This is a genomic window from Sporosarcina sp. E16_8 (assembly GCF_017347095.1).
Classification (GTDB): domain Bacteria; phylum Bacillota; class Bacilli; order Bacillales_A; family Planococcaceae; genus Sporosarcina.
This window is the reverse complement of the sequence record NZ_JADPRZ010000023.1, coordinates 1-48,979: the sequence shown is the minus strand read 5'-3', so window position 1 is coordinate 48,979 and position 48,979 is coordinate 1. Positions and strand designations below refer to the sequence as shown.

The window sequence follows — 48,979 nt, the reverse complement described above, 5'->3', positions numbered from 1 at the left end:
TAGTGTTTGGTTTTTTGTCTGTAGTGTTTGGTTTTTTGTCTGTAGTGTTTGGTTTTTTGTCTGTAGTGTTTGGTTTTTTCACTACTTCAATTACTGTTTCTGTCACTTCTTCATTTTCATTTTCATCTACAATTACAACTTCTTCAGCACCCTCTACAACCGGTTCAGGATGCTTGTAATAGAACTTGCGGCCTAAATAAGTTTGGAAGATAAGGAGAAGTCCTCCAACCGCCCAGTAAAGAGGTAACGCTGCCATCGCTTTGAATGAAATGAACATGATCATAATCGGCGATAAGTAAATAAATGCTTTCATCTGCTTCTTCTGCTGTTCCGGCATTGTCCATAGTGATACACGTGCTTGAACGAAGTAGACCGCGCCAGCAAGTACCATCATAATCATATCGGGTTCCCCAAGATTGAACCAAAGAAACTCATGTGTTTGTACTTCAGTAGAATTAAGTATTGCAAAGTAAAGACCCATGATGATTGGCATCTGGATGACTAACGGAAGGCAACCCATATTAAGGGGATTGACACCATGCTTCGAATAGAGGCCCATCATTTCTTGTTGAAGCTTCGCTTGCTCCTCTTTTTGTTCTTTTTCTTTTGCTTCTTTCAAACGTTTCTGAATGTCTTCCATCTCGGGGCGAAGTCCATCCATTTTAACTTTCATATTCTGTTGCGACTTATAATTCTTTAGCATTAGCGGCATAAGGACCAACCGAATTAATACTGTGATGAGGATAATCGACAGACCGTAACTCCCATTGAAAAAGTCACTAAAGAAATGCAGTAACCAGTCCATAGGCTTAACAAAAATATTGTAAAATGTACCTTCTTTGTTCTCGATGCCTGCACAACCACTTAGAAAAACGGCAGTGGTCATCAACATCATTACTAGCCCAATTTTCTTCTTCATTAGATTCACCTTCACTATTTCAAACTATTAAAAATTATACCTTACCTAGCCCTTCAATTACAATGATTGACCATTCAAAAATTATCTTTCTTCCTCGGAAATCGAACAAGAAAAGCGACCGGCGCCTATTCTAAGTCAATAAGTTTTTTTATTTCTCACCCGTAAAAAAAACGCTCCCATGTTGGGAAGCGTCTGTTGTTTGGTACCATTCTTTAACTTTATTTGGTGGATTGTTCCGAGCCTGGATCGTTCTTTTCTTTTTTATGGTAGAGTCCGTCTGTTTCAGGCGTCATCTTAACATCATCTTCAATTTCCTGGTTATAATAGTGGACGCTCGTTTGAGCACCTTCACTTACCATTTTGTTATCTTGAAGATCATACGGATCCGAATGACCTAATTTAGTTTCAGAAGATCTGTTCAACTTTTGTGATTCGATAAATGAATCAACTTTTGTTTTCATGTTAGTAAAAGCCACTTGCGCCTTATCCCTGTTTTCTTTTTTACTGAAGTAGGCATAAGCCCCCGCCGCCATCGTTGCAAGTAATAAATTATTATTTCGTTTACGAGCCATTAAAATCATTCCTCCCAGATTTAATGAAATTGCTTTGTACATAGAGTATACCCTCAACTGCCAGTTTAGAAACTTTCATTTCATTCAACTGATAAATACATATCCACATGTGGAATTCCGCCATCGTCATAAGGCTCCGTAATCGCATTAAATCCATGCTTTTCATAAAATCCAACTAGATGGTGCTGGGCCTGCAAACGTATCCTATCGGGTTTCCAATTATTTATCACAAAGTCAACACTTCGTTCCATAAGGATATGCGCAAGCCCCGTGCCCCTCCTATCCTCCCTGATGATGACCCGACCAATCGACGGGTCCAAGTACTTCACACTCGCCGGAAGCAGCCGTGCATAAGCGGCCAGTCCTTCCTCATCAGTGCAGAATATATGAATTGCATCGTAATCATGACCATCAACTTCATGATACGCACAATTTTGCTCCACGATGAATACATCAACACGCAGCTTTAACATTTCATATACTTCATGACCGCTTAATTCTCCAAACTTGTGATAAGTCCACTTCATATAGCTTCTCTCCCATATATATCATTTTCATTACATTGGTAGTTTTTAGCCTAGTTATTTGTTATGATAACAAAAAGAAATGCAGAGGTGACAGTGCAATGATCCGACCCATGACTGCCAAGGATAGTATGCACGTTCAACAGATTGTTTTTAAGACTTGGAGCGAAACCTATAAAGATATTATTCCAGCGGAAATCCAAAAGAATTTTATCGATCGCTCCTATTCAGAAGCGATGCTTCTGAAACGTATGGAGAAAACGTATGTGCTAGTAGCTGAATGCGAAGGTATTCCTGTTGGTTTTTCCAATTTCACAAAAATAGATTCAGATGGTGATTCCGAATTGACTGCTATGTATATTTTACCATCTCACCAGAAAATGGGCTATGGTAAAAAGTTAGTTGAACATGTTTTGGCGTCACTTTCGGATGCACAGCAATTATTTGTTTACGTGGACGAACGTAATGCGATTGGACGAGCCTTTTATGAGAATCAAGGCTTCAAACTACTTGATGTCTTTGAAGAATATTTCGAGGGCCATCCTGTGGTAACAGCCCAATATGTATTTTATATTCATTCCCCGGTACTTGCCTTGCACTAATAAAAACACTTTCCCCCATTTTGGAGGAAAGTGTTTTTTACATTATTATAAAGGTCTCATTGTTCCATCATGCTTGTCATCCACAAATTGCGATTCCTGTGTTAGTGGTATTTTCTTTGTAAAACAAAGGATACCCGAAATATACAGAAGAATTGAAGTCAAGGAAAGAATGCCTGCAGTCAAACCTGCGATAATGAACATAATCCCGGCAAGCTTAGGGTTTTTATTCTTCCAAATACTCACGATTCCAATTATAGTCAGGATAAAACTAACGATTAAGCTGATAATTATTAACCATATAAACCCACCCGCTAGGGCAATAACCGAATAGATTGAATCTAGTTCCATTGGTGTTAGCGTCGGATCATACGCCAGCATCTCCGAATCGAAATCTAAACGGAACATTGGCTCCGACTTCACATAGTTAAATAAAGCCAGCGATGCGAAACTTAAAATAACACCTACTGCCGTAAATATGGCACTTATTATCGATAATACTTTTTCCACTGTACGGCTCATGAAATACACCTCTCTCTAAATCTCTATATATGAGTATACGTTTAACTAAAGAATAGGTTTCACTTTTCCAGATAATACATGACAAAAATGTTTCATTTAATAATGTAAGGGTATTTTGTATATATGCAGGCATTATAGCCCTAATTAGGAAAGGGGACCATACAAATGGAGAAGATACTGATTTTCAGTCAAGCCGACATGATGTATACTGTCGCCGGCGCTTCTGTGTTAACTGGCATAGTGTACTTAATTACTTTATTGTGAGGGATATGAATGAGCAGAACTTTACCGCGTGAAATATAAAAGGCAATCCTTAGTTTTATAACTAAATGGATTGCCTTTTATTATTCCATTTTCACACTTTTACGTCATCATAATCTTTGTAGCGTTCAAAAGCTGTTACAACATACGAGCAGACAGGTTCCATTTTCAACTCTTGTTCACGCGCATAACTAGCTGCACGATCCAGTATTTTTTTCGCAACGCCTTGTCCTCGAAGCTCCGGTGAAACGAATGTATGATCCATCACCATGACATCCCCAAGAATCGTCCATGTAATTTCTGCAAGCATCTTTCCATCTTGTTCATAACGGAACGCGAATGCGTCCCCACCCAATTCAACAAATTCGAATTCCATCTAAACTACCCCTTTTCAATAACTTCTATTTTTCAATACGACACTATACTTCGCTTCCCGATTACTTAAACCAAGACTGAACAGATTCGAAAAGGTTCGCAAAGAACTCTTTCACACTTTCCCAAAAGCCAGGATCAATATCACCAAGTGTTTCCTTGATTTTAGATGTCATATCCGATAATTGCTCGGATAATTTATTGAAATCGATATCTAAATTTCGAATTCTGTCCATTAAATCTATGAGCAATTGACGATCCGCATCACTTAAATTAATATTAAGTTTTTTCATTTGTTCCGTAACAATTTTCTCGACATCTTCTTTTGTCGCGGGGTTTTTCTCTGAGATTTGCTTTTTAATTTCCGTTAGAAGCTCGGCTACTTTCTCGCTATCGACACCGGATTCTTTTGCAAATTTCGTCGCAAGATTCAATTCATCATTCGCAACATCCGTTCGTTCCGTATCAAGTTTTTCACCAGTCACTTCATAAGCTTTGTAAATACCCACGAGAGCGGAATGGCCTGTTACTTTTTTTGGAGCTGCCACTTCGACAACCGCATCTTCGATTCCAGCTGTCAGTATAGCAGTCGCATATATTTCCGACGTTACTTCTGTAATATTATCTGGCGTTACAATCGTGATGACAAGCCCTTTACCTTCCTCTTGCCTTGTAATTTTAGCAGAAGAATACATTCTTGCTTTACCATTGCCATTTTCAATATATTTCACAAGGTCACTGCCGTCAACAGATATTTCTTCAACTTCTGCTTCCTTTGCAACACCTAGGCTTATTTTCACACTTTCCTTCTCAGCGTCCGATAAATCTGCGCCGTAAACGACTATTGGTACACCAAGTTTTTCATTGATGACCGGATCTTCTGCATGTACGGCCAACGGGACCGAGAATCCGATAGCCAGTACAGCCGCCATCATTAGTGCAAGTATACGTTTCATGTTGATTCCCCCTCTTTCTAGGAATTAATACGATTCAGGGTTGGTAAAGGTTCCCGAATCTAAGTATTACTTCAACAATGTCCATCCTTCACTCTGTTCAATTCTACCTTCTTTCATGAGTTTACCAAGTGCGCGTTTGAATGACGCTTTACTCATGTTGAACATTTCTTTTATCTCGTCAGGTGTCGATTTATCCGTGAATGGCATGCGTCCCTGAACTTCATTCAAATAGTGAAGGATTTTTTCAGCATCGTCTCCCTGACGTTCCTCTTTACGCGGCAACATAGAACCATTCAACGTTCCATCATCGCGGACGTCAATAATACGCACAGTCATTTCTTGCCCAAGACGTGGTTCACGTTCCTGTTCTGTATTGTGGATGAAAATGCGGTGGTTTTCCGGAATGCTGAGCATAAACGAACCCACTGGCAATAAGCGATACGCTCTTGCCTTCAAGTCCATATTAAAGGCTGATGTAGGTGCTTCAACGATTTGTTCCAATACGCGTTCTTCTGTAGCAAGTCGGCCAAAGATAGTACCGCCCAAATCCATTCGAAGCGTCATGTACAATGCGTCGTCTACCTTCGGCCATAAAGCCCGCACTTTCGGCATGTCATTTTTATTCACGAGCACTTCAATTGATGAACCGATATCAACGAAGACTCCTTCATGGTCATCTACACGAATTACACGTGCCCAGCCAAATGTCTCCGCTGTCATATGTGGCATCTGCATCGTCGCTGAAAGCTCCCCGCGTCTATTCACGTAAAGGAAAACGTTGACCATATCTCCTTCTTGAATATTTTCATCTGCATCAGATGCATTCAACATAATATGTTCTTGTTCGCTATCGCCACCCAATACCCATCTTGAACCGTCTTGCTCCAACACTTCTAACTCCGCCGCATAGCCTGATTTAAGTTGTTCCATTATTTATCTACCTCTTTCTTATGATCCATTACACGTAGTTTCCTAACAAATTCATTGTCTTGTCCCATTGCTTCAACCAGATCGGTTATTCGATCCATCGCATTCCAGCTTAGATGATGTTCAATTCCTTCAACATCCCCATAAATGTTTTCTTCATCGACTCCAATAATTCGAAGAAACTGTTCAAGGAGATCATGCCGCCGCACAAGTTTTTCACCGAACGTCGACCCTTTTTTCGTCAATTCGAGGCCTTTATAGCGTTCATAGACAATATAGCCTTCCTTGTCGAGACGCTGAGCCATTTTTGTTACGGATGAAGGGAGAACTGCCAAGGATTCAGCAACGTCCGATACACGTGCAACGCCCTTCGCTTCGATATGCAAATAAATCTGTTCAAGATAATCTTCCATACCTGGTGTTGCCAACTGTACCGCCTCCAGTATGTATACCCAGTCTCATTCCCGATTACCACTCTTCAAACGCCCCTAGTTTAATTTTCAACCGGCGTGGGTAAATAAAGAATATATCAATAAAGGGGTGATTCACATGGGCCGTATTCTATGGTTACTTATTGTAGCATTATTTGTGTTTTGGTTGTTGGGTCTCGTATTTAAAATAGGCGGAGGACTCATTCACATTCTTCTAGTCATCGCGGTTATTGTATTTATTTTCAACCTCATAACTGGAAAACGAAGCGTGTAACGAAAGGGATGTCGACATTAGTCGGCATCCCTTTTCATTGTCTAGCTTCAGGCGCCAACCCCTGGGCCCACACGAAGTGGGTCATGCAGTCATTGCGACACGATGTCGCAATGACTGCCTTCCATTAAATTCAGTCTTTAAGATAAAGGCAAAGAGCGCCTTTTTCTTAAAGACCTCCAGCAGGGCGGGATTGAACTTCATCCCGCCTACTTGGCGGGGCTGGACGGCGCCTTCCGCATTTCTTGTCTAGCTTCAGCGGCCAGACGCTCGGGTCATAAGCCAGACCGGCTGTGCGGGAAGGACTCCGCGTCGCCGGTCCGTCTTATGCCTGTCGCGTCTATGCGGGCCGCTTCCGCTTTTCCTTAGTCTATTTTCGCATAGATGCATGTATTTCGTAAAACATTACCGTCGGGTGATAAGGAATCTTGTTTCATAATCCCTTCGAGAGTGAAGCCTGCACGTTCTGCGACGCTGCGGCTTTTCATGTTTTCTTCATCACAACGAATTTCCACTCTGCGTGCCCCAAGTTTTTCGAAGGCAAACTTTTCAATACGTTTAACAGCTTCCGTCATATAACCCTGGCCCTCAAATTCTGTTGCTAACCAGTAGCCAATCTCGAATTTAGGAATCGACCAATCGATTCGATGCAGTCCCGATGAACCGACAAACTTCCCAGTTTCTTTATGGTAAACATGGAAGCGTAGATCTTGTCTTGTGATGAAATTTGCAATTGCTTTTCGCAAGCTTTCTTCTGTCATATGCAGCTCCGGTTCAGGTTGCGCCCACGGCATCCACTTACGAAGCGCAGGTAACGAAGCCCTAATCGCGTTCCAAGCATCTGTTGCATCGCTAAGTTCAGGAGCCCGAATGACAAGTCGTTCTGATTCGAATGAATCCATGAAATCCGGGATACGCGAAGAAGGCCCAGAATTCCGTGACTTCTCTCCATCTTCCCAAATAACAGGCGTCGTCGTTCCCGCCATGAAATCTTCCCTCGTAATACCATAAGTCACCGCATCATAATAGGAATTCTCTTTGGGCGAAAACCAAGCTTTCCGAAGATGCGCTTCTTTTACAAAACCTGCACGTTCGAACGTTTTTCGCATTGCGAGATTATCTTGCCTCGTATGACCTTCGAGACGAATTTTCCTGCCTAGTAATCCAAATACATATTCCGCGACAAGTCGAAGAGCCTTCGGGCCGTAGCCATTCCCCCTCGACATATCAGCAATACGTAAATCGAACAATGGGATCTCATCTTGCAAGTCGTAAATTTTTACGATTCCTACTTTTTCTCCGGTTTCATTTTCCACCCAGAACGTTTTCACTTCGTCCGACTCATAGCCGCCCTCTTCGATTGTTTTTTCAATCAAATGACGTCCCGGATCAGAGTTGCCGTGGTAAGGCCACGTATTAGTTGTCATGAAATGAATAAGTTGCTCCTGCTCTTCCATTGTCCACTCTTGTAAATACATTAGAATTCGCCTCCGTATAGAACCTACTTACTTATGAACGCGCAGCAACCGCAACGAGTTCAGCACAACGAGTAGCGTGGCACCCATATCCGCGAAGATGGCAATCCATAATGTCAGCCAGCCGGGAATGATAAGAAGCAATGCTATAATTTTTAAGCCTAATGCAAACATAATGTTTTCCTTGATGATGCGCAATGTTTTTCGGCTTAATTTTATTGTATAAGGTAGTTTTCCTAAATCATCTGCCATCAGAGCGATATCTGCTGTTTCCAATGCGGCGTCTGTACCCGCTCCACCCATTGCTATCCCAACAGAAGCTGCTGCTAAGGCAGGTGCGTCATTGATGCCGTCCCCAACCATGGCAACACGGCCATATTGGTCACTCAATTGCTTTATCGCTGTCAACTTGTCTTCAGGCATCAACCCCGCGCGCACATCCGTGACACCTAACTCAGTTGCAATTGCTTCAGCCGTTACCTGATGATCGCCTGTCAGCATGACTGTATGACGGATACCTATAGTTTTCAGTTGTTCAAGGACGCTACGACTTTCTGCGCGTATGGGATCCGCCACGGCAAGCAACCCGCTAAATTCTGTACCCGTAACAATCGCCATGACAGACTTTCCTTGACGTTGAAGAGATGCCGTTTGCTGTAACATTTCTTCTGGCAATGAAGACAGTTCCTGTGCCCAGCTCAAGCTACCAATATAGGTCTTGATCCCATCAATTTCAGCATAAGCACCTTTTCCGGTAACCGATTGAAAATTGGACACATCGACTTTCTGTGCACCATGTTGATGCGCATAATGGATGACCGCTTTCGCAAGCGGATGCTGTGACATTGATTCGACTGCTGCGATTGCGCTTAATAATTTCTCTTGAGCGACTTCCTCACTGACGATGAAATCTGTTACTTCCGGATAGCCTTTCGTTAATGTCCCGGTTTTATCGAACGCAATAACGTCAAGCCTTCCTGTTTCTTCGAGGTGGATGCCGCCTTTAATCAACACGCCTTGACGTGCCGCATTACCAATCGCCGTGACAATCGCAACTGGTGTAGAAACTACAAGTGCACACGGACAACCTACGACGAGTACTGCAAGACCTTGATAGATCCACGTATTCCAATCACCACCAAGTAATGGAGGTATTATGGCTACGAGAATTGCAATCACGATGATTGCAGGCGTGTAGTATTTTGCGAATTTATCAACGAACTTTTGCGATGGCGCTTTTTCTGCCTGTGCATCCTCAACAAGATGGATGATTTTAGCGATTGTCGTATCACCAACAAGCTTCGTGACCGTTACTTCAAGTGCACCCTCTTCATTAAGCGTACCCGCAAATACATTATCACCGGTTTTTTTTACAACTGGGATTGATTCCCCTGTAATCGCTGCTTGATTGACCGTAGACGAACCCGTTAGAACAGCACCATCCATAGCAATTTTCTGACCTGGTTTTACAATTAGAATATCGCCGATGATGATATCTTCTGTCGGAAGTTCCACAAACGCTTCCCCACGTTTTACTAGGGCGGAAGGCGGCGCAATATCCATCAATTGACGAATGGACTGCCGTGCTTTGTTCATTGAATAGGCTTCTAACGCTTCACTAACAGCAAACAGGAAGACTACAACCGCCCCTTCACGCCATTCCCCAATGATTGCAGCACCAATAATAGCAATCGTCATCAGCGTTTTCATATCGAATTCGAAACGAATCAAATTTCGCAGTCCTGTTTTAAATATACTTGTTCCACCAATTACAATGGCAATTGCGAATAAAGAAATCGCTGCCGGATGCGTCTCCGCATAGCGAAATGATACAACCATTCCTATTAGTAAGAAAAGCAGTGAAAAAATTGTTACGAGATTTTCTTTCCGTTTAAAGAAAGACGTTTTTGGCTCCATTTTTTTATTCTGAAGCGGGACAACTTTAATACCATCAAAAGCACCTGCTGCTTCGAGGTCTTCAATCGTTGCGCTACCACTGAATGCTAATTTTGATGCACCAAAGTTTACTTGTGCATCCTCTATAGAAGGTAGATTTTTCACATTTTTTTCAAACTTCATCGCACAACTGGCACATGTTAGATTCTCCAACCTATATTCTTTCTTTTCAACCGTCGCCATGCTCAACACCCTCTATCGTATGCTCATGTGCAACTTTCACGAGTTGATGGACGTGATCGTCTGCGAGCGAATAGTAAACCATCTTCCCTTTTTTCCTCGATTTAGCAAGTTCTTGTTCACGCAAATAACGTAAGTGATGGGAAGCAGTCGCAACAGACGAACCTATCACTGCCGCAACGTCACATACACACATTTCTTCTTCCAGCGTCAGCGAAAATGCAATTTTTAATCTGGTTTCATCCGCCAACGCCTTAAATATTGCGACCGCGGCGCCCACATCAGGGAGCGCTTTCTGCACACGCTTCACAACTTCTTCATGAACCGCTGTCACTTCACAAACTTCTTTTACCGTCATATTTCCACCTCATTCAAATGGTCGTTTGATTAACTTTAGTATATGCAATCTCTTTTTCAATTGCAAGGCTAATCAAACGACCATTTGAATATGCATTTCCCCCCTTTTATTATTTGCTGAAAAAAAAGGGTTTAAGCAGACAGATGTAGAATGTTTTGAATAGTTACTGACAACGTAACTTTATGTAATAGGCATATGAAAGAAGGGATTCCGATGTATAAACGAATACTAGTCGCGGTCGATGGCTCAGAAAACTCGCACCGTGCAGCCAAACACGCCGCTCAACTTGCCTCGCTCAGTCCAGAAGTGGCCGTTGAAGTTCTTTATATCCTTGAGTTTGACCGAACACGTTCAGATGTACTCGATAATACAAGCAGTGATGATCTCCATATCGATCGCAAGAAGCGACTTATCCCTATTGAGAAGGCTTTCGAGCAGTTCCAAATCCCTCATAAACTTGTCATCAAACACGGTGACCCGGGCCCCATCATCGTCCATTTCGCCAATAGCGGTACATTCGACCTTGTCGTTCTTGGTAGCCGGGGCCTGAATTCATTTCAGGAAATGGTGCTCGGAAGTGTAAGCCATAAAGTCGCGAAGCGCGTGACAGCACCGGTTCTGATCGTTAAATAAAGAAGCTCTTAGCAGTAGATTAGATAATGCGCGGATTTACCCGCGACCTTCAACCATTTACTCGCCTTTTCAAAGTTTCACCACATAAAAAGCGGGGCGCATTAGCGCTCCGCTTTTAATTTCAACGTATATCCATCTTTAATGTCCCCATTCAAAACAGTTTCATGGTAATTACCTTTCACCCAGTCATCTGCTTGATCGTGGAACCATTGCGATTTAATGTGGCCACTTTGGCCAGGTCCTACAATATGGTTCGCTTTCGACAAATCGGAAAAATCGGCTACAAAGCGCCAAGGCGCACCGTGGTCTACAGTACCATCTGCCTGAAATGCTGCCGACTGGACTGTAACATTCGAACCGCCGATTGCCTGTTTCTTTGGATTCAAGAAATATTCAAAGATCGGAGATGCGCCTGATAGAGCGTGTGGAAACGCCAACTGATGGAAATCTCCCCATTGCCAATCCGCGATTTTATTGCCGAACAATCCTTCAATCTCTTCGACTGATGTTACAAATGAATCAAAGACCCACTCATCAACGCCGCCATACTCTTCCACCCAGGCACCTGGTTCGCCTGCATATGCGTCGCGCAACATTTTGTCGACAATTACCCCTTTCGCAGGTAGAAGCTTATAGACGTCCTCAGGCATCGCTGCACTGAGCATACCGATTGGTAATTGTTTCATCCATTTATGAAAGACAAGCGGTGCCCCCGCATCTGCAGAATCGTATTGATCCCACTCGCGAAGCATTTTCACAATATCTTCATACTTCCCGACAGCGGCGTCTTTCGCTTCAATTGAACTGATCATATCGTCCAGAAACTCACGAGCGTATAGGTTCTTCTGATCCATCTGCAATTTCATCATATCTTCTGCCGTGAAATTATCCCCTTCGCGAAGCACTTCCGCTATTCGTTCATAGCGATAAGGCTGAGCCCAAAGCTTTGTAATGTGATAAGGATAAGATTCATCAACGACTTGATTATTTGCTGTGGCAATGAACCCTTCTTTAGGATTCACGACACGCGGCAATTCATCATATGGAATGTAGCCCGTCCAGCCATAATCAGAAGAGTCGCCTGGTACAGGCAATTGCGCATCCCCTTGTTTTCTAATTGGAATACGACCGTTCGCTTTATAAGCAATGGTGCCGTCATTCGCTGCAAATACAAAGTTCTGCGCGGGTGCATGGAAATCTTCCAAAGCCGTCTCAAAACTCTCCCAGTCGGAAGCTTTGTTCATCTTCATAATGGCTTCGAGTTCTTTTGTCGGCTCGAGCGCTGTCCATTGCATTGAAAACAGTGCACTCGGATCTTCATCTGCGTAAAGAATGTCCGAAATAATCGGGCCATGTCTCGTAACCATCACTTCAAACGGTACATCCTCCTCGCCTTTTACGGAAATCGTTTCATCTCTTACCTCAGCCTGTTCCCATTCCCCATCATAAAGAAATTGTGTCCGGTCATCAGGATTCGGAGTTTCGATATATAGATCTTGCACGTCAGGTCCAACGTTCGTAACACCCCATGCAACGTTGTCATTATGCCCAAGAATAATTCCTGGAATCCCCGCAAAAATAACACCGCTAACGTTTTGTTCAGGTGATTGCAAATGCATCTGATACCAGATTGCCGGAGTATCAAGCCCGAGATGCGGATCATCTGCTAGAAGCGGTAATCCTGAAGCTGTTTTATCCCCCGACACGACCCAGTTGTTACTACCGTTGAATTCAGGTGGCACAAGATCAGGGTCAAACTGACCAGCAACAGCAACCGGATTCGCAATGTTTGCCTCAATTATAGATGATGCATTTTCCGGATAAACGGTGAACAACTCCCGCGCCAAATCTTCCGAGAAATTATTCAACGCCCAATGCCTGACCGCTAAGCTATCCCATTTGCCGCCGAGATCATAAGCCATATACTTACCTATCGTCAGCGAATCAATTTCTGTCCACGGTTCAGGCGTGTAGCCCAGGATTTTGAATTCATAAGGGAATTTTCCATCCCGCTCCGCCTTCTCAATGAATGCATTGACCCCTTCTGCATACCAGCCCAGTACCTTTTTCCCTTCCTCACCATAGCCGTCATAAGACGCTTCAGCCGCCGCACGCAAACTAAATGTACGGAACTTCTTATCCGTTCCAACGGCCACTTTCCCGACTACCTCGGATAATCTACCACTTGCTTGCCTGCGAGCCATATCCATTTGGAATAAACGGTCCTGGGCTTGCACATAACCTTGGGCCCTGTACAAATCCGCATCCGAATCCGCCGTTATATGTGGTACACCAAACTCATCCCGAACGATTATCACATCTTCATCTATAAATGCCGCACTTACTTCTCCATCAATAAATGGTTTCGATTTTCCTATGTAACTATTTACAATAAATAGTGCCGCAATAGCCAAAATGAGTATTGCCCCAAACACCGACAACAGAACTTTCGTCCATTTCCCCATCCGATTCCCCTGTTTCCCCATTCCGTACACCTTCCCTATCTTCCTTATTAATATTCTACTATTTTATTTATATTCCTTCTTTCTCCAAATTAACCTTAGGACAAAAGTGGCAACTCGACACAAACGAGCATAAACGCAACGCAACCAATCATATATACCCGCCACCGAGCATAAACGCAACCCAACCAATCATATATCCCCGCCACCGAGCATAAACGCAACTCAACCGATCATATATACCCGCCACCGAGCATAAACGCAATGCAACCGATCATATATCCAAATTCCCCAAACAAAAAAAGGATAGTCCAGCCACTATTGGCCAGTCCCATCCTCTTCTACCTTATCTTTATGCAAAACCTCATACAATTCATCCTCAGTAGAAATGTCCGCTAGCTTCACATTCGACCGATAAGCTGCTCGGACAATCAAATGTCCGGCAACCGGTGCCGTTAGAAAGACGAAAACAATTCCTAAAAGAAGGCGTACACTTACGAAGTCTTGACTGAACAAAAAGTAAATAAAAGCACCTGACAAAGTTAACAAGACGGCAAGCGTCGAACTTTTCGTCGCCGCATGCGATCTTGTGTAAACATCAGGCAGCCGAAGCAATCCAAAGACACTAATTACGCTCGCAACTCCGCCTGTCAATATCAGAAATGCGCCTACGAATTCACCTATCGTGCTTACGTTCAACGATAACACCCCTCTCTATGAATTTTGAGAAGGCGATTGTACCGATGAAGGATAGAATCCCTAGTATTAGAATGACTTCTAGAAATGCTTTCGTGTTCATCACCACTGAAATGACAGCTATCATAGCGATCAAGTTTACACCAATCATATCGAGTCCGATAACACGGTCGGGCATCGAAGGACCGAGAATGATTCGTATGACAGCTATTGCAATCGTTATCGAGAATAATACGAGCGAAGTCGTCAGCATTGCTTGAATCATCAGCGGGTCACCTCCATGATTGCTCTTTCAAAGTTATGCAGTTGCATCAAAAGTCCATCGCGGGACTTTTCGACGTCCATCGCGTGGATATAAAGAACATTTCCTTCAGGCGATACTTCCATGACCACAGATCCCGGAGTCAGCGTCAAAAGCAATGACAGCATCGTCACTTCCGAATCGCTCTTTAAGACTGTTTCATATTTAAAAATACCGGGTTTAATTTTCAGCGTCGGGCTAAGTATTTGTTTCAATACGACTATGCTCGATTTGGTCAATTCGGATATGAAGATGAAAAGAAGCTTGAATGTTGCATACAAACGGCGCAAGTAAAATTGCGTTCCGAAAAATCTATGCATGAAAAATATGATTCCTACCCCTACCAGGAAGCCGGCAAAGAAAGTCGTAAACCTTAGCTCATCTTCATCCATTAAGAGCATCCAGAGCAGAGCTATAAATAAATTCAACAGTAACTGGGCTGGCATCAATGTTCACCTTTTCTTTCCGGCCAATGTACGAGGACCTTTTCTTCGATCAACTATCACTGTTCAAAACTGCGTCTATATAGATTTCAGGATTCATCAGTGTACGGGCAGCATCGGATACATACGGCGCAAGCCCCTCTGCTCCGACTCCTAGTGCAATTGTCAATATCCCAAACAGGACCATTGGAATAAGCATCCCTTTTTTAAGGGGCACATCGTCATCTTCATTAATAATCGTTTCACCCCAAAAGCAATTCAGGAAAATACGCAGAAGTGAATATAAAACGAAAATACTTGATAGGAACGCAATTGCGAGCAAGACAAACGCACCCGCCTCAATCGCTCCCTGTCCAACGTACACCTTTCCGATGAACCCGCTAAGCGGTGGAATTCCGGCGAGTGACAGCATAGTGATGAAAAACAGCCAACCAAGTAATGGATAGTTGCGAATCAACCCACTCATATTTTGAATCCTTGCCGTGCCAGTCAAGTAGATCATCGTCCCCGCGATAACGAATAACAAAGCTTTAATGATCATGTCATGGATCAGATAATAAATAGACCCCTGAATCGCAACTTCTGTCGAAACAGCAAGGCCAACGAGTATAAACCCGACGGCAATGACGACGTTATAGGACACAATCTTCCGGATATCATTGTAGGCGATTGCACCAATACTTCCACCTATCATCGTGATTGCGGCCATAATGCCAATGATCAAATGCGTAACACCCGGCTCGTGATAAAAGATGAGCGTGAACACGCGGAACATTGCATAGATACCGACTTTCGTAAGCAACGCACCGAACAAAGCCGCAACTACTGTCGGTGGTGCACTGTATGACCCTGGCAACCAGAAGTAAAGAAGAAGTCCAGATTTCAAACTAAATACAATGAGGAAGATTATGCTAATCACCGTCAATAATGGCCCTTGCCCGACTTCCGCAATACGCACTGAAAGATGCGCCATATTAAGCGTGCCTACCGTACCGTACAAGTACGCGATTCCAACAAGGAAAAACCACGATGACAGCACATTTATAGATATGTATTTAATTGATTCGACGAGTTGAACCTTCCTGCCCCCAAGCGTAATGAGCACATAAGACGATAACAGCATCACTTCAAAACAAACGAATAAGTTGAATAGGTCGCCCGTTAGGAACGAACCATTAACGCCAGCAATAAGGAAAAAGACGAACGGATAAAAGAACATATTCTCATGTGCTCGACCAATCGATGAGAACGCATAGATTAAGAGGATTCCTGTTACAATCGCTGTCGTCAATACAAGTAACATAGAGAATGAATCCGCGACAAATGAAATTCCGTAGGGTGGCAACCAGCCCCCAAAATCGAGCCGTAAAATACCGTCCGACTGAATCAGGTTTAAAATAGTAACACTGACCGCTACGGTTACTGCGATTGAAACAAGACTGAACACCCGCTGAATCAACACATAAGACCGGATAAATACAAGTAAAACCCCTGTCAATAAAGGGATAATCATTGGCATAACTAGTATGTTATTCATCTTTAAACCCTCTCAATGTAGCGAGATTGTCCGATCCCGTCTCTTTGTATGTTCGATATGCGAGCACCAGTAAAAAGGAAGTCACTGCGAAACTGATCACTATTGCAGTCAGTATAAGTGCCTGTGGAAGAGCATCCGTATAACTTTCTGCATTTTCACCTAGCAGGGGGACTGCCCCTTTTTTGAGCCCACCCATCGTCATCAAAAGCAAATGCACAGCATGCGACAGGATAGCCGTCCCTAAAATGACCCGAACCAAGCTTTTAGATAGCAGCAAGTAGACAGCGACCGTTACAAGCACTCCAACGAGTATCGTTATTATCGTTTCCATCAGCTACACATCCTCACTAATACTTAAAATAATCGTTACAACAACACCTACAACAGTCAGTGCAACCCCTGCCTCAAACAGCATAACTGTTGATAATTCCGTTGCCCCAAACACTGGCAGATTGAAATGACTGGCTGTCTGCGTAAGAAATGATGCTCCGAAAAGGACTGATCCTAAACCTGTTCCGACTGCAAGCAATACGCCAAACGCCGCAACCTTCTTGAAATCGAACGGGATGCCCTTATGGACCGTTTCGATATCGAACACCAAATAGAGAAGAACGAAAGCGGAAGAAAGGACGAGTCCCCCAATGAATCCACCTCCCGGATTGTAGTGACCCGAAAGGAACAATTCCACGCCGAATGTCAAAATGATGAAGACAACAATCTTCGTTACTGTCTGTAAAATGACATCATTAATCTTCAACGTCCTCGTCCCCCTTTCCAGCCTTCAGCTTGATCAATGTAAACACTCCAATACCGGCGATGAAAAGTACAACTACTTCAAGCATCGTATCGAATGCACGGAAGTCACCCAATATCGTATTGACGATATTTTTCCCTCCCGCCAACTCATAAGCATTTTCAAAGTAGACGGAAATCGACTCAAACATCTTATTACCTTGTACGACAAGTGCAAGTACTGTAACAACCGTTCCGACTGAAATTGCAATAATACCTTTGAAGACTTTTAATGATCGAGTCGTTTTCTCCTTGCTCCATTCAGGTAAGAAATAGAAGCATAAGAGGAATAACGCAGTCGTCACAGTTTCTACGATAATTTGCGTCAAAGCTAAATCAGGTGCCCGGAATACAACAAAGAGAATGGCAATCGAATAGCCAAGAACGCCATTTAACAAGATGGCTGTTATACGCGATTTTGCAAAGATAATTGCTATACTTGCGCCCATCATAACGAAGATGATGATATACTCGCTTATCGTGATGGGAGCATCGTTAGATAAGTCGATTGAAAATCCACCTGTCCATAACAGACCGCCCCCAACAGTTAGGATGAAAAACACAAATATATAAACAAGATAATCCCTGAGGTATCCCGTCATATAAGTCCGCGTCAAGAAAGATGAAGCTTTCTCCGTCTGCGTTAACAAGCCGTTATACATAGAATCTAGATTCCAGCGCATCGGTGCAAGCGAGTAAATCCCACGCCAATAACGGAGGTAGGTGTATAACAATGCGCCCACTACGATAACACCAATTGTCATTATTATAGGTGCATTAAAACCATGCCAAGCCGCTATATGCGGAACAAGACCTTCCGCACCTTCAAACGGAGGATAAACAGCTGTCATTGCAGGACGTAACAAATAGTTTCCGACCACATTCGGAAAGAAGAAAATACCTACTACGAACAAAGCAAGGATCAACGGAGCAATTAGCATTCCAACTGGAGCTTCAATTGCTTTTCGATCAAGACGGTCCGGTTGATGTTTCCCAAGAAATGTTTGAAAAACAATAATCATGCTATAAACGAATGTCAACACACTCGCAAGCCAAGCGACGACAGGTATTAAGCTCCCCCATACAGGACCCATCGCAAAAATATCTAAATTACGTATAATCAATACAGATTCAAAAAACATTTCTTTACTAAGAAAACCGTTAAACGGTGGTAATCCAGCCATCGAAAAACTGCCGATAACAGCAATTGTAAACGTCACAGGCATCAGTGACATCAGTCCGCCTAGCCTTCGAATATCCCGCGTTCCGACTTGATGATCGACAATTCCAACAACCATAAAGAGAGCACCTTTGAACGTAGAATGGTTAATTAGATGGAACAAAGCGGCGAATGTCGCCTGTGTATAAATAACGGAGTCTGCGCTGTAGCCCTCGTTAAGCGCCGCTGAGCCAAGGCCAAACAGGCTCATGATTAGACCAAGCTGGCTGATTGTCGAGTAAGCGAGCAACGCCTTCAGATCAGTTTGCCGTACTGCATTGACCGACCCCCAGAACAACGTGAATATCCCCACGCCAGTAACTGTATAAAACCACACCGCTTCCCCGCCAAATACAGGTGTAAAGCGTGCGACAAGGTAAATCCCCGCCTTAACCATTGTAGCGGAATGTAAATAAGCACTGACCGGCGTCGGCGCTTCCATGGCATCCGGCAGCCAGATATGAAAAGGAAACTGGGCTGATTTCGTAAATGCACCAAGCAAAACGAGTAGCATCGCTGGTAAAAACAAGCTCTCATTTGTATACTGACCGATCGTCCCAATAATTTCGCGCACACTGTATGAACCTGTCATTGTATACAGCATGATAAAACCAGCAAGCATCCCTACGCCGCCAGACACAGTGATGAGCATTGATTTTTGCGCACCGTATCTGGACTTTTTCCGGTGGTACCAAAATGCGATTAACAGAAACGATGAAATACTCGTCAATTCCCAAAAAACATATAGCACCATTAAGTTGTCTGAAAAGATAACCCCAAGCATCGAGCCCATGAACATCAAAAGATAAACGTAAAAACGCCCTAATGCTTCGCGTTCAGACAAATAGTATATGGAATAGAGAATTACGAGGCTCCCGACCCCAGTAATCAGAAGCCCAAAAATCATACTGAGACCATCTAGATACGTTGTAAAATTGATCCCAGCAGAATCAATCCATTTAATCGTATGTATATATGTTTTACCTCCTGCAACGGCGGGAATTAAACTGGCAAGATAGATGAATAAGACGAGTGGAACGGACATGACAAACCACCCGATATTGCGACTCCGAACCCTCTTATAAATGAACGGGACAAATAGAGCAGCCATAAACGGGATAAAAATAGCTATCGTTATCGCCAACAAATGCAAACCTCCAATACTAAACAGATTAAGAAAAGCGCAAGGCGCCGTTTAGCCCTAACAAGTAGGAAGGATGTAGTTAAATCCCTCCCCACTGCGTGACCCACCTCAGATGGGAACAGGGGCTGGTGGCTGGAGTCTAGACATCGACCCATGTAGACTAACTTATACTTTCCTACCTTTTAAAATAGTCGTAATAAACCACCTAAAAATCTACAGACATACACACTCCATGTTTATGTAAGTTTTGTAAAGATTCATTATTATATAGGGCAAACTTGACCTTCATCGTGACTGGCGGGATAATAGGGAGCTGTAGATAAAAGTAGTAGGGGAAACTCAATGAGTTTATACAGTAAATTATACACTATTACCATACTCTTAGCACTTTGAAACATTCGCATCTTGTCATATGTTGCGTTTTCATATATAATTGCTTGGTTTTCAAACAGTACCAAACTTCTAGCATGAATTCGACTAAATAAAATATAATTAAGAGGTGACTACCGTCATGGGCAAAGTAAAAGGTCGTATGGACGAGAGTATTCTCGTTTGTGTCTACTACGGTCCAAATGGTGAACGTCTCATTAGACGCGGACATAAAATTGCAACAATCATGGATTGTCCAATGTATATTTTAACAGTGGATCCACTTCCTTATGATGAATTTGACGCGGAAAAATCCGAATATGTTGATCGATGGAAAGAACTCGCTGAAGAGCTTGAAGTAGAAGATTTCATAATCCGGGATAATGAAAAACGGTCTTCCGCCAAAGTTATTAAAGAAGTGGCTCATACACATAACATTACCCAAATCGTTCTTGGACAAACTGCTCAAAGTAGATGGGAAGAGATTACGAAAGGCTCGTTCATGAACGTATTATTACGAGAAATCACATTCGTTGACTTCCATGTCGTTTCTGTCGATCGTGCAATCAGAGACGAGATTGACGGCATGTTTGAAAAAGGCATACGTGCCTACTTAGTCGAAGACAGTAACGGTTTCCGCGTCAACTTCACGCTGTCGAAAGAAGTTCGCTTTGAAGGTATTTTCTTCAAAGAAGTCGGGACTGACTTCAACAATGGAATCTTCAAATTCATGAACAACAACAAAATGTGTCAAGTGCATATTACAGATGACCGGGTGACCGACCCTTCCCTGCTTTCTTGTAAAACTACTTAATTAGTAATAAAAAAAGCGGAGGCCCATTAATTGGGTCATCCGCTTTTTGTCATTCGGTTATTTCTTCTCCTACTATTTTCACTTCAAGTTCTAAGTCCACATCAAATCTTTTTTTCACTTCCACTTTCACCATGTTGATTGTCTCAATGTAATCAGATGCTGTCGCATTGTTTTTATTGATGATAAAACCTGCATGCTTCAATGATACTTCTGCACCGCCATGCCCTTTTCCTTGAAGGCCACAGTCTTGAATAAGTTTACCCGCAAAATAACCCGGCGGTCGTTTGAACACACTTCCCGCTGAAGGATACTCCAGTGGTTGCTTTAATTCGCGCTGGAAGGTTAAGTCTGCCACTTTTTCATTAATGACGTCCTGATTTCCTGGCACAAGTTGAAAATCCGCTGAGAGAACATAGTAGCCCTCTCGAGATATAATACTCTTCCTGTAACCAAGCTCAAGTTCTTCTTTCGAAAGGACTAACCGTTCTCCCGATTTCGTCAACACTGTCGCCTGCACAATTATATCTTGTATCTCCCCGCCATAAGCGCCAGCATTCATTGCCATTGCGCCCCCGATGGAGCCCGGAATTCCGCAGGCAAATTCGATACCTGACAGTGTAGTCGCTGCCGCACGTTTTGAAACGTCAATGATGAGTGCCCCCGCTTCGGCATGCACAAGTGATCCTTCGATCCTAATTGCATCGAGACGTGACAAATGAAGGACAATACCTCTCACACCGCCATCCCTGACAACCATATTCGATCCATTGCCAAGTAATAGTAACGGAATTTCATTGTCATATGCGTAACGAATCGTCACTTCTGTTTCATCTATAGTTCCAGGAATAACGAGAAGGTCTGCAGCTCCTCCAAGTTTTGTCATTGTGTATTTGCATAGTGGCTCGTCAATTAGTAATGTACCTGTTGTAATTGTTTTCTGAAGTTCTTCACACCATTGATGTTTCGACATCAACATTCAATCCTTTCAATTTAAAGCTTTTCATCTTTAATAGTATGCTTGCAAACTTATATTTTGACAAGGAATTCTAATCAGAATAGAGGTCTTGCTATTCACCCTATTCAAATTAAATACAATTAAACACGATTAAATACCTTGACTTCAAGATAATTATAAAATATAGTAAGAACATAACTTATTCAGAGAGGAAGTTTTTTCAATGACAAAATGGACAGTAGACGCTTCACATACGGGCGTTGGTTTTTCGGTTAAGCATATGATGATTTCTAAAGTAAGAGGACGTTTTACTGGCGTCGAAGGTACAATCGAAGGGAATCCTGAAGATTTGACGGGCGCTAACATCAATTTCACAATCGATGCTTCAACAATTCATACAAACAGCGATGATCGTGACAACCACCTTCGTTCTGCTGATTTCTTCGATACAGAAACATTCCCGACAATCACATTCGTTTCAACGGATATTGTAAAAACGGGCGGTACTAAGTATGATGTCACTGGCGACATGACAGTAAAAGACGTAACGAAAAAAATCACATTCAATGCTGAGTACGAAGGTACAGGTAAAAACCCTTGGGGCGTAGACGTAGCTGGTTTCGAAGTCGAAGGGAAAATTTCAAGAAAAGAATTCGGTCTTACATGGAACCAAGCGCTTGAAGCAGGCGGCGTTCTTGTAGGCGACGATATTAAAATCACAATCGACTTACAAGCGAATCCGGCTCAATAAAGAAAAGCGAAAGGCGCCGTTTACAAATGAACGCAGCCTAAGTGCGCCACTTCCTGTGGCAACAAGAAGGGATGTAGCTTAATCCCTCCCAGCTGCATGACCTACATCCTGTAGGCCCCCGACAGGCATAAGTCGAATTGGCGAAGCGGCGTTTTTTGCCCGGGAAGGATGCAGTTTAATCCTTCCTAGCCAATTCAACTTATGACCAAGGGGTTGGCGACTGAAGTCTAGACAGTAATAATTAAGTTAAAAAACCCGGCCATTTGATCATAATGATCATATGGCCGGGTTTTATTTCGTTTGATTAAGCTTCTTCTTCCGCGGCTTGTCTAAGTGCATTTGCAAATGCTTCTGCCGGCTGAGCTCCTGAAATCGCATATTTACGATTAATAACAAAAAACGGAACACCTTTCACGCCGATTTGCTGGGCTTCTGCGATATCCATTCTTACCTCATCTGCAAACTCATCAGAATCGAGAACTGCTTTCGCTCTGTCTCGAGAAATCCCTGCTTCTTCGGCAATTCGAAGCAACACGTCTTCTGTACCAATTTTTTCACCATCAATGAAATAAGCTTTCAGTAAACTTTCCGATACGGTTTTATCGAAACCTTCCTGTTCAGCAAGTTTCGCTAGACGATGTGCATTAAATGTATTCGCTGGCGTCATAACGTCAAAGTTATAGTTCAGTCCCACGGATTTTGCCTGGTCCACGACATTATCAGTCATCTTCTTCGCTTCTTCCACACTCATACCATACTTTTTCGCAAGACTTTCTTTTATCAGCGTATCGGACACAGCGGGCGAATTCGGATCCAGTTCATATGCTTTGAAAACAACTTCAGCTTTTTCTCCAAGTCCGGTCTGCTCTAACGCCTCTTCTAATCTGCGCTTGCCAATATAACAAAACGGACAAACATAATCTGACCATATTTCAATTTTCAATTATTCCGCCACCTTTCATCTTCTTCATTTTAAATTTAACCAAAGAAGGGAACAATGAATATGCTTACGACTATTTCAAGCAGACTTGACGGAGGTTATTTTATGTCCAATTCATTATGGCTTACCACTGCATATCCACGTGAACCATACCCAAAACTTGAGGGCGATGTCACCTGCGACGTCTGCATCATTGGAGGTGGACTAAGCGGAATCGCAAACGCTTATTTTCTAGCTAAAGAAGGGAAAGACGTTATCCTTCTCGAGAAAGACACAATCCTAGCAGGGGCTACGGGCAACTCCACGGGGAAATTGACCGCCCAACATGACCTTGTTTACGCCAAATTATTGAAAAAGTTTGGTCGAGACAACGCGAAAATATATTTTGAAGTGAACGAAGAAGCCGTTCAGTTCGGGAAATATATTGCAATAAAAGATGAATTAAAGGCAGCAGACTCCATTCTTTATTCGCAATCAAAGTTCGGCTCTGATCTACTGGCTTATGAAATGAACGCATACAAGCAACTTGGCATCCCGGGTGAACTTGGGCGGAATTCTGAATTACCGATTCAGATTGACGCAACGCTTACATTGAATAACGAAAGTCAGATTCATCCTGTGCGATTTGGACAACATCTTGCGCAGCTTGCGGTTGAAGCAGGCGCGCGTATTTACGAACAATCGGATGTTGTGCTAATGGATTTGAAGAAACGACTGCTTTCAATGAGTGCGGGACATGAAGTTCAATTCAAGGAACTTGTATTATGTTCACACTATCCAATTGAAGCACTGCGCGGGCTACAAATTATGAAATTGTCTGTTGATCGATCTTATATCGTCGCGGCAGAAGGTGATATGCCACTTCGCGGACAATATATTGCAGTCGATGAACCAAAACGGTCCATCCGAACAGCACAAATCGATGGAAAGACTTATTTTCTTCTGTCCGGGGAAAGTCATCAGGCGGGAATGGAAAGCGATACGCAGATACACTACAACCGGCTTTACACTGATTTGCAAGAGGTTTACAACCTGTCTACCCTGACTCATGGCTGGTCCGCCCAAGACCCTCAGACACCCGATCTGATTCCATACGCGGGAATTATTTCTTCCAGCATGCCTCACGTCTATTTGAGTACGGGCTATCGAAAATGGGGATTATCGAATTCAATGGCAAGCGCACGGATTATCAGCGATCTAATCGTTGGCAAACAGAATCGGGCCTCCGCACTCTATTCGCCTGATCGAACGGGGTTCGGTACATTCTTACTGCAAGCACTGAAGAATACTGGACTTGTCTTAAAAGAGTTCACTGGTGGTCATATTACTCGGACAGACTCCCCCATTTGCACGCATATGGGCTGCCGAACGAGATGGAATGCCGGCGATGAAACTTGGGATTGCCCATGTCACGGCTCACGCTTTCGAAAAGACGGATCTGTCCTCGAAGGACCTGCGACGAAGCCTCTTGATTTGAAATAGGGAGTGGCACCCCTTTCCCGTTATACCATCGAAAAGGGGTGTTAGTAATGACTTTACGTGAAATACGGCGCGTCCGAGATACCGTCCTCAATTAAAACAAAAAAAGGTTGCAACCCACTTTACGCGGACTGCAACCTTTCCCTATTCACTTCATTTCAATGCTTCAGTCAACACTGGAACAATTTGCATCTTGCGGGAGACGACGCCTTTCAATGTTGCCGTGTTGTTCACGAGTGTAACATTGAATGCCGCGCTAGCGCGCTCTGCTTCTTTGCCGAGAGCCAAAACAATTGAGTCGTTGTTCAATATGTCAGTTACGACAAACAAAAACAAGTCGAGTCCTTTTTCAGCAATGACACGATATAGAAGGTCTTCCAAATCGGCTTGACGATTCATAACATCATTGATGTCAATTGCATTCACTTGTGCAATTTCAATCTTCACATCATTGATGCCAAATTCTTTCGCATCGAGTTTCACAAGGTCCTCGAGCGTTTTACCACTCAAATCAGCACCGGCTTTCAACATAGCCAGTCCATATTCTTGTGCATCCACACCTGTGATAGCAATCAATTCTTCAACTGTAGCGCGGTCTTGGTCTGTATACGTCGGTGACTTGAACAATAGTGAATCTGAGATAAGTGCAGAAAGCATAAGCCCAGCAATGTTTTTCGGAATCTCAACACCGTTTTCCTTATACAATTTGTTTAAAATCGTTGCCGTACATCCTACCGGCTCTGCACGATAATAAAGAGGGTCATTCGTGGCAAAGTTAGCAATTCTATGGTGATCAATAACTTCAATTACTTGCACATCATCAATGTCATCCACACTTTGTTGTTTTTCATTATGATCGACGAGAATGACTTTAGATACTTCCGTCGCGGCTTTCTCGATAAGTCGTGGTGCTTCGAAACCAAAGTAATCAAGCGCATAAGCCGTTTCATTCGTTACATCACCGAGCCTAACTGCTTCTGCATTCATTCCCAATTGCTGCTTTAAGTGCGCGTAACTGATTGCCGATGAAATTGAATCGGTATCAGGATTTTTATGTCCAAAAACAAAAACCTTTTCCATGAAAAATAGCCCCCTGCTTTTTATATTCTTATTCATTTTATCATAATGGGCGGTCAAACAAAATTGCTTTGAGCTCATCTTTATTTATGATGAAATCCGCTACTGTATAGTTATCTAAAACTGCTAAATAAGCATTCAAAGCTTCGTGTAATGCACCTTTTAATCGGCAAACTGGGGATAGAATACAACTATTCGATTCAGAATTAAAACATTCAACAAGATGAAAGTCGTCTTCCGTCCTACGAACAAGGTCTCCGACGTTGATATTTTCAGGGTCCACTTTCATCCTGACGCCACCACCGCGACCGCGTATCGTCTCGATTAACCCCATCTTCCCGAGCTCGTGCACTACTTTAGTCAAATGGTTTTTCGAAATATTGTATGTGTCTGAAATTTCCTGTACCGTCGATAACTCTCCTGGCTCTTTCGCCCCGAGATAAATTAAAACACGCAACGAAAAGTCTGTGTACATCGTTAGACGCATAACTTCACCGCTCTTTCAAATACCATTATACCGTTTGTGGCAATCGCGTGAAAGAAATGTGACTAACTTTCTAACACTTTTTAAAGATGTATTATAAATGTATCTTTAAACTCACTTATAGTTTAAGGTTAAGGTAACAACTACGAAAGGTCGTGCTACAACATGCTATCACAAGAAACCATTGCCATTATTAAATCAACAGTACCTGTATTGGAGCAACACGGCAAAACAATTACAACAGTGTTTTATAAAAATATGTTCGAGGCTCACCCTGAACTTTTAAATATCTTCAACCACGCCAATCAATCACAAGGGCGTCAACAAAACGCACTTGCAGGACTCGTTTACGCAGCAGCTGCAAATATCGATAACCTTGGCGCTGTTTTACCCGCTGTCGTTCAAGTTGCGCATAAACATAAATCACTCAACATTACACCAGAACAATATCCAATCGTCGGCTACCACCTATTAGGCGCTATTAAAGAAGTATTAGGCGAAGCAGCAACTCCTGAAATTATTGGTGCATGGGGAGAAGCTTATGAAGTTATCGCAGGTGTTTTCATCGGCATCGAGAAAGAGATGTATGCTCAAGCTGAGGAAATGGATGACGGCTGGAAAACATTCAAAGACTTTGTAATCGCAGATAAAATAGTCGAAAGCGATGTGATTACATCATTCCATTTAAAACCTGTTGATGGTCAACGAGTTCCTTCATACAAACCAGGACAATATATTACGTTACGTGTCACAATTCCCGGCGAAGACTATATCTTGAATCGCCAATACAGTTTGTCACAAGCACCAACAGGCGACGCATACCGCATTTCTGTTAAACGCGAAGATGAAGTCATGCCGAACGGTAAAATGTCCGTTAACCTTCATCGTAAAATGAAGGTTGGCGACACAGTTGAAGTGAGTGTTCCTGCCGGTGTATTCCATCTTGATATTGAAAGCAAAAATCCAGTGACACTTATAAGCGGTGGTGTTGGTATCACGCCAATGATGAGTATGTTCGATGCAATTGCCAAAAACACACCAGAACGGCCGGCTGCATTCCTACATTCGGCACGTACACGTAAACACCAAGCATTCGATGCAAAATTACGCACATTGAATGAATCTATGCCTACTTCCACATATGCTGTGCTCTATTCAGAAGAAGGAGATGGCTTCATCAACCGTGACTTCCTTGCCGCTAACGTCATTGAAGGCAGCGACATCTATGTTTGTGGACCAACGCCTTTCATGCAAGCCGTCATTAAAGATCTATATGCAATGGGTATTTCAGAAGAAAAAATAAACTTCGAATTCTTTGGACCTGCTGAAGAGCTAGAACTCGTAAACGCATAATTCGTCACATCTGCTGATAAACCAAAAGTAAGCAGTAAGTAACTTGATCACCCTCTACTTGTATAGTTACGCTTTTGAATTGCTTTGGATTGAATGACTTCTATACGATTTCCGAGATGTCTGAATATGCAGGATGCGATTTCGTCGCATCCTGCATATTTTTTCGGTAATCGTATGGTGGTCATTCATCCGTCGCGCTTCAAATGTATGAGTACACAGCGTGCTGAAACTTTTGGGGACGAAAGAATAGCTTGCTTTTCACCTGGAGAAAAGCCGCCAAAGATGCAATTTTGGCGGCTGAAACTTTCTTTATGGTTTTTCCTTTTTCATTTTAAAAAAGTGTCGCTTTTTATAAAGCATCACATGATTAGATGTATACTCTTTGCTAAAAGTAAGCAAGAAACACATTGTACAAAGCACTAGAGTGCCCGAAATTGCATCTTCGGGCACTTACACTCTCTATAGAAAATCATCTATTCTTTTCTTTCAAACATAACCGTACTTTTCACTTGAACATTGTAGGTACGCGACAGGCAACTATTCGCAATAGTATTACCGAAAAAAGTGTGACTAGAAGTGACGAAGTCACTTCTAGCCACACTTTCCCCTCGATAAACCTGTCGTGATTAGTTAGCCGAAAGCGAACCGGAAATGACCCAATGAAAATGAAAGTCATCAAGCTCTTCTCGCCAGTATTTTATGCAAGTAAATAGTTAATCAACAGGCGTACTAATTTATCAATCTGCAAAAAAGCCGTCATCCCAGTAGGATGGCGGCTTTTCTTTGTTCAATTTTAGCTATATAATCGATAGCTAACTTATTGAACATTTCCGGTTGGTCGATATTACAAACATGTCCGGACTTTTCTATTTTAATGAATTCAAATCCTTTATTTTTACGTACAACTTCCTCAATCGGCGGGATGAACAGATAATCTTCCTCACCCATCAAGAATAATGTTGGAATGGCCGTTGTCGATGCTTGTAGGCGGGTCAAGTATGGATTGATAAGCTTAGTAAGTGAAAACCATCTAATGAACTCCTTCTGGTACACCTTTTTAGCTTCGTTGACGAAAGCCATTCGCGATTCTTCATGCTGTTTACGGGGCATAATAATATAAGCAAACAATTTATAAAGGAGCATATATGGGACAAAACGCTTTACTGCACGTCCTCCCAATAATAATAACTTTGTTCGAATATCGAAACGAATAATTGCCCCACCAAGAATAAGTGAGTTTACACGTTCCGGGAAGTTATCTGCCATTGTCTGTGCGACGATCGTCCCGAGTGACATGCCGATAACATGCGTGTCTTTTATGGCGACTTCGTCTAGCACTTCAATTACTTCCTTCGATATATCCAAAAATGTATCCCCTTTTTTCCACATTCCACCGGCAGATTGTCCATGTCCTCGAAGGTCAATTAGGAGAACGTTATGCTGTTTCCTAAATTCCCGGATTTGTTTGAACCAGACGGAAGAGCTTCCGCCCGCGCCATGTATGAATGTTACCCAAGGGGTTGTCGGGCTAATTTCGTAAGTTCTATAGTGAAGCAAGCTGTTCACCCTTCCAAGTTAACTATTTCTATTAAACCATTTTACATGGAACCAACTCAACCTTCATAAGTGTTCAATCGCCTTATTCTCTGAAAGAGCGACTTGTTTTCGACACAATCTGCTGCGACATAAGCACATGCGCCTGATCAAATGTCTATGACTCGAGTCCACAATCGCTGGAGACTAGACGTGAAATATCACTTTCCGAAAATTTTCACCGGTTAGGGGTTTTATAATTTCCCAAGCGGCAAAAACAGGAACAGTCATCGAAGCTGAACTCCGTGACCGTCCCTATGTGTACTATGAATTAGCTTTATCTTACAACCTTTGTAGGTAGTTTGAACGATGCGAAAACAAGAGTTCCTACTAGGAACAGACCAAGGTATCCCATTGTAGGATAGAAGTAATTTACAAGATCTGTAAAGCCAACAAAACTCAACCCAAACCCAATCACGAGAGAAATAAAAACAAAAATATTGAATTTCTTCGTGTCAGTTTGAACAAAACGCGCTCCGAATGAAAAGAACATGCTGACCGCAGTATTAAATATCATTCCATATAGAACGAACGCCATGAAAAAGCCGAGTATAGGCGAAATATCATTGATAATCGCTAGCATCGGCATAGCAGCATCTCCAACCGTTTCAACTTTCGCAAAAACTGCCAAGTGACTTAGCAAGATTAGTATCCCTAGACCAAGACCTCCGACAAATCCGGCCCACGCCGCTATTTTCTCATCCTTCTCTGTTCCACCCATAACTAGGGTCATGGAGGCACCCACAGCAATGTTAAACGATACATAGTTGATTGCCGAGATGAACCAGTTCGGCAATGTAGTTTTTACACCTTGCGCAATCGGATCGAGCACTGCGAAAGACGTTTCCATAGTTAGTAAAGAATAAATAGATACTAGAACGACCGCGAGAATCAAAAAGGGTGTAATACTTCCTATTATGCCTACGACTTTATCAACATTAAGCATGACTGTCAACATGACTAGAACAACCAATAGAAGACTGCCAACGAATGACGGCAATCCAAACTGCTGCTCAAAGTTCGAACCTGCTCCTGCAATCATGACTACTCCAACGCCAAATAGCGTAAAAACTATTATGTAATCAACAATAACCCCTAAGTAACGACCACTAATTTTATAGATGACTTCTTTATGAGAAGTGACCTGCATACGACTTCCAAGTCGAGTAAGCATCATTCCGAGATAAGCAAACAATGCTGTCGAAATAATTGCCCCCACGATGCCAAGAAGACCGAAACTTGTAAAGTATTTTAGAACTTCCTGTCCGGAAGCGAAACCTGCTCCTACGATTATACCGATGAAAGCGCTTCCCATTTTAAGTACTTTTTTCATGTTGTCCCCCTATTAGTAAACCGCGCCAAAAATTAGAAACTCTATAAAACGACATAAATTTCAATCTTAAGTGTAATAGTACTCTTCTAACTTATCACTCTTCCAACACCTATTCAACAATAACAAAAGCCAACGCGCCTAGTCAAGAGCGGCAGATATAAGACAGACCAGCTGAGAGACGGAAAAACTTTCGGGTTGGCATATCCCCACCATACCCCTTAGGCATTGATGTCTAGACGTCAAATGCTCTCAACAGTTTTGGGTTTTATGGTCTTCTTCTAATACAAAAAAGGCCGCATAATCGGCCTTTTTTGTAACTTTTCTATTTTGGTAATACTATTCACTTTTTGAGAAGCTTTAATGATTCACGATTAAACGCTGGTATATCATCAGGTGTACGGCTTGTGACGAGCTGGTTTTGGCACACGACAACTTCTTTGTCCACGTATTTGACACCGGCATTTTCCATATCGACTTTTATCGATTTATAACCCGTTGCATCTCTTCCTTCGAGGGTTTTGGCCGTAATTAATAGCTGAGGACCATGACAGATTGCGAATACCGGTTTTTTATCGTCCATGAACGTCTTCGCAAATTGCACGAAGCGGTCGTCTGCACGTAACTGATCCGGAGAGAAGCCCCCAGGTATAAATAATGCGTCAAAGTCTTCCGGTTTTACATCGTCAATACCGTAATCCGTTATAACTTTTGCATTTCCCTGTTTCCCGGTCACCTCTACACCTGTTGATTTTTCAATTGTTACTACTTCATGTCCAGCATTTTCAAAAGCTTTTGCCGGCTCGCTGTACTCTGAGTCTTCGAATAGATTCGTGATTAAAGTTGCTATCTTAGCCAATTTAAATACACTCCCTTTTTGTTAGTACACTCTTCCTATTCCCTGCCCTGGCGACAATTAAACTTAGGGGCGATATTTCGAGACATAAGGATTATCTTTTTCATAAAAACGCCATGGATAATGAACTGCTTCTCCAGAATTCCCGATTCCCACCCGAGGACCCGCCAATATTTCTGCCGGTACAGTACCTTCTGCAATATACAACGGCCCATCTGTCCAATGATGACCGTAATACTGCATTGTCACGCCAAGGGCTTTCGCCAATTTACCTGGCCCGTTCGTCCAATCTTTCATTTTCAAATTAGGTCCCCTGTTTGCCTGCATCAGTTCAAATCCCGCCACCGGCTCAGCAGCCCGAATAAGAATTGCATGCGGTGTTCCTACTGGACCACCTACAACATTCATCAGGGTATGCGTATGCATTTGATAGGTATAAACAAGTCCCGCCGTTCCAAACATGATTTCTGTACGTTTCGTTCGACGATTATCAAAACTATGTGCCGCCTGATCCTCAGGTCCGTGATACGCTTCCGTTTCCACAATACGGACCACAATAGTTCCCTCCGGCTGTTCGTGAACAATATATTGTCCAAGCAAATTTTGGGCCAATTCGAGTACAGGTGCCTCAAAAAATGATTTATTTATCGGTGTATACACGGTAATCTTCCTCCACTTCACTCTTACTATTCCCTAGAATCACAACTCTAAATACCGTATACTAAACAAAAGTGGAAGCGCCTTGCTTAGGAACTACAGGCATAAAGCGGACCAGCGAAGCGGAATCCTTTGCCTCGTAGCTGGTTTGATTTATGATCAGAGCTCCTAGGCGCTGGAGTCTAGACGACAAATCTCCAACTTGTAACATTTCCACAATACGAGAAATATATAGCCTTCTAAGCAATAAGAAAAACAGTCGATAGGATGAGATGAATATGGAAAAACTTCAAACTGAAATACGTGAATTCACGCAAGCACGCAATTGGGGCGGAAATCACGATGCTCGAAATCTCGCCATTTCAATTTCTTTGGAAGCAAGTGAGCTGCTGGAACACTTCCAATGGAAATCTGGAGAGGAAGCAGTCGCTCATAATAAAACAGAAATCGCGGATGAGGCGGCGGACGTATTTATTTATCTCTTGCAATTCGCGGACCTTCTTGGAATTAATTTGGAAGAAGCTGCACGTGCGAAGATGAAGAAGAATGCCATAAAATACCCTGTATGAATTAAATAAACCGTTCCCAATCTTGCGGGAACGGTTTTTGTTTAATAGATAACGGATAAGTTTTTCAACTTGGAGCAGTGTCTAGCTTCAGCGCCTAGTCCCTCGAGTCGCTTCAGTCCTTAAGTTAAAGGCAAAGGACGCCTTTCTCTTAAGGCCCTCCAGCGCTTTTCGGGTCTAAACAGGCGCTTACGCTTTTCTTGTTGTCCAGCTTCAGCGCCTAGTCCCTCGGCCCACACGAAGTGGGTCATGCAGCTGTTGCGACAGGACGTCGCGAACTTAGGCTGCCTTTCTCTTAAGGCCCTCCAGCGCTTGGGCCTACAGGATGTAGGTCATGCAGCTGTTGCCACAGGAAGTGGCGCCCTTAAGCTGCGTTCCTTCCAGGCGCCAACCCCTCGGGTCATAAGCCACTTTGCTGTGGGGGCTGAAGTACGCCTCCTCGCAAACCGTCTTATGCCTATCGGGGCTGGGCGGCGCCTTTCGCTTTTCTTTATTCCTTAATTAATCCTTTTTCAATCAAAAACGCGCGGGCAACGTCTTCTGGCTTTTCTTTATCCAAATCAACGCGGGCATTCATTTTTAACATATCCTCTTCCGTAATTTTTCCTGCTAAGCTATTAAGCACTTTTTCAAGTTCAGGAAACTTCTTCAATGTTTCCTGACGCACGACTGGTGCTGCATCATATTTAGGGAAAAAGCCTAAATCATCTTCCGTTGTTGCAAGATCGAACATCTGGATACGGCTATCTGTCGTGAACGCTGGAATAACATCAACATCACCGTTCTTCACCGCTTCATACATCACATTCGGATCCAGACTCTTTGTATCTTTAAATGTGAATGGATAGCCAATCACCATATCATCATAGCCATCACCTTTACGCTCATAGAAAGCATGTGGTGCGCCAAAAACCATATCTTCACTGGCTGAAATACCTGCGAGGTCAGAGTACGTTTTCGCATCGTATTCTTTATCCTTCGTGAATGCCAATGTATAGCCATTTTCGAAACCAAGTGGCTCTAGCCATGTCACTCCAAACTTATCTTCATACCCTTTTTTCACACGTTCCAACACGCTTTCAGAACTCTCTCCAGCTTTCGATTCTTCTTTCAGAACGTCTTTTAAACCCGTTCCTGTATATTCTACGTAAAGATCGATATCGCCTTTTTCAAGTGCTGGTGTCATGATGGCTACTTCACCTAAACCATCTTTATACTTCACTTTATAATCCGTTTCCGCCTCAATGTATTGACCTAAAATATGCGGCAGTATGAATTGCTCTGTCCACGGCTTTCCACTAATGACAATTTCATCTTTACCGCCGCACGCCCCAAGTAGCAGTGTCAACGACATTAAAATAATTCCCAATCCTTTTTTCATCTTTTTTCCCCCTATCAATGTTGTACGCCTTTTGGTGTTACCTTCTTCTCTACCCATTTCAGAATAAAGTCAAAAGCGATGGCGAGTAATGCAACTGGCAGTGCCCCTGCAAGAACAAGCGCGTTGTTATAGGATTGTAAACCTCTGTAAATAACATCTCCCAGCCCGCCTGCTCCGACGAACGTTGCAAGCGTGGCAATGCCGACCGTCAGCACAGTCGCCGTCCGGATACCTGCCATGATGACAGGCAAGGCAATCGGAAACTCAATTTTCTTCAAGATTTGATTGGGGGTCATCCCCATTCCGCGTCCCGCTTCGACAATCGCTTCATCGACACCCGTAAGACCTGCATATGTATTGCGCACAATTGGCAACAGCGCGTAAATAATAAGTGCAATAAGTGCGGTCTTTGAGCCAATTCCGATGAGCGGAACAAGAAAACCGAACAAAGCAAGACTTGGTATCGTCTGTAAAATCGCCGCTACACCAATGATTGGCTCTGCAAAACGACGATGACGGGCAACCAACATTCCAGCTGGTAGGGCAATGAGTATCCCGATGGCAAGTGCTACGAAAGACAGAAAAATATGTTGTAGAAAAGCTTCTGTAATCATGTCTGAACGACTAGTCACCGTCTCTATAAAGTTCTTCATGATTTCACCCATTTCCCGTTCTCCATTGATGCTTGCAAGAGCGAATGATGACCAATATAGCCGATTACAACTCCATCCTCGGCTACAGCTAGACGACTGTTAGGATAAGCATCCAGGACAGTAATTGCATCATCGACTGTCAGTAACGAAGTCACTTCTCTTACTTCACCTGTCCAAGTTTCATCAAAAAAATTAGTGAACTCTTTAATAGGCCTCTGACCGAAATTACGCTGTCTGTCTATCCGCTCAATTCCGATGAATTCACGAACAAAATCGTTCGCTTGTTTTTCAATTAAGTCACCTGGTGAAGACATCTGTTCAATTTGGCCGTCCCGCATGATAATAATTACATCTGCAATGTCGAGCGCTTCGTCCATATCATGTGTTACAAATACAATAGTCTTTTTGATTTTCTTCTGTAACTTCTTCAATTCTTTCTGGAGCTGTTCTCGGCTGATAGGATCAAGTGCCGAAAAGGGCTCATCCATTAAAATAATGTTCGGGTCACTCGCAAGCGCTCGGCTAACACCGACCCGCTGCTGTTGACCCCCTGATAGTTCAAAAGGATAACGTTTCTTAAATACAGCAGGATCGAGATCCACCATTTCAAGTAGTTCATCGACACGAACAGAAATTCTTCCTTTATCCCACTTTAGTAATTCAGGAACAAGTGCAATATTATCTTCAATCGTCATATGAGGGATAAGACCGATTCGTTGAATGACATAGCCGATTGAACGGCGTAGCTCCACTTCATCTCGTTCAGAAATTGGCAGCTCATCGATATAGACGGCACCTTCTGTCGGCATTTCCAGCCGATTAATCATCCGCATAAGCGTCGTTTTTCCACAGCCAGAAGGGCCAATAATGGCCGTTAACTTATGTGTAGGGATTGTCACGGATACATTTTTCAATGCTTCCGTCCCATCCGTAAAACGTTTTGTTACATTATCAAAGCGGATCATAGAACTCCTCCTTTTGTATTTTATCTATCTGCTTCTCGTAATATGCGACCGATTTCCAACCAATCTGCATCTAGCGACGGTCGATGCGATGGCCTGTAAAAAATAGATGCTGGATGAAATGTCGGCACAATCTTGTACACCTTTTTTGTCCAGTTAAACGTGGTATCTTCTAGCTCATTTAAATAGTGAATGGGTCGCTCCAACAGCTGACCGTGCAGTTCGGTCACTTTCGCCTCTTTGCTAAGTAACCGTTGCAATCCGACGTTACCTAGTGTAACGATGAGTTTCGGCTCAATGTTCGCTAATTCATAATCGAGCACGGGTGCATGTGCCAAAATTTCTTTCATGGTTGGTGGGCGATTATATTTCCGTTCTGTCGTCGTTCCGTCGCGGTTATTTTTCGTTCCCCATCTATAAGGTCTACTTCGCACCGCACTTGAAATATAGACGTCTTCACGTGTTAAACCGATCGTCGCGAGTGACTTCATCAGCTCCTTACCAGCACGACCGATAAAGGGAATGCCATCAACCAATTCGAATTCACCAGGTGCTTCACCTATTAACATCAGCTCCGGTTTTTTTGGACCTTCTCCGTAAAGGAACCCCTCCACAGGAAAACCCGCTATCCGTTCCCGGCCAAGATTCGCAATCGATTCAGGTATACGGAACATCTGAGCACCCCTCTCTTGTGTATTCATTTTAACAAAATAAGCCTTTCCATCAAAAGGAAAGGCTTCAGGCTATATTGCTACTGACGTGGCGTGTTGTTCAGTATCTAGGAAATACTATTGACTACGTAGGTTGAATGAATGATTCCACTCCATACCGCATCGGCGCATAGGGGATGCCTTTCGCTCTTTCGCTATAAGCAGAATAGCTTTGCTACCAGTCTAAACCCTGTAAGGCGCCTTCGCTGGGTTGAAACAAGTACCTGATGTCAGCATCTGGCATTGAGTTCAATGGCTACTACATATTATATAATATGAGTATTATGCTCACTCCACATTCTAACCCACTATATACGACCCTAATGCTAATTCCACACTGTTTGCAAAATTATTTCCCGCGCCCCAATCAAAGCGCATGAACATCCCCTCCGAACTGCCGGATGCGACCGCATGGACTTTTGTATGTCCTTCCAAGTTATCAATTGTCACAGTAAGCGATGCGCGGTTGCTGGACCGCATATAATACTTTTCCAACACGACGATATGGACTTCCTGTTCGCCGAAACGTCTGACATACCGATCGATGAGCGTTCCACTGATACTCCCTCCAACAACGAATGTCTCGATAGCATTCATCGCCGCCGCTGGTGAAATAGTTACAGTAAATTCACGTACTGACATATTCTCATCTCCTTTTATCCTTACCTTCTTTTACGGATGAACAGCGGGGAAGTTTCATTTTAAAAAACCAAAAAGACCCACCCTTATTATAAAAGGTAGGCCAAAAATTCATTCCAACTCAGTTTGTTTTGTTTCCGTTCCTAAAAAGACAACGGCTAGTACACCTATAATAATCGCGCCGCAGAAGATGCCGAAAATTAAACCAAATCCGTATCCTGCCGCAAGAAGTGTGCCGATGAGCAACGGTCCAAATATACCGCCAATACGACCAACCGCTGCCGCCATTCCGGATCCCGTTGCACGAATTGCAGTCGGATATTGTTCTGGTGAATACGCGTACAGAGCTCCCCAAGCACCTAAATTAAAGAAGGATAACAGTGCACCCGAAGTAAGGAGCAATGGAAGTGTTTCTGCGTTACCAAAGAACAATGCACTTGCTGCAGTTCCAAGTAGATACGTGGCAAGGACGAATTTCCTTCCCGCCCTTTCTATTAACCAGGCAGCCGTGAAATAACCTGGTAATTGAGCAAGCGTCATAATAAGTACGTATTTGAAGCTGTGGATTAAATCAAATCCTTTCATTACCATTACACTCGGTAACCAAAGGAACATACCGTAATACGAAAATACAACCGTGAACCATACTATCCAAAGCATGAGTGTTCGTCGTGCATACTTTTTCGACCATAGTGTTTTAATCTTTTCTATAGCTGATTGTTTTGGTTTTCCATCTAACTCGAACTTTGGAGAATCTGGTAGTCTGCGCCTAAGGTAAATGGCGTAAAACGCAGGCAACGCAGTAATAATTAGGGCAAGTCTCCAGCCATAGTTCGGAATAACAAAGTAAGCGATTAAGGCTGCTATCAGCCATCCTGCCGCCCAGAAACTTTCAAGAAGAACGACAACGCGTCCCCGTTCATGCGCCTCTACACTTTCAGATACCAATGTCGATGCGACTGGCAACTCGCCGCCAAGGCCCGCTCCAACAAAAAAGCGGAGAATTAGAAAAGCGGTTAGCGTCATCGTCAACGCAGACAACCCGCTAGCCACAGAGAACAGGACAAGCGTCATCATAAATACGTTTTTCCTTCCGATTTTATCCGCAAGCATTCCAAATCCTAATGCACCGACTGCCATCCCAATCGAGTTTACGCTGCCTATCCAGCCCATCTGAGACGGCGTCAAATGCCATTCTACTGCAAGTGCCGCGATAACGAACGACAGAATTCCCACGTCCATTGCATCGAACATCCAGCCCGTTCCCGCTAGCCCTAATAATTTATTTCGAGAAATTTCCTGTTTCTGTTTCTTCATAATATGTCTACCCCTTGTCGTGTAGTGTGCAAACTGGTGTCTTTACACCTGTCAGTATACCTCAAACACCAAACCCACACAAAGGTTTTTTTACGCGACAATAACGAGGCTGACAGCCATTACGGCCATTCCCGCCATAAAACCGTAGACCGACAAATGCGCTTCGCCGTATTCCCTAGCTGCAGGCAGTAATTCATCGATTGAAATGAACACCATAATGCCCGCAACTGCGGCAAAGATAACCCCGAACATAACGCCGTTCAAATACGGCATCAAAATAAGGTAGGCCACAATCGCGCCAACCGGTTCTGCCAATCCAGAAAGAAACGACAACTTGAATGCCTGCTTACGATTACCCGTTGCAAAATAGATAGGTACGGCGACAGCAATCCCTTCTGGAATATTATGTATTGCGACTGCGATGGCAATAGCGATTCCAAGCGTAGGGTCTTGCAACGCCGAAGTGAAAGTTGCAATCCCCTCTGGAAAGTTGTGTATGGCAATAGCAAGGGCCGTAAACATACCCATTTTTTTCAGCTTAGCATATTCATCATTCGTCGGACCTGCATTCACGTGTTCAACACTCTTTACCTCATGTGGATTCCCAATCGCAGGAATCAGACGATCGATAATTGCAATCACTAACATACCTCCGAAAAAGCCGGCGATTGTCGCCCAATAGCCATTGTTAAGGCCTAGATCTACTACAAGCGCATCTTTTGCTTTTACAAATATTTCGACCAGTGACACATAAATCATAACGCCCGCTGAAAATCCAAGAGCTATCGAGAGGAACTTTGTATTCGTTCTTTTTGTGAAAAATGCGAGCAAGCTACCGATTCCCGTTGCAAGTCCCGCAAATACAGTAAGAGCGAATGCAAACAGTACATTTCCATCCATGCAGACATCTTCTTTCTATTTCTAGGTTAGAACTATTGTATGCTACGGGTTTCCCTATCTCAACATCTGACCTAGAATATTTTTTTGACTAAAGGAGTTACGTTAGTCGATCAACAGCACGCCCTCATCATCCAGCCGTGCATACACGCCCATTTTGCTAGTTGTAAATATATACGACCTACTTCCGACATGAACTTCTGTTCCCGCATGTGCATGCCCAATCGTAATATTCCCTTGTTCTCCTGTTCGAATAACCGTCTTCACTACATTCACAGAACCTGTATTTTGAAGGGATATTTTATTCGAAGCGATGATTTCTCCGCCACGGCAAACGCCGTGCACGCTTATATCGTGACCTGCTGTAACCGAACTGTGATATAGCCCTTTTGAGGTCACCACAATATTGCCATTACTATATAACACGCTATTGATGGCGTAGGGTACTGAAAGTAATAATTGCGGTTCCGCTTTTTCACCATACAATTCCACAAGGTTTTTCACTTCCAAGATTAAAGACTCTAAACCACTCATATCTTTTAATTGCTTATTTTTAGATGTTATAAATACTTCATATAATTTGCTAGCCATTTCAGTCCATTCTGACGATAGTTGAAGGCTATGATTTTTCACTTTCTGTATAAAGTGCCTATTTAAGTCCTGGAATTCCATGTATTTCTCTTCGAGTAAGAGCCTGATAAGGTGGTTCAATTCGGCTTGGCTCAATTCATTGCTCGTCTGGTCCCGTATCAAGAGAACTTGATGGATTGCGGCCCGAATTCGTTCTAGGAACCCAACGACTTCCCTAAGCTTACATGTCAACTCACTTATTATTAACTCCTGTTTCCCGACACTAATTGTAGATGAAAAAACATTCCCATTCACAAATACCGATTTCATGGCATGAATCGCCGCTTTCGTCACCGAGCCTCCAATAACAACTGTTCCTGTGGCACCAACGAACATCGATGGATGGATACTCCCTTGCACATTCACACTCCCTTCAAAGCGGATATTCCCACTTTCCATATCAACTTCCCCCCGGTGGTGAAATTCACGGCTGATGTCCAATTTAACAACCTTATTCCGCCAATCCACTGTTGGATTCCCTGAAACCGTTGCAATAATGTCAAGGTCTACTTGTACAACATTTTCGCCTAGACGCATAACAATGTCATCCACTTGTTTCACTGGAACCATCTTCCCAAGAAGACTACTGCCTGACGCTCCCTGCACTGGTGGTATATGTGTTGCAATTACTTGACCAGCCTTGACCGACACAATCATGGTCATCTCACGAAAATCAATTTTCTCCATTTTCCTTGAAATTTCCCCTCGGTAATCGATATGCATTTCCAAATCTCCGTCAAGCCCCTCAATAGGCGATATTCCCTTCGCAACAATCGTTTCGAACGGTTTAATCACTTCTGTCACTTTCTTGATGGCTGGGAAGAGCAATCCCTTTTGTATACCTAATGATTTCAGACGGTCAACAATTGCTTGAGGTTCTAAATCGTTGTAGTACTCAATATCCTCCTCTGCCTCAATACAAAAAACTTGTTCCAATTCTGTGTCATGTAATGTGCGTTTCACTTTTTTACCCGGTGTGAAAATAAGCATTGCTAGCATGTCATGTTCGATTAGTTGAATCTCAAAGTGTGGTGGTATAAGCTCATCATTTACAGCTACTTCTACTATGTCCCCCGGTGAGATGATTGATTGTTGCTCTACTTGTTTACCATTCATATAGAGCTTTACGTTCCCGCTAGAAATGACTACAGGGCATTTATTGCCGGAAAACTGAGTTTCAATCTTTTTATTGATGATACGTGCTCCAGCAGCTTTACTAATTGTCGATGAAAGATCAGTCAGCTTTAACACATCGTTCCCTTCCTGATTAACCCTTTCAACCGAATCTAATCCATTTGGGTATTCTTCGATTGACAGATTTCTGTATTGCGTCTTTTCCATATTGGACGATGGTCCCAGGATTTGTGTAACATTTACTTCAGCCATTGTTTTTCGCAAACCAAAAAGACCCTTTCGCGGATTCATCAATACTTCAATAAGGACTTCTTCCATTTTCAACTCCGTAACCGATAAGGCTAGCTGGATAGCTTCCTCAATCGTTTCTGCTTTTACCGTGATTGATTTCCCCATATCATCCCCCCATTTCAAGTCTAATTTCCGTTTACTCTAATACATTTATATTATCATATTATTCTATATACTATACCTATATACCTAGTGAATCTTAATCTTCGTGTGATTACGATCTAATCTGGTATATCCAACTGCCAATCATACACATAGCTCACAGCACCTAAATTCTAGCTATAGACTACCGCCTTTCACGGGTAGCCAGTGGGTTCTATTTTACTATGCAACAAAAAAAATAGAACCGATTCACTTTTAAGTGAACCGGCTCTATTTAGTATTTACATTGAAGCTTCAATTTCTTTGATCATTTCTTTCAAAGATAGAAGCCCACCGCCTGAAAGGTACCAATAATCAGGGTCTAGATAAAATATTTTACCGTTTTTATAAGCGTTTGTTTTCATGACAAGTTCATTTTCAATTGAATCTTTCGCACTTGCATCGCCACCAACTGCTGCATCACGGTCTATAACGAAGAGAGTATCCGGGTTTGTTTCAAGGATATATTCGAATGTGATACTTTGACCATGCGTCGAAATTTCAAGATTTTCATCAGCTGCTTTATAGCCAAATACATCATGAATAAGACCGAAACGTGAATTTATTCCATATGCACTTACTTTTCCTTCATTTCCAAGAACGATCAATGCTTTTCCATCATTGGTTGACGTTTTTTCTTTAATAGTAGTGATTTGCGCATCGATTTCAGCAAGTTCTTCTTTCATTTCATCTTCTTTACCAAATATTTCTGCAACCATATTCATATTGCCTTTGAATGACTCCATATATTTCGATGTATCTACTCCAACATAGATCGTTGGTGCGATTTCACTTAATTCTTTATATAATCCTGATTGACGACCAGAGATAAAGATAACATCCGGTTGCAATGCGTGGATTGCTTCAAAATCAGGCTCTTTTAGACTTCCCAGGTTCTTATACTTTTCATCCTCATATTTTGAAAGGTATGACGGAATATTCGATTGTGGAAGCCCTGCAACATCAATACCAAGCTCATCGAGTGTATCTAGTACACCAAAGTCGAATACAACGACTTTTTCAGGATTTTTCGTGATAGTTGTTTCACCAAGTTCATGCTTGATTGTCATTGATTCTGGTTCTGCAGGTTTTGCTACTTCAGTTTCTTTACTGCCGCCAGTTGTGTTCTCTGCAGGTTTTTCATCTTTCGTTCCGCATGCAACAAGAAAAGCCATTAGTGCAAACATCATCAATGTAATTGTAATTTTTTTCATCATAACCATCCTTTTAGTTTTAATTTTTTCAAGCTTTTTCAATTGGGCAGCAGTCTATACTCCAGATGCCCTGTACTTTCCCTATTAAGAGTCAAAGTACACACATATGCGGCAATTAGCCATTTGTTTAATCGGTATATCCATATCGTAGATTTCTTTTAACGCATCGGAAGTAATAATTTCATCAGTCGGGCCATCTTTGACGACACGACCTTCTTTCAGTGCAACAATTCTGTCCGAATAGACGGATGCGAAGTTAATGTCGTGTAAAACAATGACAACTGTTTTACCAAGCTCGTCAACGAGCCTTCTCAATATTTTCATAATCTGAACGGAATGCTTCATATCTAGACTATTAAGCGGTTCGTCCAACAGGATGTATTCCGTGTCCTGCGCGATAACCATTGCAATGAATGCACGCTGGCGCTGTCCACCCGATAATTCATCCAGATAATCATGCTGCATGCTCATTAAATCCATATAGTCCATTGCCTGATCAATAATTCCTACATCTTCCGTAGTCAGTCTCCCTCTTGAATGCGGGAAGCGGCCAAATGAGACAAGTTCACGGATTGTCAGACGGACGTTCATGAAGTTTGATTGCTTTAATATGGATACCCTTTTTGAAAACTCGTTGGATTTCATCTGTTTAACATTATTTTTATCGACCAGCACTTCACCCGTATCTGCGTCTAGTAGTCGGCTTACCATTGAAAGGAGCGTCGATTTACCCGCACCATTTGGTCCGATGAAAGATGTGATCTTACCACGATGGATATTGACATTGACCTTTTCAACGACCGCTTTTTTACCATAAAACTTTGATAGTTCACGGACTTGGATCATGTAGATCGACTCTCCTTTAATAGTAGGTAGATGAAGTAGATGCCACCGACAAAATTGATAATAACACTGAGTGTCGTTGAAAACGTGAAGACTCGTTCGACGACCCATTGTCCCCCAACTAAAGCAATGATACTCATAACAGACGCACCTGCAATAAGAACGGTGTGCTTATATGTTTTGAAAAACTGATAGGCCAAATTTGCGACAATCAAACCAAAAAATGTGATTGGACCGACAAGTGCAGTCGAGACTGCTATCAAAATAGCCGAAAGAACAAGCATCGTCTTGACGACTTTATCGTAGGATACGCCTAGGTTAATAGCAGTATCCCTCCCTAGTGATAGTACATCGAGATCATTGAAATACTTCCAGCCGATGACAAGACTTATGACAACGATACCAAGTGCCCACCAGACGAGCTCTCCGCTAACATTATTGAAACTCGCAAACATCTTATCTTGTACTAGCATGAATTCATTTGGATCAATGAGCACTTGCAGAAATGTTGAAATGCTTCCAAAAAATGTACCAACAATGATTCCAACAAGTAACAGGAAGTAAATTGGCTGTTTGCCGCCCCGGAATACAAACCGGTAGAGGAGAAGCGCGAATACGACCATTGCAGAAACAGATATTATAAAATTCACTTGTTTATTAACGATTATCACATGACCCGAACCGAGGAAGAAAATAACAGCAGTTTGCAACAATAAGTACAGTGAGTCCAGCCCCATAATACTCGGTGTCAAGATACGGTTATGTGTAATTGTTTGGAAAATGACTGTTGAATACGCAATTGCAACGCCCGTAATAGCCATTGCCATTACTTTGATACCGCGGCGTGGTAACGCATAGTCAAAACTTCCATTTAAGCCTTGGAAAAGATACAGAATACAGAAGAATGCTGCGAATACAGTGAGTATGATTAGTTTCGTTGAGTTACGCATAGGCCTTCCTCCTAAACAATAAATAGAGGAAAATTCCGCTGCCAATAACGCCTACCATCAAACTGATTGAAATTTCATATGGATAGATTAGTACTCTACCTAAAATGTCGCAGATAAGGAGAAATATCGCACCGAGCAGTGCCGTATGGGGCAATGTCTTCTGTAAATGATCCCCTTTATAAATAGAAACGATATTCGGAATGATTAATCCAAGGAAGGGAATCATTCCGACCGTCAAGACGACGGTGGTGGTAATAAGCGCAACAAGGACAAGTCCGATATTGACGATTCGCCTATAAGCAAGCCCGAGGTTTTTAGAGAAATCCTCACCCATTCCTGCAACTGTGAACCGATTTGCATACATATAAGTGATGATTAGTACGGGAATGCTTATGTATAGAAGTTCATAACGTCCTTTCATAATCATCGAAAAATCACCTTGCAACCACGCCGACATATTTTGGATGACGTTCGCTTTGTAAGCGAAAAACGTCGTAATTGATGACAAAATATTGCCGAACATTAACCCGACGAGTGGAATGAAGATCGCGTCCTTGAATTTGATACGGTCAAGGATTTGCATAAACAGTAGCGTGCCGGCAAGCGCGAATACAAATGCGATAATCATTTTTTCAATCGTCGATGCGTTTGCGAAAAACAGCATCGAGACTAGAATCCCAAGCCGTGTTGCATCCAAAGTTCCTGCTGTCGTTGGTGAAACGAATTTGTTCCGGCTTAGCTGTTGCATAATAAGACCTGCAATACTCATCCCTGCGCCAGCAAGGAGAATGGCCACAAGTCGCGGCACACGGCTAATTAAGAAAATTTCGGTTTCTTCCGACTTAAAATCAAGCAGTGCCATTGGCGTGATATTGCTCACTCCTACGAATAACGATAGGAATGATAGACTGATGAGTGCGATGAGTAAGTAACGTATCTTCATGGGTATCCCCGATATCGATTATTTACAACCAATTGAGAATCCATTAATGAAAACCATTATCGATTAGCTGCAAATTCAATTATAGCATGCTAGAAACACCTGTCAAACAATAACTGAAAATCATTATCATTGAGAATACTGAACAAAATCACAGAGATTCCCCTTACAGACGCGATATCTTTACGTTACAAATTAGCTATAGTTCAAAACTATTAATTTTCTAAGCATTAAAAAGACGCCGGAATTAATATCCAGCGTCCATTATTTCACTGATCCATCGATTCGTTGATCTCGACAGCTTTATCTAGTATTTCTTGTGGAACTTCAATTTTGTCAATTTTGTTGATCTTGCTAATGTCCGCTTTTACTTTTTGATCAATATGCATTTCTTCGCCTTCGACTTTCATTGTCATATCCATCTTCATATTAAATGCATTCGTGTAGAATGTTTTTTTGTCTATGAAGATTTCATACTCGAGTGATTTCACTTCAATGTTTTCCAACACTTCCGCCTGTTCTTCGTTCATTTCCATCCCCGCAGGCACATTTTCTGTAGCTACTTTTTTGAATAATTTACTGAATTTCTCACCTGACGCGGATAGTTTGAGGATGTACGAATCTTCTGTTTGCTCAAACTTGAAGTCATCGGCAAACTCCTTGAACATGTTCATATCGAGTGTAGGATCTGCTCCTCCGCCCATTTGGCCAATCATTCCCTCGTACATTTCGTCTGGCAGCTTAATCCATCCCACCGACCCAGGTTCATTCATGAAGAAGCCCGCGTTTGTCATATAGACTTCCACGTCCATATTGCCTTGCTCCCCCATGTCCATATTCATCTTCTGATACATTGATAGAGGTTCCATGACCATATCCATGTCTATTTTTATAGTACTGTTCATTTCGAACTCTTGACTTGGCACTTTAATTTGCTGATCAATATCCATTTTTGCATGCATACTCTTTTGGTCTTTAGATACTTCCATAGCCTTTTTGTAAACTTCCTGCGCTGTCATTTTGCTCTTATTTTCGATTTCTACCTTTTTCCCCGTATCCGGATCCGTTTTAGTCTCCGCCGCGGTACTACAGGCACCAAGTCCGAGGACAAGAATTCCAGTTGCTATACCCTTCATCCAATTCTTCATATCATTCGCTTCCTTCCATTTGCTAATTTTATCTACTTATACTCATACGACTCAAAATGTAAATAGTTCCACTTTTCCAACAAGATGAATAATTATACTTACTTCCATATACAACTATAGTCCCGTAAGTCAGTTATTTCGTTTTCTGAAATTAATAATCGTTTTCTGCCTTCATATCCGCTATACTAGCGATAATCAGACAAAAGGAGCTAAAACTAAATGCTTAAGCAATTCTTTTCGTACTATAAACCGCATAGGCGGCTATTCATCATCGACTTTTCGAGTGCGATTTTCGTAGCGCTTCTTGATTTAGCCTTTCCAGTCGCGGTGAAGTGGTTCATTGACGATTTGCTGCCCAAAGGGAACTGGGGACAAATTATCACAATTAGTAGTATACTGTTGATCATTTATTTACTAAGTACGTTCCTTCAATACATAGTCAGCTATCTCGGTCACAAGCTCGGCATCAATATCGAAACTGATATGCGCCAGCAGTTATTCACCCATGTACAGAAACAATCATTTCGTTTTTTTGACAACACCAAAACAGGCCATATTATGAGTCGGATTACCAATGACCTGTTTGATATCGGTGAACTGGCCCACCACGGTCCCGAAGACGTTTTCATCGCCATCATGACGCTTATCGGTGCATTCGCCATCATGTATAGCATCAATCCTGAACTTGCACTTATTGCAATTATCATGGTACCCTTTCTCATTATTCTCGTGACATTCTGCAATATTAAAATGAATGCAGCATGGCAAAATATGTACGGTAAAATCGCAGACGTCAATGCACGTGTAGAAGATTCCGTGTCAGGCTCACGCGTCGTCAAATCTTTCACAAATGAAGATTTTGAAATCGCACGTTTCCGCATAGACAACGGCAATTTCAGAACAGCCAAACTTGTCGCCTATAAAGTGATGGCGTGGACCCATTCGAGTATGTATATGATGACCCGGCTTGTCACGCTTATCGTACTTGTTGTTGGAGCATGGTTCACGTATAACGATAAATTGTCGTATGGCGAACTTGTCAGCTTTGTGTTATTCGTCAATGTGCTTATTAAACCTGTCGATAAAATCAGCGCATTATTGGAACTATATCCGAAAGGAATGGCAGGATTCCGTAGGTTCCGTGAATTAATTGAACAAGAGCCTGAAATTAAAGACCGCCCAGACGCAGTCGCTGTTGCCCATTTGAATGGAGATATTGTCTTCGATGATGTCCATTTCCATTATGATGACAACAAAGCGGTTCTAGAAGGTATTAATTTGAACATACGCGCGGGGCAAACCGTCGCATTCGTCGGGCCATCCGGCGCCGGGAAAACAACAATTTGTTCACTCATTCCACGTTTTTACGATGTCACCGAAGGCGCAATTTCTATTGACGGCATCGATGTACGCAATATGACGCAGCACTCCTTGCGTTCACAAATCGGTATCGTTCAGCAAGATGTCTTTTTATTCACCGGGACCATTAGGGAAAACATCGGCTACGGTAAATTGGATGCGGTTGACGAAGAGATCATTGAAGCGGCAAAAAAAGCGCATCTTGAAGATTTCATCGCTGCACTTCCTTATGGGTATGATACGCAAATTGGAGAACGTGGTTTGAAATTGTCGGGCGGTCAGAAACAGCGTCTCGCTATTGCACGCATGTTCTTAAAAAACCCGCCGATTCTTATTTTGGATGAAGCAACATCTGCTCTCGATACAGAAACAGAACGTATTATTCAGCAGTCGCTCGCTGAACTTGCTGAAAATCGTACAACCCTAGTTATCGCGCACCGATTGGCAACAATTCGTGATGCTGACCGCGTTATTGTTGTCACGGAAAACGGGATTGCGGAAGATGGCAAGTACGATGAACTTGTGAAGAAAGGCGGGATTTTTGCCCGACTGCACAACAATCAATTTCAAGAGGTTTAACATTCGAATTAGCGGGCATACTAGAACTATTCCACCCCCTTTCTCTTAGAATAGAAAAAACAGCACCACATGACCTCCCTAGTCATGTGGTGCTGTTTTCTGTTTTTTTAAATGATAAGAAACTATACTTTTTTGACTTAGAATAGTGTCTAGGCTCCAATTCCTAGGCACTCGAGTCGCTTCAGCCCTTGTAGATAAAGGCAAAACGCGCCTTTATCTTAAGGCCCTCCGACGTTGCCACAGGACGTGGCGAATTTAGTCGGCCAACGCTTTTCGGGTCTACCAATGCGCTTGCGCTTTTCTTAGTGTCTAGCTCCATGCGCCAGCCGCTCGGGTCATAAGCAATCCAGCTATGTGGCAAAGAGCGCCACGTCGCTGGATCGACTTATGCCTGTCGCGTCTAGAAGGCGCCTTCCG

The 48,979-nt window shown here is 42.7% G+C and carries 49 protein-coding genes; 9 read left to right on the top strand and 40 right to left on the bottom strand.

Features of this window, described 5'->3' with window-relative positions; all coding sequences use genetic code 11:
- From yidC to I2484_RS13495, 3 genes are all read right to left on the bottom strand, one after another.
- The coding region (yidC, locus tag I2484_RS13505; RefSeq protein WP_207151564.1) for a membrane protein insertase YidC at positions 1 to 919 on the bottom strand (919 nt) is incomplete at its 3' end.
- A gap of 218 nt (positions 920 to 1,137) precedes the next feature.
- Positions 1,138 to 1,491: a hypothetical protein gene (locus tag I2484_RS13500; protein WP_207151563.1), complete on the bottom strand. Its 354-nt coding sequence runs from the start codon at positions 1,489 to 1,491 to the stop codon at positions 1,138 to 1,140.
- A gap of 80 nt (positions 1,492 to 1,571) precedes the next feature.
- Complete coding sequence (locus I2484_RS13495) at positions 1,572 to 2,018, bottom strand: GNAT family N-acetyltransferase (protein ID WP_207151562.1); 447 nt, start codon at positions 2,016 to 2,018, stop codon at positions 1,572 to 1,574.
- A gap of 98 nt (positions 2,019 to 2,116) precedes the next feature.
- Here I2484_RS13495 and I2484_RS13490 point away from each other — a divergent pair, with 98 nt between their 5' ends.
- On the top strand, positions 2,117 to 2,617 hold the full coding sequence (locus I2484_RS13490) for a GNAT family N-acetyltransferase (RefSeq protein ID WP_207151561.1): 501 nt from the start codon (positions 2,117 to 2,119) through the stop codon (positions 2,615 to 2,617).
- A 45-nt stretch (positions 2,618 to 2,662) separates the two neighbouring features.
- On the opposite strand, the gene I2484_RS13485 is transcribed toward I2484_RS13490, so the two are convergent.
- The 5 genes from I2484_RS13485 to mntR form a co-directional block, all read right to left on the bottom strand.
- Positions 2,663 to 3,136, bottom strand: a complete 474-nt coding sequence (locus I2484_RS13485; protein ID WP_207151560.1) for a DUF4064 domain-containing protein — start codon at positions 3,134 to 3,136, stop codon at positions 2,663 to 2,665.
- 355 nt (positions 3,137 to 3,491) lie between these two features.
- Entirely contained in the window at positions 3,492 to 3,773 is a 282-nt protein-coding gene (locus tag I2484_RS13480) for a GNAT family N-acetyltransferase (RefSeq protein WP_207151559.1), read from the bottom strand.
- A gap of 61 nt (positions 3,774 to 3,834) precedes the next feature.
- A complete protein-coding gene (locus tag I2484_RS13475) occupies positions 3,835 to 4,725 on the bottom strand; it encodes a DUF1002 domain-containing protein (protein ID WP_207151558.1) in 891 nt (296 codons plus the stop codon).
- A 66-nt stretch (positions 4,726 to 4,791) separates the two neighbouring features.
- Positions 4,792 to 5,655: a CvfB family protein gene (locus tag I2484_RS13470; RefSeq protein WP_207151557.1), complete on the bottom strand. Its 864-nt coding sequence runs from the start codon at positions 5,653 to 5,655 to the stop codon at positions 4,792 to 4,794.
- A complete protein-coding gene (mntR, locus tag I2484_RS13465) occupies positions 5,655 to 6,080 on the bottom strand; it encodes a transcriptional regulator MntR (RefSeq protein ID WP_207151556.1) in 426 nt (141 codons plus the stop codon). The genes I2484_RS13470 and mntR overlap by 1 nt, the downstream gene beginning before the upstream one ends.
- Before the next feature lie 121 nt (positions 6,081 to 6,201).
- Between mntR and I2484_RS13460 the strand changes: the two genes are divergently transcribed.
- Positions 6,202 to 6,357, top strand: a complete 156-nt coding sequence (locus I2484_RS13460) for a lmo0937 family membrane protein (protein ID WP_218628016.1) — start codon at positions 6,202 to 6,204, stop codon at positions 6,355 to 6,357.
- A gap of 362 nt (positions 6,358 to 6,719) precedes the next feature.
- Here the strand turns inward: I2484_RS13460 and I2484_RS13455 are convergent, their stop codons facing one another.
- Genes I2484_RS13455 through I2484_RS13445 form a run of 3 tightly spaced genes read right to left on the bottom strand, consistent with a single transcriptional unit; the run spans position 6,720 to position 10,323 of the window.
- A complete protein-coding gene (locus I2484_RS13455; RefSeq protein ID WP_207151555.1) occupies positions 6,720 to 7,832 on the bottom strand; it encodes a GNAT family N-acetyltransferase in 1,113 nt (370 codons plus the stop codon).
- Between the two features lie 27 nt (positions 7,833 to 7,859).
- Complete coding sequence (locus I2484_RS13450; protein WP_207151554.1) at positions 7,860 to 9,968, bottom strand: heavy metal translocating P-type ATPase; 2,109 nt, start codon at positions 9,966 to 9,968, stop codon at positions 7,860 to 7,862.
- Positions 9,955 to 10,323, bottom strand: coding sequence for an ArsR/SmtB family transcription factor (locus tag I2484_RS13445; RefSeq protein ID WP_207151553.1), 369 nt, complete (start codon positions 10,321 to 10,323; stop codon positions 9,955 to 9,957). Before I2484_RS13445 ends, I2484_RS13450 begins: the two co-directional genes overlap by 14 nt.
- Before the next feature lie 213 nt (positions 10,324 to 10,536).
- On the opposite strand from I2484_RS13445, the gene I2484_RS13440 reads away from it, so the two are divergent.
- A complete protein-coding gene (locus tag I2484_RS13440; protein ID WP_207151552.1) occupies positions 10,537 to 10,956 on the top strand; it encodes a universal stress protein in 420 nt (139 codons plus the stop codon).
- Between the two features lie 101 nt (positions 10,957 to 11,057).
- Here I2484_RS13440 and I2484_RS13435 read toward each other — a convergent pair whose 3' ends face one another.
- From I2484_RS13435 to I2484_RS13400, 8 genes are all read right to left on the bottom strand, one after another.
- Positions 11,058 to 13,442 carry a penicillin acylase family protein gene (locus I2484_RS13435; RefSeq protein WP_255551411.1) on the bottom strand — a complete coding sequence of 795 codons (2,385 nt, stop codon included), beginning with the start codon at positions 13,440 to 13,442 and terminating at the stop codon, positions 11,058 to 11,060.
- Positions 13,443 to 13,736: 294 nt separating this feature from the next.
- Positions 13,737 to 14,117, bottom strand: coding sequence for a Na+/H+ antiporter subunit G (locus I2484_RS13430; protein ID WP_207151551.1), 381 nt, complete (start codon positions 14,115 to 14,117; stop codon positions 13,737 to 13,739).
- Positions 14,095 to 14,379 (bottom strand): Na(+)/H(+) antiporter subunit F1, encoded by a 285-nt coding sequence (locus tag I2484_RS13425; protein WP_067205211.1) that lies wholly within the window; start codon positions 14,377 to 14,379, stop codon positions 14,095 to 14,097. The genes I2484_RS13430 and I2484_RS13425 overlap by 23 nt, the downstream gene beginning before the upstream one ends.
- The gene (locus I2484_RS13420; protein ID WP_207151550.1) at positions 14,379 to 14,861 is read right to left on the bottom strand and encodes a Na+/H+ antiporter subunit E; all 483 of its coding nucleotides are present in this window, start codon (positions 14,859 to 14,861) and stop codon (positions 14,379 to 14,381) included. The genes I2484_RS13425 and I2484_RS13420 overlap by 1 nt, the downstream gene beginning before the upstream one ends.
- Positions 14,862 to 14,910: 49 nt before the next feature.
- A complete protein-coding gene (locus tag I2484_RS13415; protein WP_207151549.1) occupies positions 14,911 to 16,395 on the bottom strand; it encodes a Na+/H+ antiporter subunit D in 1,485 nt (494 codons plus the stop codon).
- On the bottom strand, positions 16,388 to 16,726 hold the full coding sequence (locus tag I2484_RS13410; protein WP_207151548.1) for a Na(+)/H(+) antiporter subunit C: 339 nt from the start codon (positions 16,724 to 16,726) through the stop codon (positions 16,388 to 16,390). The genes I2484_RS13415 and I2484_RS13410 overlap by 8 nt, the downstream gene beginning before the upstream one ends.
- Positions 16,727 to 16,729: 3 nt before the next feature.
- The gene (locus I2484_RS13405) at positions 16,730 to 17,152 is read right to left on the bottom strand and encodes a Na(+)/H(+) antiporter subunit B (RefSeq protein ID WP_207151547.1); all 423 of its coding nucleotides are present in this window, start codon (positions 17,150 to 17,152) and stop codon (positions 16,730 to 16,732) included.
- Positions 17,142 to 19,553, bottom strand: coding sequence for a Na+/H+ antiporter subunit A (locus tag I2484_RS13400; RefSeq protein WP_207151546.1), 2,412 nt, complete (start codon positions 19,551 to 19,553; stop codon positions 17,142 to 17,144). Before I2484_RS13400 ends, I2484_RS13405 begins: the two co-directional genes overlap by 11 nt.
- Positions 19,554 to 20,061: 508 nt before the next feature.
- Between I2484_RS13400 and I2484_RS13395 the strand changes: the two genes are divergently transcribed.
- Positions 20,062 to 20,733 (top strand): adenine nucleotide alpha hydrolase family protein, encoded by a 672-nt coding sequence (locus I2484_RS13395; RefSeq protein WP_207151545.1) that lies wholly within the window; start codon positions 20,062 to 20,064, stop codon positions 20,731 to 20,733.
- A gap of 49 nt (positions 20,734 to 20,782) precedes the next feature.
- Here the strand turns inward: I2484_RS13395 and murB are convergent, their stop codons facing one another.
- Positions 20,783 to 21,703 carry a UDP-N-acetylmuramate dehydrogenase gene (murB, locus tag I2484_RS13390; protein ID WP_207151544.1) on the bottom strand — a complete coding sequence of 307 codons (921 nt, stop codon included), beginning with the start codon at positions 21,701 to 21,703 and terminating at the stop codon, positions 20,783 to 20,785.
- A gap of 208 nt (positions 21,704 to 21,911) precedes the next feature.
- On the opposite strand from murB, the gene I2484_RS13385 reads away from it, so the two are divergent.
- Positions 21,912 to 22,439, top strand: a complete 528-nt coding sequence (locus tag I2484_RS13385) for a YceI family protein (RefSeq protein WP_207151543.1) — start codon at positions 21,912 to 21,914, stop codon at positions 22,437 to 22,439.
- A gap of 304 nt (positions 22,440 to 22,743) precedes the next feature.
- Here the strand turns inward: I2484_RS13385 and I2484_RS13380 are convergent, their stop codons facing one another.
- Positions 22,744 to 23,382 carry a DsbA family oxidoreductase gene (locus tag I2484_RS13380; RefSeq protein WP_207151542.1) on the bottom strand — a complete coding sequence of 213 codons (639 nt, stop codon included), beginning with the start codon at positions 23,380 to 23,382 and terminating at the stop codon, positions 22,744 to 22,746.
- Between the two features lie 102 nt (positions 23,383 to 23,484).
- Between I2484_RS13380 and I2484_RS13375 the strand changes: the two genes are divergently transcribed.
- Complete coding sequence (locus I2484_RS13375) at positions 23,485 to 24,861, top strand: FAD-dependent oxidoreductase (RefSeq protein WP_207151541.1); 1,377 nt, start codon at positions 23,485 to 23,487, stop codon at positions 24,859 to 24,861.
- Positions 24,862 to 25,011: 150 nt separating this feature from the next.
- Here the strand turns inward: I2484_RS13375 and I2484_RS13370 are convergent, their stop codons facing one another.
- Entirely contained in the window at positions 25,012 to 25,938 is a 927-nt protein-coding gene (locus I2484_RS13370) for a manganese-dependent inorganic pyrophosphatase (protein ID WP_207151540.1), read from the bottom strand.
- Positions 25,939 to 25,978: 40 nt separating this feature from the next.
- Entirely contained in the window at positions 25,979 to 26,422 is a 444-nt protein-coding gene (locus I2484_RS13365) for an RrF2 family transcriptional regulator (protein ID WP_207151539.1), read from the bottom strand.
- Positions 26,423 to 26,584: 162 nt separating this feature from the next.
- Here I2484_RS13365 and hmpA point away from each other — a divergent pair, with 162 nt between their 5' ends.
- Entirely contained in the window at positions 26,585 to 27,772 is a 1,188-nt protein-coding gene (hmpA, locus tag I2484_RS13360; protein WP_207151538.1) for an NO-inducible flavohemoprotein, read from the top strand.
- A 756-nt stretch (positions 27,773 to 28,528) separates the two neighbouring features.
- Here hmpA and I2484_RS13355 read toward each other — a convergent pair.
- The 4 genes from I2484_RS13355 to I2484_RS13340 form a co-directional block, all read right to left on the bottom strand.
- Positions 28,529 to 29,329, bottom strand: a complete 801-nt coding sequence (locus I2484_RS13355; RefSeq protein WP_207151537.1) for an alpha/beta fold hydrolase — start codon at positions 29,327 to 29,329, stop codon at positions 28,529 to 28,531.
- 313 nt (positions 29,330 to 29,642) lie between these two features.
- Positions 29,643 to 30,698, bottom strand: coding sequence for a YkvI family membrane protein (locus I2484_RS13350; RefSeq protein ID WP_207151536.1), 1,056 nt, complete (start codon positions 30,696 to 30,698; stop codon positions 29,643 to 29,645).
- A 340-nt stretch (positions 30,699 to 31,038) separates the two neighbouring features.
- Positions 31,039 to 31,554 carry a type 1 glutamine amidotransferase domain-containing protein gene (locus I2484_RS13345; RefSeq protein ID WP_207151535.1) on the bottom strand — a complete coding sequence of 172 codons (516 nt, stop codon included), beginning with the start codon at positions 31,552 to 31,554 and terminating at the stop codon, positions 31,039 to 31,041.
- A 63-nt stretch (positions 31,555 to 31,617) separates the two neighbouring features.
- Complete coding sequence (locus I2484_RS13340; protein WP_207151566.1) at positions 31,618 to 32,211, bottom strand: DNA-3-methyladenine glycosylase; 594 nt, start codon at positions 32,209 to 32,211, stop codon at positions 31,618 to 31,620.
- A 275-nt stretch (positions 32,212 to 32,486) separates the two neighbouring features.
- Here I2484_RS13340 and I2484_RS13335 point away from each other — a divergent pair, with 275 nt between their 5' ends.
- Positions 32,487 to 32,777: a nucleotide pyrophosphohydrolase gene (locus I2484_RS13335; protein WP_207151534.1), complete on the top strand. Its 291-nt coding sequence runs from the start codon at positions 32,487 to 32,489 to the stop codon at positions 32,775 to 32,777.
- Positions 32,778 to 33,264: 487 nt separating this feature from the next.
- Here the strand turns inward: I2484_RS13335 and I2484_RS13330 are convergent, their stop codons facing one another.
- The 13 genes from I2484_RS13330 to I2484_RS13270 all read right to left on the bottom strand — a co-directional run bounded on the left by I2484_RS13330 (position 33,265) and on the right by I2484_RS13270 (position 46,624).
- A complete protein-coding gene (locus tag I2484_RS13330; RefSeq protein WP_207151533.1) occupies positions 33,265 to 34,155 on the bottom strand; it encodes a glycine betaine ABC transporter substrate-binding protein in 891 nt (296 codons plus the stop codon).
- A gap of 14 nt (positions 34,156 to 34,169) precedes the next feature.
- Complete coding sequence (locus tag I2484_RS13325; RefSeq protein WP_207151565.1) at positions 34,170 to 34,808, bottom strand: ABC transporter permease; 639 nt, start codon at positions 34,806 to 34,808, stop codon at positions 34,170 to 34,172.
- Positions 34,805 to 35,773 carry an ABC transporter ATP-binding protein gene (locus I2484_RS13320; protein ID WP_207151532.1) on the bottom strand — a complete coding sequence of 323 codons (969 nt, stop codon included), beginning with the start codon at positions 35,771 to 35,773 and terminating at the stop codon, positions 34,805 to 34,807. Before I2484_RS13320 ends, I2484_RS13325 begins: the two co-directional genes overlap by 4 nt.
- A gap of 20 nt (positions 35,774 to 35,793) precedes the next feature.
- Entirely contained in the window at positions 35,794 to 36,444 is a 651-nt protein-coding gene (locus I2484_RS13315) for a uracil-DNA glycosylase (protein ID WP_207151531.1), read from the bottom strand.
- A gap of 336 nt (positions 36,445 to 36,780) precedes the next feature.
- Positions 36,781 to 37,122: a DUF6054 family protein gene (locus I2484_RS13310; protein WP_207151530.1), complete on the bottom strand. Its 342-nt coding sequence runs from the start codon at positions 37,120 to 37,122 to the stop codon at positions 36,781 to 36,783.
- Between the two features lie 108 nt (positions 37,123 to 37,230).
- Positions 37,231 to 38,436 carry an MFS transporter gene (locus I2484_RS13305; protein ID WP_207151529.1) on the bottom strand — a complete coding sequence of 402 codons (1,206 nt, stop codon included), beginning with the start codon at positions 38,434 to 38,436 and terminating at the stop codon, positions 37,231 to 37,233.
- Between the two features lie 90 nt (positions 38,437 to 38,526).
- A complete protein-coding gene (zupT, locus tag I2484_RS13300) occupies positions 38,527 to 39,336 on the bottom strand; it encodes a zinc transporter ZupT (protein WP_207151528.1) in 810 nt (269 codons plus the stop codon).
- Positions 39,337 to 39,438: 102 nt separating this feature from the next.
- Positions 39,439 to 41,493 (bottom strand): flagellar assembly protein A, encoded by a 2,055-nt coding sequence (locus I2484_RS13295; RefSeq protein WP_207151527.1) that lies wholly within the window; start codon positions 41,491 to 41,493, stop codon positions 39,439 to 39,441.
- Positions 41,494 to 41,771: 278 nt separating this feature from the next.
- Positions 41,772 to 42,743, bottom strand: a complete 972-nt coding sequence (locus I2484_RS13290) for a siderophore ABC transporter substrate-binding protein (RefSeq protein ID WP_207151526.1) — start codon at positions 42,741 to 42,743, stop codon at positions 41,772 to 41,774.
- An 84-nt stretch (positions 42,744 to 42,827) separates the two neighbouring features.
- The gene (locus tag I2484_RS13285; protein ID WP_207151525.1) at positions 42,828 to 43,589 is read right to left on the bottom strand and encodes an iron ABC transporter ATP-binding protein; all 762 of its coding nucleotides are present in this window, start codon (positions 43,587 to 43,589) and stop codon (positions 42,828 to 42,830) included.
- Positions 43,586 to 44,536 carry an iron chelate uptake ABC transporter family permease subunit gene (locus I2484_RS13280; protein ID WP_207151524.1) on the bottom strand — a complete coding sequence of 317 codons (951 nt, stop codon included), beginning with the start codon at positions 44,534 to 44,536 and terminating at the stop codon, positions 43,586 to 43,588. The genes I2484_RS13285 and I2484_RS13280 overlap by 4 nt, the downstream gene beginning before the upstream one ends.
- On the bottom strand, positions 44,529 to 45,479 hold the full coding sequence (locus tag I2484_RS13275) for an ABC transporter permease (RefSeq protein ID WP_207151523.1): 951 nt from the start codon (positions 45,477 to 45,479) through the stop codon (positions 44,529 to 44,531). Before I2484_RS13275 ends, I2484_RS13280 begins: the two co-directional genes overlap by 8 nt.
- 266 nt (positions 45,480 to 45,745) lie before the next feature.
- Complete coding sequence (locus I2484_RS13270) at positions 45,746 to 46,624, bottom strand: DUF6612 family protein (RefSeq protein WP_207151522.1); 879 nt, start codon at positions 46,622 to 46,624, stop codon at positions 45,746 to 45,748.
- Between the two features lie 219 nt (positions 46,625 to 46,843).
- Here I2484_RS13270 and I2484_RS13265 point away from each other — a divergent pair, with 219 nt between their 5' ends.
- On the top strand, positions 46,844 to 48,562 hold the full coding sequence (locus tag I2484_RS13265) for an ABC transporter ATP-binding protein (protein WP_207151521.1): 1,719 nt from the start codon (positions 46,844 to 46,846) through the stop codon (positions 48,560 to 48,562).
- Positions 48,563 to 48,979: the final 417 nt, after the last annotated feature.

Bases quoted from the DNA above. Each gene is read 5' to 3' on its own strand.
- I2484_RS13305 (WP_207151529.1), bottom strand. From the start codon at position 38,436: ATGAAGAAACAGAAACAGGAAATTTCTCGAAATAAATTATTAGGGCTA.
- I2484_RS13310 (WP_207151530.1), bottom strand. From the start codon at position 37,122: ATGTCAGTACGTGAATTTACTGTAACTATTTCACCAGCGGCGGCGATG.
- I2484_RS13325 (WP_207151565.1), bottom strand. From the start codon at position 34,808: ATGAAGAACTTTATAGAGACGGTGACTAGTCGTTCAGACATGATTACA.
- I2484_RS13470 (WP_207151557.1), bottom strand. From the start codon at position 5,655: ATGGAACAACTTAAATCAGGCTATGCGGCGGAGTTAGAAGTGTTGGAG.
- I2484_RS13290 (WP_207151526.1), bottom strand. From the start codon at position 42,743: ATGAAAAAAATTACAATTACATTGATGATGTTTGCACTAATGGCTTTT.
- hmpA (WP_207151538.1), top strand. From the start codon at position 26,585: ATGCTATCACAAGAAACCATTGCCATTATTAAATCAACAGTACCTGTA.
- I2484_RS13270 (WP_207151522.1), bottom strand. From the start codon at position 46,624: ATGAAGAATTGGATGAAGGGTATAGCAACTGGAATTCTTGTCCTCGGA.
- I2484_RS13275 (WP_207151523.1), bottom strand. From the start codon at position 45,479: ATGAAGATACGTTACTTACTCATCGCACTCATCAGTCTATCATTCCTA.
- I2484_RS13500 (WP_207151563.1), bottom strand. From the start codon at position 1,491: ATGGCTCGTAAACGAAATAATAATTTATTACTTGCAACGATGGCGGCG.
- I2484_RS13385 (WP_207151543.1), top strand. From the start codon at position 21,912: ATGACAAAATGGACAGTAGACGCTTCACATACGGGCGTTGGTTTTTCG.
- I2484_RS13425 (WP_067205211.1), bottom strand. From the start codon at position 14,379: ATGATTCAAGCAATGCTGACGACTTCGCTCGTATTATTCTCGATAACG.
- I2484_RS13280 (WP_207151524.1), bottom strand. From the start codon at position 44,536: ATGCGTAACTCAACGAAACTAATCATACTCACTGTATTCGCAGCATTC.
- I2484_RS13320 (WP_207151532.1), bottom strand. From the start codon at position 35,773: ATGATCCGCTTTGATAATGTAACAAAACGTTTTACGGATGGGACGGAA.
- I2484_RS13350 (WP_207151536.1), bottom strand. From the start codon at position 30,698: ATGAAAAAAGTACTTAAAATGGGAAGCGCTTTCATCGGTATAATCGTA.
- I2484_RS13370 (WP_207151540.1), bottom strand. From the start codon at position 25,938: ATGGAAAAGGTTTTTGTTTTTGGACATAAAAATCCTGATACCGATTCA.
- I2484_RS13420 (WP_207151550.1), bottom strand. From the start codon at position 14,861: ATGCCAGCCCAGTTACTGTTGAATTTATTTATAGCTCTGCTCTGGATG.
- I2484_RS13480 (WP_207151559.1), bottom strand. From the start codon at position 3,773: ATGGAATTCGAATTTGTTGAATTGGGTGGGGACGCATTCGCGTTCCGT.
- I2484_RS13375 (WP_207151541.1), top strand. From the start codon at position 23,485: ATGTCCAATTCATTATGGCTTACCACTGCATATCCACGTGAACCATAC.
- zupT (WP_207151528.1), bottom strand. From the start codon at position 39,336: ATGGATGGAAATGTACTGTTTGCATTCGCTCTTACTGTATTTGCGGGA.
- I2484_RS13445 (WP_207151553.1), bottom strand. From the start codon at position 10,323: ATGACGGTAAAAGAAGTTTGTGAAGTGACAGCGGTTCATGAAGAAGTT.
- I2484_RS13460 (WP_218628016.1), top strand. From the start codon at position 6,202: ATGGGCCGTATTCTATGGTTACTTATTGTAGCATTATTTGTGTTTTGG.
- I2484_RS13435 (WP_255551411.1), bottom strand. From the start codon at position 13,442: ATGGGGAAACAGGGGAATCGGATGGGGAAATGGACGAAAGTTCTGTTG.
- I2484_RS13415 (WP_207151549.1), bottom strand. From the start codon at position 16,395: ATGAATAACATACTAGTTATGCCAATGATTATCCCTTTATTGACAGGG.
- I2484_RS13395 (WP_207151545.1), top strand. From the start codon at position 20,062: ATGGGCAAAGTAAAAGGTCGTATGGACGAGAGTATTCTCGTTTGTGTC.
- murB (WP_207151544.1), bottom strand. From the start codon at position 21,703: ATGTCGAAACATCAATGGTGTGAAGAACTTCAGAAAACAATTACAACA.
- I2484_RS13335 (WP_207151534.1), top strand. From the start codon at position 32,487: ATGGAAAAACTTCAAACTGAAATACGTGAATTCACGCAAGCACGCAAT.
- I2484_RS13440 (WP_207151552.1), top strand. From the start codon at position 10,537: ATGTATAAACGAATACTAGTCGCGGTCGATGGCTCAGAAAACTCGCAC.
- I2484_RS13475 (WP_207151558.1), bottom strand. From the start codon at position 4,725: ATGAAACGTATACTTGCACTAATGATGGCGGCTGTACTGGCTATCGGA.
- I2484_RS13495 (WP_207151562.1), bottom strand. From the start codon at position 2,018: ATGAAGTGGACTTATCACAAGTTTGGAGAATTAAGCGGTCATGAAGTA.
- I2484_RS13365 (WP_207151539.1), bottom strand. From the start codon at position 26,422: ATGCGTCTAACGATGTACACAGACTTTTCGTTGCGTGTTTTAATTTAT.
- I2484_RS13485 (WP_207151560.1), bottom strand. From the start codon at position 3,136: ATGAGCCGTACAGTGGAAAAAGTATTATCGATAATAAGTGCCATATTT.
- I2484_RS13490 (WP_207151561.1), top strand. From the start codon at position 2,117: ATGATCCGACCCATGACTGCCAAGGATAGTATGCACGTTCAACAGATT.
- I2484_RS13265 (WP_207151521.1), top strand. From the start codon at position 46,844: ATGCTTAAGCAATTCTTTTCGTACTATAAACCGCATAGGCGGCTATTC.
- I2484_RS13455 (WP_207151555.1), bottom strand. From the start codon at position 7,832: ATGTATTTACAAGAGTGGACAATGGAAGAGCAGGAGCAACTTATTCAT.
- I2484_RS13450 (WP_207151554.1), bottom strand. From the start codon at position 9,968: ATGGCGACGGTTGAAAAGAAAGAATATAGGTTGGAGAATCTAACATGT.
- I2484_RS13315 (WP_207151531.1), bottom strand. From the start codon at position 36,444: ATGTTCCGTATACCTGAATCGATTGCGAATCTTGGCCGGGAACGGATA.
- I2484_RS13330 (WP_207151533.1), bottom strand. From the start codon at position 34,155: ATGAAAAAAGGATTGGGAATTATTTTAATGTCGTTGACACTGCTACTT.
- I2484_RS13295 (WP_207151527.1), bottom strand. From the start codon at position 41,493: ATGGGGAAATCAATCACGGTAAAAGCAGAAACGATTGAGGAAGCTATC.
- I2484_RS13410 (WP_207151548.1), bottom strand. From the start codon at position 16,726: ATGGAAACGATAATAACGATACTCGTTGGAGTGCTTGTAACGGTCGCT.
- I2484_RS13285 (WP_207151525.1), bottom strand. From the start codon at position 43,589: ATGATCCAAGTCCGTGAACTATCAAAGTTTTATGGTAAAAAAGCGGTC.